This is a genomic window from Mycobacterium sp. DHQP2018-32-09 (assembly GCF_058148405.1).
In genome coordinates, this window is sequence record NZ_JBYVYK010000026.1 from 1 (window position 1) to 57,671 (window position 57,671).

The 57,671-nt window shown below is 70.3% G+C and carries 47 protein-coding genes and 1 pseudogene (1 of these 48 running past the window's edge); 22 read left to right on the forward strand and 26 right to left on the reverse strand.

The window, feature by feature from the left end:
* The coding region (locus tag AC30CM_RS14220; protein ID WP_490117590.1) for a hypothetical protein at positions 1 to 140 on the forward strand (140 nt) is incomplete at its 5' end.
* Between the two features lie 150 nt (positions 141 to 290).
* On the opposite strand, the gene nadC is transcribed toward AC30CM_RS14220, so the two are convergent.
* Genes nadC through nadA form a run of 3 tightly spaced genes read right to left on the reverse strand, consistent with a single transcriptional unit; the run spans position 291 to position 3,753 of the window.
* The gene (gene nadC, locus AC30CM_RS14225; RefSeq protein WP_490117534.1) at positions 291 to 1,148 is read right to left on the reverse strand and encodes a carboxylating nicotinate-nucleotide diphosphorylase; all 858 of its coding nucleotides are present in this window, start codon (positions 1,146 to 1,148) and stop codon (positions 291 to 293) included.
* Positions 1,148 to 2,737 (reverse strand): L-aspartate oxidase, encoded by a 1,590-nt coding sequence (locus AC30CM_RS14230; protein WP_490117535.1) that lies wholly within the window; start codon positions 2,735 to 2,737, stop codon positions 1,148 to 1,150. Before AC30CM_RS14230 ends, nadC begins: the two co-directional genes overlap by 1 nt.
* On the reverse strand, positions 2,734 to 3,753 hold the full coding sequence (gene nadA / locus AC30CM_RS14235; RefSeq protein ID WP_490117536.1) for a quinolinate synthase NadA: 1,020 nt from the start codon (positions 3,751 to 3,753) through the stop codon (positions 2,734 to 2,736). The genes AC30CM_RS14230 and nadA overlap by 4 nt, the downstream gene beginning before the upstream one ends.
* Positions 3,754 to 3,801: 48 nt before the next feature.
* Between nadA and AC30CM_RS14240 the strand changes: the two genes are divergently transcribed.
* Together AC30CM_RS14240 and AC30CM_RS14245 are read left to right on the forward strand one after the other, a co-directional pair.
* Complete coding sequence (locus tag AC30CM_RS14240; protein ID WP_490117537.1) at positions 3,802 to 4,494, forward strand: NUDIX hydrolase; 693 nt, start codon at positions 3,802 to 3,804, stop codon at positions 4,492 to 4,494.
* Between the two features lie 64 nt (positions 4,495 to 4,558).
* Positions 4,559 to 5,911 (forward strand): lipase family protein, encoded by a 1,353-nt coding sequence (locus tag AC30CM_RS14245; RefSeq protein WP_490117538.1) that lies wholly within the window; start codon positions 4,559 to 4,561, stop codon positions 5,909 to 5,911.
* On the opposite strand, the gene AC30CM_RS14250 is transcribed toward AC30CM_RS14245, so the two are convergent.
* From AC30CM_RS14250 to bioB, 3 genes are read right to left on the reverse strand one after another with little or no spacing between them, the layout of a single operon-like run.
* On the reverse strand, positions 5,847 to 6,662 hold the full coding sequence (locus AC30CM_RS14250; RefSeq protein WP_490117539.1) for a DUF2567 domain-containing protein: 816 nt from the start codon (positions 6,660 to 6,662) through the stop codon (positions 5,847 to 5,849). The genes AC30CM_RS14245 and AC30CM_RS14250 overlap by 65 nt on opposite strands.
* Positions 6,659 to 6,859: a biotin synthase auxiliary protein BsaP gene (gene bsaP / locus AC30CM_RS14255; protein ID WP_490117591.1), complete on the reverse strand. Its 201-nt coding sequence runs from the start codon at positions 6,857 to 6,859 to the stop codon at positions 6,659 to 6,661. Before bsaP ends, AC30CM_RS14250 begins: the two co-directional genes overlap by 4 nt.
* A 40-nt stretch (positions 6,860 to 6,899) precedes the next feature.
* On the reverse strand, positions 6,900 to 7,919 hold the full coding sequence (gene bioB, locus AC30CM_RS14260) for a biotin synthase BioB (RefSeq protein ID WP_490117540.1): 1,020 nt from the start codon (positions 7,917 to 7,919) through the stop codon (positions 6,900 to 6,902).
* 48 nt (positions 7,920 to 7,967) lie between these two features.
* Here bioB and AC30CM_RS14265 point away from each other — a divergent pair, with 48 nt between their 5' ends.
* On the forward strand, positions 7,968 to 8,561 hold the full coding sequence (locus tag AC30CM_RS14265; protein ID WP_490117541.1) for a TetR family transcriptional regulator: 594 nt from the start codon (positions 7,968 to 7,970) through the stop codon (positions 8,559 to 8,561).
* 11 nt (positions 8,562 to 8,572) lie between these two features.
* On the opposite strand, the gene AC30CM_RS14270 is transcribed toward AC30CM_RS14265, so the two are convergent.
* From AC30CM_RS14270 to AC30CM_RS14285, 4 genes are read right to left on the reverse strand one after another with little or no spacing between them, the layout of a single operon-like run.
* Positions 8,573 to 9,097 (reverse strand): 2'-5' RNA ligase family protein, encoded by a 525-nt coding sequence (locus tag AC30CM_RS14270; protein WP_490117542.1) that lies wholly within the window; start codon positions 9,095 to 9,097, stop codon positions 8,573 to 8,575.
* A complete protein-coding gene (gene bioD / locus AC30CM_RS14275) occupies positions 9,097 to 9,786 on the reverse strand; it encodes a dethiobiotin synthase (protein ID WP_490117543.1) in 690 nt (229 codons plus the stop codon). Before bioD ends, AC30CM_RS14270 begins: the two co-directional genes overlap by 1 nt.
* On the reverse strand, positions 9,783 to 10,925 hold the full coding sequence (locus AC30CM_RS14280) for an 8-amino-7-oxononanoate synthase (protein ID WP_490117544.1): 1,143 nt from the start codon (positions 10,923 to 10,925) through the stop codon (positions 9,783 to 9,785). Before AC30CM_RS14280 ends, bioD begins: the two co-directional genes overlap by 4 nt.
* A 39-nt stretch (positions 10,926 to 10,964) precedes the next feature.
* Positions 10,965 to 12,287, reverse strand: a complete 1,323-nt coding sequence (locus tag AC30CM_RS14285) for an adenosylmethionine--8-amino-7-oxononanoate transaminase (RefSeq protein ID WP_490117545.1) — start codon at positions 12,285 to 12,287, stop codon at positions 10,965 to 10,967.
* Between the two features lie 27 nt (positions 12,288 to 12,314).
* On the opposite strand from AC30CM_RS14285, the gene sucT reads away from it, so the two are divergent.
* The 5 genes from sucT to AC30CM_RS14310 all read left to right on the forward strand — a co-directional run bounded on the left by sucT (position 12,315) and on the right by AC30CM_RS14310 (position 21,186).
* Positions 12,315 to 14,495, forward strand: coding sequence for an acetyltransferase SucT (gene sucT, locus AC30CM_RS14290; RefSeq protein ID WP_490117546.1), 2,181 nt, complete (start codon positions 12,315 to 12,317; stop codon positions 14,493 to 14,495).
* Positions 14,496 to 14,538: 43 nt separating this feature from the next.
* Complete coding sequence (gene glgX, locus AC30CM_RS14295; RefSeq protein WP_490117547.1) at positions 14,539 to 16,662, forward strand: glycogen debranching protein GlgX; 2,124 nt, start codon at positions 14,539 to 14,541, stop codon at positions 16,660 to 16,662.
* Between the two features lie 3 nt (positions 16,663 to 16,665).
* Complete coding sequence (gene treY, locus AC30CM_RS14300) at positions 16,666 to 18,942, forward strand: malto-oligosyltrehalose synthase (RefSeq protein ID WP_490117548.1); 2,277 nt, start codon at positions 16,666 to 16,668, stop codon at positions 18,940 to 18,942.
* A complete protein-coding gene (gene treZ / locus AC30CM_RS14305) occupies positions 18,935 to 20,665 on the forward strand; it encodes a malto-oligosyltrehalose trehalohydrolase (RefSeq protein ID WP_490117549.1) in 1,731 nt (576 codons plus the stop codon). Before treY ends, treZ begins: the two co-directional genes overlap by 8 nt.
* A gap of 68 nt (positions 20,666 to 20,733) precedes the next feature.
* A complete protein-coding gene (locus AC30CM_RS14310) occupies positions 20,734 to 21,186 on the forward strand; it encodes a hypothetical protein (RefSeq protein ID WP_490117550.1) in 453 nt (150 codons plus the stop codon).
* Between the two features lie 7 nt (positions 21,187 to 21,193).
* Here AC30CM_RS14310 and ilvA read toward each other — a convergent pair whose 3' ends face one another.
* On the reverse strand, positions 21,194 to 22,483 hold the full coding sequence (gene ilvA, locus AC30CM_RS14315) for a threonine ammonia-lyase IlvA (RefSeq protein ID WP_490117592.1): 1,290 nt from the start codon (positions 22,481 to 22,483) through the stop codon (positions 21,194 to 21,196).
* 113 nt (positions 22,484 to 22,596) lie between these two features.
* On the opposite strand from ilvA, the gene AC30CM_RS14320 reads away from it, so the two are divergent.
* Positions 22,597 to 22,806: a hypothetical protein gene (locus AC30CM_RS14320; RefSeq protein WP_490117551.1), complete on the forward strand. Its 210-nt coding sequence runs from the start codon at positions 22,597 to 22,599 to the stop codon at positions 22,804 to 22,806.
* Here AC30CM_RS14320 and AC30CM_RS14325 read toward each other — a convergent pair whose 3' ends face one another.
* Positions 22,807 to 23,190, reverse strand: coding sequence for an SRPBCC family protein (locus AC30CM_RS14325; protein ID WP_490117552.1), 384 nt, complete (start codon positions 23,188 to 23,190; stop codon positions 22,807 to 22,809).
* A 29-nt stretch (positions 23,191 to 23,219) separates the two neighbouring features.
* On the opposite strand from AC30CM_RS14325, the gene AC30CM_RS14330 reads away from it, so the two are divergent.
* A complete protein-coding gene (locus AC30CM_RS14330) occupies positions 23,220 to 23,999 on the forward strand; it encodes a hypothetical protein (RefSeq protein WP_490117553.1) in 780 nt (259 codons plus the stop codon).
* A gap of 21 nt (positions 24,000 to 24,020) precedes the next feature.
* Here AC30CM_RS14330 and dnaE read toward each other — a convergent pair whose 3' ends face one another.
* The 5 genes and pseudogenes from dnaE to lspA form a co-directional block, all read right to left on the reverse strand.
* A complete protein-coding gene (gene dnaE, locus AC30CM_RS14335) occupies positions 24,021 to 27,566 on the reverse strand; it encodes a DNA polymerase III subunit alpha (protein ID WP_490117554.1) in 3,546 nt (1,181 codons plus the stop codon).
* 12 nt (positions 27,567 to 27,578) lie between these two features.
* A complete protein-coding gene (locus tag AC30CM_RS14340) occupies positions 27,579 to 28,226 on the reverse strand; it encodes a TetR/AcrR family transcriptional regulator (protein WP_490117555.1) in 648 nt (215 codons plus the stop codon).
* Between the two features lie 202 nt (positions 28,227 to 28,428).
* Positions 28,429 to 29,319, reverse strand: coding sequence for an EamA family transporter RarD (gene rarD / locus AC30CM_RS14345; protein ID WP_490117556.1), 891 nt, complete (start codon positions 29,317 to 29,319; stop codon positions 28,429 to 28,431).
* The gene (locus tag AC30CM_RS14350; RefSeq protein ID WP_490117557.1) at positions 29,316 to 30,245 is read right to left on the reverse strand and encodes an RluA family pseudouridine synthase; all 930 of its coding nucleotides are present in this window, start codon (positions 30,243 to 30,245) and stop codon (positions 29,316 to 29,318) included. The genes rarD and AC30CM_RS14350 overlap by 4 nt, the downstream gene beginning before the upstream one ends.
* A 191-nt stretch (positions 30,246 to 30,436) precedes the next feature.
* Positions 30,437 to 31,039, reverse strand: a pseudogene (lspA, locus tag AC30CM_RS14355) (signal peptidase II); the annotation flags it as partial.
* 41 nt (positions 31,040 to 31,080) lie between these two features.
* Between lspA and AC30CM_RS14360 the strand changes: the two are divergent.
* Positions 31,081 to 32,019: an asparaginase gene (locus AC30CM_RS14360; RefSeq protein ID WP_490117558.1), complete on the forward strand. Its 939-nt coding sequence runs from the start codon at positions 31,081 to 31,083 to the stop codon at positions 32,017 to 32,019.
* A 2-nt stretch (positions 32,020 to 32,021) separates the two neighbouring features.
* On the opposite strand, the gene AC30CM_RS14365 is transcribed toward AC30CM_RS14360, so the two are convergent.
* Complete coding sequence (locus tag AC30CM_RS14365; protein WP_490117559.1) at positions 32,022 to 33,371, reverse strand: DNA polymerase IV; 1,350 nt, start codon at positions 33,369 to 33,371, stop codon at positions 32,022 to 32,024.
* Positions 33,372 to 33,403: 32 nt separating this feature from the next.
* Here AC30CM_RS14365 and AC30CM_RS14370 point away from each other — a divergent pair, with 32 nt between their 5' ends.
* Together AC30CM_RS14370 and AC30CM_RS14375 are read left to right on the forward strand one after the other, a co-directional pair.
* Positions 33,404 to 33,619, forward strand: a complete 216-nt coding sequence (locus AC30CM_RS14370) for an RNA-binding S4 domain-containing protein (RefSeq protein WP_490117560.1) — start codon at positions 33,404 to 33,406, stop codon at positions 33,617 to 33,619.
* A 1-nt stretch (position 33,620) separates the two neighbouring features.
* A complete protein-coding gene (locus AC30CM_RS14375; RefSeq protein ID WP_490117561.1) occupies positions 33,621 to 34,958 on the forward strand; it encodes a hypothetical protein in 1,338 nt (445 codons plus the stop codon).
* Between the two features lie 10 nt (positions 34,959 to 34,968).
* Here the strand turns inward: AC30CM_RS14375 and AC30CM_RS14380 are convergent, their stop codons facing one another.
* From AC30CM_RS14380 to AC30CM_RS14390, 3 genes are all read right to left on the reverse strand, one after another.
* Complete coding sequence (locus tag AC30CM_RS14380) at positions 34,969 to 35,793, reverse strand: glycosyltransferase family 2 protein (protein ID WP_490117562.1); 825 nt, start codon at positions 35,791 to 35,793, stop codon at positions 34,969 to 34,971.
* A 147-nt stretch (positions 35,794 to 35,940) separates the two neighbouring features.
* Positions 35,941 to 39,090 carry an isoleucine--tRNA ligase gene (ileS, locus tag AC30CM_RS14385; RefSeq protein WP_490117563.1) on the reverse strand — a complete coding sequence of 1,050 codons (3,150 nt, stop codon included), beginning with the start codon at positions 39,088 to 39,090 and terminating at the stop codon, positions 35,941 to 35,943.
* Positions 39,091 to 39,310: 220 nt separating this feature from the next.
* On the reverse strand, positions 39,311 to 39,913 hold the full coding sequence (locus AC30CM_RS14390; RefSeq protein ID WP_490117564.1) for a hypothetical protein: 603 nt from the start codon (positions 39,911 to 39,913) through the stop codon (positions 39,311 to 39,313).
* 136 nt (positions 39,914 to 40,049) lie between these two features.
* Here AC30CM_RS14390 and AC30CM_RS14395 point away from each other — a divergent pair, with 136 nt between their 5' ends.
* The 7 genes from AC30CM_RS14395 (at position 40,050) to AC30CM_RS14425 (ending at position 46,836) form a co-directional block, all read left to right on the forward strand.
* Positions 40,050 to 40,415: an XRE family transcriptional regulator gene (locus tag AC30CM_RS14395; protein ID WP_490117565.1), complete on the forward strand. Its 366-nt coding sequence runs from the start codon at positions 40,050 to 40,052 to the stop codon at positions 40,413 to 40,415.
* A gap of 44 nt (positions 40,416 to 40,459) precedes the next feature.
* Positions 40,460 to 41,197, forward strand: coding sequence for a hypothetical protein (locus AC30CM_RS14400; protein ID WP_490117566.1), 738 nt, complete (start codon positions 40,460 to 40,462; stop codon positions 41,195 to 41,197).
* Between the two features lie 380 nt (positions 41,198 to 41,577).
* Entirely contained in the window at positions 41,578 to 43,308 is a 1,731-nt protein-coding gene (locus tag AC30CM_RS14405) for an AMP-binding protein (protein WP_490117567.1), read from the forward strand.
* 120 nt (positions 43,309 to 43,428) lie between these two features.
* Entirely contained in the window at positions 43,429 to 44,358 is a 930-nt protein-coding gene (locus tag AC30CM_RS14410; protein WP_490117568.1) for an ATP-binding cassette domain-containing protein, read from the forward strand.
* Complete coding sequence (locus AC30CM_RS14415; RefSeq protein ID WP_490117569.1) at positions 44,355 to 45,098, forward strand: ABC transporter permease; 744 nt, start codon at positions 44,355 to 44,357, stop codon at positions 45,096 to 45,098. The genes AC30CM_RS14410 and AC30CM_RS14415 overlap by 4 nt, the downstream gene beginning before the upstream one ends.
* Positions 45,095 to 45,925: an ABC-2 transporter permease gene (locus tag AC30CM_RS14420; protein WP_490117570.1), complete on the forward strand. Its 831-nt coding sequence runs from the start codon at positions 45,095 to 45,097 to the stop codon at positions 45,923 to 45,925. Before AC30CM_RS14415 ends, AC30CM_RS14420 begins: the two co-directional genes overlap by 4 nt.
* Positions 45,926 to 46,110: 185 nt before the next feature.
* Positions 46,111 to 46,836: a glycosyltransferase family protein gene (locus tag AC30CM_RS14425; RefSeq protein ID WP_490117571.1), complete on the forward strand. Its 726-nt coding sequence runs from the start codon at positions 46,111 to 46,113 to the stop codon at positions 46,834 to 46,836.
* A 106-nt stretch (positions 46,837 to 46,942) separates the two neighbouring features.
* Here the strand turns inward: AC30CM_RS14425 and AC30CM_RS14430 are convergent, their stop codons facing one another.
* The gene (locus AC30CM_RS14430) at positions 46,943 to 50,128 is read right to left on the reverse strand and encodes an MMPL/RND family transporter (RefSeq protein WP_490117572.1); all 3,186 of its coding nucleotides are present in this window, start codon (positions 50,126 to 50,128) and stop codon (positions 46,943 to 46,945) included.
* 204 nt (positions 50,129 to 50,332) lie between these two features.
* Between AC30CM_RS14430 and AC30CM_RS14435 the strand changes: the two genes are divergently transcribed.
* A complete protein-coding gene (locus tag AC30CM_RS14435) occupies positions 50,333 to 51,577 on the forward strand; it encodes a glycosyltransferase (protein ID WP_490117593.1) in 1,245 nt (414 codons plus the stop codon).
* Here the strand turns inward: AC30CM_RS14435 and AC30CM_RS14440 are convergent.
* The 4 genes from AC30CM_RS14440 to pks2 form a co-directional block, all read right to left on the reverse strand.
* Positions 51,558 to 52,895, reverse strand: coding sequence for a hypothetical protein (locus tag AC30CM_RS14440; protein ID WP_490117573.1), 1,338 nt, complete (start codon positions 52,893 to 52,895; stop codon positions 51,558 to 51,560). The two genes, AC30CM_RS14435 and AC30CM_RS14440, sit on opposite strands and share 20 nt — an antisense overlap.
* Positions 52,892 to 54,238, reverse strand: coding sequence for a hypothetical protein (locus AC30CM_RS14445; RefSeq protein WP_490117574.1), 1,347 nt, complete (start codon positions 54,236 to 54,238; stop codon positions 52,892 to 52,894). The genes AC30CM_RS14440 and AC30CM_RS14445 overlap by 4 nt, the downstream gene beginning before the upstream one ends.
* A complete protein-coding gene (locus tag AC30CM_RS14450; RefSeq protein ID WP_490117575.1) occupies positions 54,238 to 55,731 on the reverse strand; it encodes a condensation domain-containing protein in 1,494 nt (497 codons plus the stop codon). Before AC30CM_RS14450 ends, AC30CM_RS14445 begins: the two co-directional genes overlap by 1 nt.
* 77 nt (positions 55,732 to 55,808) lie before the next feature.
* A protein-coding gene (gene pks2 / locus AC30CM_RS14455; protein ID WP_490117594.1) for a sulfolipid-1 biosynthesis phthioceranic/hydroxyphthioceranic acid synthase crosses the window boundary here: on the reverse strand, positions 55,809 to 57,671 show its 3' end. Its footprint extends 4,410 nt past the window's final position; the window shows 1,863 of its 6,273 coding nt (coding positions 4,411–6,273); its start codon lies beyond the right edge, outside the window; its stop codon occupies positions 55,809 to 55,811.

Below are 57,671 nucleotides of genomic sequence, written 5' to 3' on the forward strand. Positions count from 1 at the left end.
GCGTCACCACCCGCCGCCGCCCCGACGGCCTCACCGAATGGATCCCACCCCCACACCTCGACCACGGCCAACCCCGCATCAACCACGACCACCACCCCGAACGCCTCCTACGACCACCCGACGACGATGACCCCGGGTAATGGGGTTCGGTGACTCGGCGGCCGCCCGGCCGGATGTGAAGGTCGAGTGTGGACGCCGCCGGACGCCCTCGCGGGCCCGCCCGAAGGATCACGCGGGCAGGGCAACCGGCGACGACGACACCAGCGATCCAGGGCCGCACCGGCCAGAACTCAGACGTCCAGGCCGACGTCCAGCACGCGCACCGAGTGGGTCAGGGCGCCGATCGCCAGGTAGTCCACCCCGGTGCCCGCATACTCGGCGGCCGACTCCAGCGTGAGACCGCCCGACGACTCGAGCTTCGTGCGGGGCGCGCGAGAGTCACGCCGCTGCACCGCGATCTGCGTCTGCCACACCGGGAAGTTGTCGAGCAGCACCAACTCGACGTCCTCCCCCAGGATGGCGTCGAGCTGCTCCAGCGAGTCCACCTCCACCTCACACGGCAACTCCGGCGCCACCGCGCGGACCGCCTTGAGCGCCTCCACCACCCCACCGACGGCTGCCACGTGGTTGTCCTTGATCAACGCGGCATCACCCAGGCCCATCCGGTGGTTGACCCCGCCGCCGACCCGCACCGCGTACTTCTGCAGCACCCGCAAGCCGGGCAACGTCTTTCGCGTGTCGCGAATCTTCGCAGACGTGCCCGCCACCGCATCCACCCACCGCGCCGTCGCCGTCGCCACCCCGCTGAGGTGGCACACCAGGTTCAGCATCGTGCGCTCGGCGGTCAACAATCCACGCGTCGGCGCGTCGAGCCGCAACAGGACGTCGCCGGCCGCCAACCGGGTGCCGTCCTCGACCCGTTCCAGCACCCGGTACCCATCGCTGCCCAAGACCTCGTCGAGTACCAGCAAGGCCACGTCGACACCCGCCGCCACCCCCGGTTCGCGGGCCGCCATGGCCGCCACCGTGCGCGCATCCACCGGCACGGTGGCCTCGGTGGTGACGTCGGGCCCGTAGCGCAGATCCTCGGCCAACGCTCGCCTAATCGCCAGCAGCGCCTCGAGGCGTTCGTCCTCCGTGAGTCGCATCAGCACACCCCCATTGGTTGTTCGACGGTGACGTCGACGTCGGTTCCGCCGGTAGTCCGGCGCACGGTGCCGCTGAATGCCCGCGCGGCGTCGACGAGCGGATGATCCGAGCGCCGATGGCACCCTCGGGATTCCGTGCGCTCGCGCGCCGCCCCGACGACGGCTGCCGCCGTGGCGGTGAGCGCGGCGTCCTCGGCGTCGCGCTGCGACCGCACCCGCACCGGCTCGGCCGCCCGGAGCAGGTCGGCCAGCGCCGCCAGCCCGTGCTCGTCGCGCACGGCAGCCGCCGACGCGCTCATCGCCCCTTGGAGTACGTTGCGCGGCAGCGTCATCCGAGCATCGACCTCGGGGACGGCGGCGCGCGGCGCACCCGCCGCCGCAGCGTGGACGGCCGCGTCGCGGCCCGCCCGGTCACCCACCACCAGCCCCTCCAGCAGGCTGTTGGACGCCAACCGGTTGGCACCGTGCATCCCGGTGCTGGCCACCTCGCCCGCGGCGTACAGGCCCGCGAGTTCGGTGCGGCCCGACGTGTCGGTGACCACGCCGCCGCACCCGAAGTGCGCGCCCGGCACCACCGGGATCGGTTGTCGCCGCGGGTCGATGCCCGCCGCCAGGCACGCGGCGGTGACGGTGGGGAACCGTGCGGCGACGTCGGACACCCCACGGGCGTCGAGGTACACGCACGCCGCGCCGGTGGCCGCGAGCCGGTCACCGATAGCGGCGGCCACCACGTCACGCGGCGCCAGGTCGCCCATCGGGTGTCCGCCGGCCGTCACCGAGCGGCCATCGGCGTCCACCAGCACCGCACCTTCGCCGCGCAGCGCCTCGGTGATCAGCGGTCGCCGTCCCGCCGCCGAGCCGTCGAACAGCATCGTCGGGTGGAACTGCACGAACTCGACGTCGCGCACGGCGACGCCGGCCCGCAGCGCCAGCGCGATGCCGTCGCCCGTGGACCCGTCGGGGTTGGTGGTGGCCGCGTACAGCTGACCCAGTCCGCCGGTGGCCAGGATCACGGCGGACGCGTGCACGATGCCGAGGCCGTCCGCGCCGAGCACCAGCACCCCGGTGACCGCACCCCGATCGTGGAGCACCTCCAGCACGACGTGACCGGTGCGGACGTCGAGGTGCGCGGCGGCGGCGTCGAGCGCCCGCTGCACCTCGGCTCCGGTGGCGTCCCCACCGGCGTGCACGACGCGACGCCGGGTGTGCCCGCCCTCCCGAGTCAGGGCCCAGCCACCTCGATCGGCTTCGTCGAATCGCGCTCCGCGCGCCACCAGTTCGCTGACCGCGCGGTAGCCGTCGGCGACGATCGACGTCACCGCCGCGGGGTCGCACAGGCCACCCCCCGCGGCGAGGGTGTCGGCGACGTGCGCCTCGACGGAGTCGTCGGTGCGCGGAATGGCAACGGCGACCCCGCCCTGCGCGTGCCGCGTAGCGGTATCGGCGCTCTTGCTCAGCAGCACCACCCGGCTACCGCTGCGCTGCGCGGCCAGGGCCGCGGTCAACCCCGCCACGCCGGTGCCGACGACGACCACGTCGGCGCGCTGCTGCCACCAGCCCGCGCCGCCGCAGCCGGTGAACCCGGTCATTCCCCGCCGCCGGGCTGCCCGATCTCGATCATGCGCTGCACGCTGCGACGCGCCGCCGCCGCGACGTCCTCGTCGACGTGAACCTCGTCGGCGCCCTCCAGCAGGCAGCGCAGCAGCGCCGCGGGGGTGACCATCTTCATGTACGTGCACGATGCGCGGTCGTTCACGGCGAGGAACTCGACGTCCGGTGCGGCCCTGCGCAATTGGTGCAGCATGCCGACCTCGGTGGCCACCAGCACCTGCTTGGCCCGGGTGTCGCGCGCCGCGTCGAGCATGCCGCCCGTCGACAGGATCTTCACGCGGTCGTCGGGCACCGCACCTTCACCCGCCAGGTACAGCGCCGACGTCGCGCAGCCGCACTCGGGGTGCACGAACAGTTCGGCGTCGGGGTGGCTGCGGGCCTGCGCGGCGAGTTCGTCCCCGTTGATGCCGGCGTGCACGTGGCACTCGCCCGCCCACACGTGCAGGTTCTCGCGTCCGGTGACGCGCCGGACGTGGGCGCCCAGGAACTGGTCCGGGCAGAACAGCACCTCGCGGTCGGCGGGAATGGATGCCACGACCTCGACGGCGTTGGACGACGTGCAGCACACGTCGGTGAGTGCCTTCACCGCTGCGGTCGTGTTGACGTAGGAGACGACGACGGCGTCGGGGTAGTCGGCCTTCCACGCGCGCAGGTCGTCGGCGGTGATGGAGTCCGCCAGCGAGCAGCCGGCCCGCTGATCGGGGATCAGCACGGTCTTCTGCGGGCTCAGGATCTTCGCGGTCTCGGCCATGAAGTGCACGCCACAGAACACGATCGTGTCCTCGGGCGCCTCGGCGGCGATGCGCGACAGCGCCAGCGAGTCGCCCACGTGATCGGCGACGTCCTGGATGGCGGGCAGTTGATAATTGTGCGCCAGCAGCGTCGCGTTGCGTTCCTCGACGAGCCGGCGGATCTCGGCCGCCCAGGCGTCGTCGGCCTCGACGCCGCCGTACCCCTGCGGGCCGTTGGTGATCCGCGCGTCCACGACGGTCATGACGGTCTCCTTTGCGACCTCCGAGGTTTTCGACTTATGATCGAAAACATGCCCCATCGTAGCACCGACCACGAAGTGCTCGCCGTCGTGTTTCAGGTTCGCCAGCTCGCCACCCGAAACCCGCAGCTCAGCGTGCTGCTGTGGGAGCGGGCCATGGAGCCCGAGCGCGGTGCCTGGTCACTGCCCGGCGGACGGCTGCGCCACGACGAGGACATGACGAGTTCGGTCCGACGGCAACTCGCCGAGAAGGTCGACCTGCGCGAGATCGCCCACCTGGAACAGCTCGCCGTGTTCAGCGACCCTCATCGCGTCCCGGACACGCGCACCATCGCGTCGACGTTCCTGGGACTGGTGCCCTCCCCCGCGACGCCCGAGCTGCCCCCCGACACCCGATGGCACCCCGTCGACGCGCTGCCGCAGATGGCGTTCGACCACCGCACGATGATCACCAACGCCCACGCCAGGCTGGGTGCCAAGCTGTCCTACACCAACATCGGCTTCGCCTTGGCGCCAAGGGAATTCGCACTGTCCACGCTGCGCGACGTGTACGGCGCGGCGCTCGGCTACCAGGTGGACGCCACCAACCTGCAGCGCGTGCTCGCCCGCCGCGGCGTCATCATCCCCACCGGGACGACGGCGAAGTCCGGGCGCAGCGGGGGCCGTCCGGCCGCGCTGTACCGCTTCACCGAATCGCGCTATCGGGTCACCGACGAGTTTGCCGCGCTGCGCCCGCCGACGTGACCGGAAACCGACACGGCCGACCCCCTGCTTGGTGTTTAAGGGATCCCTAAGAGACAATGGCCGGATGGATGTCGGTAGCGCAGCTCAGGCGGCCCCCGGGGCCGAGTGGATCGGAACCGCCCCGCACCAGCAACTGAGGCGCTCCCGACCGGTCGTGCCCGCCGAGGACGACTTCTACGTCCCGCCCGCCGGCTTCGAACACGCCCGGCCCGGCACCGTACTGCGGTCGCGCGACGTGGAGATGGCCTTCCTCGGCCTCATCCCGCAGCGCTTGGCCGCCGTGCAGCTGCTGTACCGCAGCGCCGATCTCGACGGGCGGCCGCAGGCGGCGGTGACCACGGTCATCGCGCCGGCCGAACGCACCCCGGAACGCCCCTGCCCCATCGTGTCCTACCAGTGCGCCATCGACGCCGTCGCGTCGCGCTGCTTCCCGTCCTACGCCCTGCGCCGCGGCGCCAAGGCCATGGGCGCCGTGGCGCAGTTCGAGTTCCTGTTGATCGCCGCGGCCCTGGCCGAGGGATGGGCCGTGTCGATCCCCGACCACGAGGGCACCGGAGGCATGTGGGGCGCGCCCTACGAGCCCGGATACCACGTGCTCGACGGCGTCCGGGCGGCACTCAACTACGCCCCGCTGGGCCTGTCGGCCGAGGCGCCGGTGGGGCTGTGGGGATACTCCGGCGGCGGTCTGGCCACGGCGTGGGCCGCCGAGGTATACGCCGAATACGCTCCGGAGATCAACGTCGTGGGCGCCGTGCTCGGATCCCCGGTGGGCGACCTGGGCGGCACGTTCCGCAGGCTCAACGGCACCTTCTTCTCCGGCCTACCCGCGCTGGTGGTCGCGGCCCTGTCGCACGTCTATCCCGACCTGGACCGCATCATCTCCGAACACGCCACGGTCGAGGGCAAGGCCATGCTCGCCGATCTGGAGCACCGGACCACCGTGAGCGCCGTACTGCGGTTGATCCGCAAGGACATGGACGACATGGTCGACTGGCCGCTCGAACGGATCCTGGCGACCCCCGAGGTCAAGCACGTGTTCGAGAGCATCAAGCTGGGCACCAGGGCACCGAGCATGCCCGTCCTGATCGTCCAGGCCGTGCACGACGAGCTGATCTCGGTGGACTTCATCGACGAACTCGCCGACGCCTACACCGCGGGCGGCACCGACGTCACGTATCACCGGGACATGCTCAGCGAGCATTTGCTGCTGCACCCGATGTCGGCACCCATGACACTGCGTTGGCTGCGCGAGCGGTTCGCCGGTCAGCCGAGTTCGGTGCACCGCACGCGCACCAAGTGGCCGACGCTGCTCAACCCGTCGACCTACCGCGGGATGGTGCGCCTGGGCGTCATCACCGCGAAGGTGCTGGCGGGCCGGCGGGTGGACCGCCGCCCGCTGTCGTCGCTGGATCAGTAGCCGGAGCGGCGGGCGGCACCGGCGCCGCGACCTCCGGTCCGTGGCTCTCCCGTGCCCGGTGCTCCGGGCCTGCACCTTCCGGTGCCGCGTGCTCCGCCCCGGCGTGTTCCGGGCTCGCGTACCCGGGCGTGCCGTAGGGCACGGCGACCGGCGGCCACGCGCCCAGGTCGTCGCGCGGGGTCGACAGCACGCACACCGCGTACGCCAGTGCGGCCAGTCCCGCGGGGAACACCAGGGTGACCGCGACCAGCGCGGGCGAGTGCCCGAAGAACACCGGCGCCGCCTCCGCGGTGTAGAACACGCGGTGCTCCGGCGAGACGGGCGCGGTGGCCAGGTCGACCTCGCCGTAGCGCCAGCGCGCCAGCGCCGCGCCGACGCCGGCCGCCACGGCGGTGCCCGCGACGGTCCCCAGCGTCAGCGCACCCACCATCTGCGGGCCCCGGTGTGCCCGCCAGCGCCATACTGCCGCCGCCGCGACCAGCGCGGCGACCGCCATCATGCCGGGCAGCAGGAACGACCCGAGGAAGATCTGATCGGACTCGCTGCCCAGATAGCCGCGGACGCGCTCGCCCCCGCGCGTCAACCCGACGACGATCCCGACGGGCGGCGCCAGCCATGCCCACAGCGCACCCACCAGCGCGCCGCAGGCCGTCAGGCCCGCCGCCACCGTCAGCACGGCGCGGCGACGCGAGACCCGGGGCACGGCAACCGATTCCGGCCGAGCGGTCGAGGGTGTCGTCGTCGCGCTCATCGCCGCTCCAGCTCCTTCGAGTCCAGCTCGCCGTGGCGTGAGCACTTCGCCGACCAGCCGTCGGGGCGCACCTGGACGATCATCCGTCTGCCGCACTCGGCGCAGAAGCGCGGTGGTTCGAGCCCCAGCCGCGCGGCCGTCGGGACGTCGACCGGACCACCGTCGCCCTCGGGCTCGCCGGTGTAGACGTTGAACATCACCACTACGTTCTACAGGTTGGTGCCGTCGGCCCGCCGATCACAGGCTGGCGTTGAGCGCCTTGATCGGCATCTGCAGATCCTCGAGCAGTTCGAGATCGGCCTCGGCGGGCCGCCCCAGCGTGGTCAGGTAGTTGCCGACGATGACGGCGTTGATGCCTCCGAGGATGCCCTGCTTGGCGCCCAGATCACCGAGGGTGATCTCGCGGCCGCCGGCGAAGCGCAACATGGTGCGCGGCAGCGCCAGCCGGAAGGCGGCGACGGCCTTGAGTGCTTCGGCGGCCGGCAGCACGTCCAAGTCGCCGAACGGCGTTCCCGGCCGCGGGTTGAGGAAGTTCAACGGCACCTCGTGCGGGTTCAGCTCGGCCAGGTTGGCGGCGAACTCGGCGCGCTGCTCCAGCGTCTCGCCCATGCCGAGGATGCCGCCGCAGCACACCTCCATGCCCGCTTCCCGCACCATCTCCAACGTGCCCCACCGCTCCTCCCAGGAGTGCGTGGTGACGACGTTGGGGAAGAACGACCGGGCGGTCTCGAGGTTGTGGTTGTAGCGGTGCACGCCCATGTCCTTGAGGCGGTCCACCTGCTCTTGGCTGAGCATGCCCAGCGAGCACGCGATCTGGATGTCGACCTCGTTGCGAATGGCCTCGATACCCGCCGCGACCTGCGCGAGCAGCCGCTCGTCGGGACCGCGCACGGCGGCGACGATGCAGAATTCGGTGGCACCGGACTTGGCGGTCTGCTTGGCCGCCTCGACCAGGCTCGGGATGTCGAGCCACGCGCTGCGCACCGGAGAGGCGAACAGGCCCGACTGCGAGCAGAAGTGGCAGTCCTCGGGGCACCCGCCGGTCTTGAGGCTGATGATGCCCTCGACCTCCACCTCGGGGCCGCACCACTTCATGCGGACCTCGTGGGCGAGCGCCAGCAGGTCCTCGAGGTGGTCGTCGGACAGCCGGAGCACCTCCAGCACCTGATCCTGGGTGAGCCCCACGCCGCGCTCGAGCACCTGCTCGCGCGCCGTGCCCAGCACATCCCCCGTGACATCCGTGCTCGCCTGCGTCATCCGGTAGTCCTCCTGACCTCTCACCTGAACGGTGTTTAGGATACAACCGTGCAGCAGCACCGACGCCACGCCCGCTCCGAAGTCATCGACACGGCCATCCACCTGCTCGACGAGTTCGGCCTGGCCGACCTCACGATGCGCCGGCTCGCCCGCGAACTCGGCCTCACGCCCGGTGCGCTCTACTGGCACTTCGCCGACAAGCAGGAACTGCTGGGGGCCGTCGCCGACCGGGTGCTCACACCCGCGCTCGCCGAGGCCGACGGCGCCTGGCGGACCCGCATCGTCACCGTCGCCGGCCGGATGCGCGACGCACTGCTGTCGCACACCGACGGTGCCGAACTCGTGTCGGCCAGCCTGGCCGCCGGCCGCTCACGGGCGGCGACGACGCTGCTGGACACGCTGCGGCACGCGGCCTCCGACGCAGGCGTCGGCGACGAACACGCGGAGCTGACCGCGCGCACCGTCGTGTACTACCTGCTGGGATTCACCGCCGACGAGCAGTCGCGGCTGCAGTGGGACGCGGCAGGCGCGACGCTGGCCGAGGGACAGTCGGTGTTGGAGTCGAATCCCAACGCGCGCTTCGCCTTCGGGCTGCACCTGCTGATGGATGGGATTGCGGCGCACCAGTCGCAGCGCCGCTGAGGCGCGCCGGGTCACCGGATGTGGGTGTCCATCTTCGCGTCGCCGTCCCACCGGCGCATCCCGGCGAACACCCCGGCGACGTCGTCCCCGTCGTCGAGCAGCCGCAGTGCCGCGGGCAGGTCGTCGAGCGGCAGGCGTCGGCACAGCGTCACGTGCGGCGTCCATCCGCCCGGCACCGCGTGCGGGAACGGGCCGGCGTTCTGGTGCGGCAGCGTCACGTCGAACACGCGTCGATGCAACGCCAGCAGTGCGGCATCGGGGACCACCAGGCGTACCAGCGTCACGGACCTGCGGTGGCCGAACACCATCGGGGCGCCGAGGCGGCACGGCAGCGGCAGCGTCGCCGCCGGTTCGGCCAGCAGCGGGTCGACCCCCGCGTCGATGCGTCCCGACACCACCAGCGTGACGTGCGGGCGGTTGGTGGCCGAGGTGTGCCGGGCCTGGCTCGGCAGCCCGGCTGCGGCCAGGGCGTCCCACTCGGCGCGGACGGCGGCGTCGGTGGCGGCGTCGAAGACCAACTCCACCGAGTGCGCCACTACGTCAAGCTCCGCAGCCAGGCGGGATCGAACGCGCCCGCGGCGACCGCGGTGAACTCGTCGGCCGCCAGCGCACCCGCCCCGGCGGGCAGCACCGCGCGCACCGGCGCGATGCGGCCCAGCGTATCCAGGTTGTAGCGCTCGGCGGCGCCGGGCTCGGCGGGCACGGCGCCGACGATCACCCCGGCGCACGACAGCCCATGCGCGGCAAGCGCTTCCACGGTCAGCGCGGTGTGGTTGAGGGTGCCCAGCCCGGCCCTGGCCACCACCGTCACCGGGGCGCGCAGGTCGGCGGCGAGGTCCCGCAGCGTGGCATGCTCGGCCGTCATCTCGACCAGCAATCCGCCCGCGCCCTCGACGAGCACCAGCCTGCCCGGGGCGTCGGCGGTGACCACCAGGTCCACCAGCTCGGCGCGCGTCGGCAGCGGCCGGCCGGCCAGCCGCGCCGCGGCGTCGGGCGCCAACGGCTCCGGGTAGCGCCAACCGCGGACCACCTCGGTCACGCCCGCCAGCCGCGTCACCTCGGCCAGGTCGTCGTCGCCCTCGGTCAGCGTCGGACCGGAGCCGGTCTGCACCGGCTTGCACACCGCCACGTCGAGGCCCGCCGCCCGCGCGGCGGCGGCCAAGGCCGCGGTCGCGACGGTCTTGCCCACACCGGTGTCGGTGCCCGTGACCACCAGGACGCTCACGAGCGGGCCAGCGCCAGCACGTCGGTGAGCACCTCTCGGGCCTGGGTCATCTCGTCGTCGGTGAGCGACGCGCGTGCCGTGAGCCGCAGCCGCGACGTCCCCGCCGGGACCGACGGCGGCCGGAAGCAGCCGACCCGCACGCCACGGTCCAGGCATTCCGCGGCGGCACGCACGGCCACCTCCGGGTCGCCGAGGACCACGGAGACCACCGCCGAAGTCGGCACCTCGGTGACGCCGCACACCCCGGCCAGCGTGGCCGCGTGCGTCAGCACCGCGCCGGCCCGCCACGGCTCGGCCTGCAGGACGCGCAGCGCCGCCCACGCCGCGCCCACCGCAGCCGGCGCCAGCCCGGTGTCGAAGATGAACGGCCGCGCCGCGTCGATCAGGTGGGCCCGCACCGCGTGCGGACCCAGCACCACGCCGCCCTGGGAGCCCAGCGCCTTCGACAGCGTCGTGGTCATCACGACGTCGGGCGCCCCGGCCAGACCCACCTCGGCCAGCAGACCGCGCCCACCGAGACCGCGTACGCCGAGGCCGTGCGCCTCGTCGACGATCAGCAGGGCGCCGTGACGGCGACACGCGTCGTGCAGGTCGCGCAGCGGGGCCAGCCCCCCGTCGGTGCTGAACACCGAGTCGGTGAGCACGACGGCACGGTCCTCGGTGCGCGTGGCCAGGGCCGTGGCGACGGCGGCGACGTCGAGGTGCGGCGTCACCACGACGCGCGCCCGGGACAACCGGCAGGCGTCGATCAGGGACGCGTGGGTGCGCGCGTCCGACACGACCAGCGTTCCGGGACCCGAAAGCGCAACCACGGCACCGAGATTGGCGGTGTAGCCGGACGAGAAGACCAACGCCGACTCGGCGCCGACGAACGCGGCCAGCGCGGCCTCGAACCCCTCGTGCAGTTCGGTGTTGCCGGTCACCAGACGCGACCCCGTCGCACCGGCGCCCCACGTGCGTACGGCGTCGACGCCGCCGTCGAGCACGGCAGGGTGCGTCGACAGGCCCAGGTAGTCGTTGGACGCGAGGTCCAGGTGAGTGCCGACGGGTGGGCGCGTGCGCAGCGTGCGCCGCAGCCCGGCGGCGCGGCGCTCGCGTGCGGCGTCGCCGAGCCAGGCCAGCGGATCCGGACGTGTCATGTGCGTGCTCCTCCTGCCGGGACCGCTCCTGAACACCGTTCAGGTTAGTGCACGCGCGACCGCCACCATCCCCGACCCGATGGCCGCCACCTCCGCTGGCGTACACGTGTACGGCGGCATGGCGTAGACCAGGTTGCGGAACGGCCGCAACCACAGGCCGTGATCGAGTGCCGTCGCCGTCGCCACCCGCATGTCCACCGGCTCGGCCATCTCGATCACGCCGATGGCGCCCAGCACCCGGACGTCGGCCACACCGGGCAACCCGCGTGCCGGCTCGAGACCGGCCCGCAGCCCCGCCTCGATCGCGCGCACCCGCGCCCGCCAGTCCGAACCCAGCAGCAGCTCGGTCGACGCCACCGCCACCGCGCACGCCAGCGCGTTGCCCATGAACGTCGGCCCGTGCATCAGCGCGCCCTCGGCGCCGGTGCTGATCACCCGCGCCACCTCGGCCGTGCACAGCGTCGCCGCCAAGGTCAGGTAGCCGCCCGTCAGGGCCTTGCCGACGCACATCACGTCCGGCGTCACGCCCGCGTGCTCGGCCGCGAACAGTTCCCCGGTGCGGCCGAAGCCCGTCGCGATCTCGTCGAAGATCAGCAGCACGTCGTGCTCGGTGCACGCCGCGCGCAGGTCGGCCAGGTAGCGCGGGTCGTGGAACCGCATGCCCCCGGCGCCCTGCACCACGGGTTCGACGATCACCGCCGCGACGTCGTCGGCGCGGTCGGCGAGCTGCCTGGCGAAGGCCTCGGCGTAGGCCGGGTCGTAGTGCGGCGGCACCTGCGGGGCGAACACCTGGGGGGTCAGCACGCCGCTCCACAGCGCGTGCATGCCCCCCTCGGGGTCGCACACGCTCATCGGCGTGAACGTGTCGCCGTGATAGCCGCCGCGCCACGTCATCAGCCGGTTCCTGCCGGGACGGCCCCTGGCCACCTGGTACTGCAACGCCATCTTCGCGGCGACCTCCACCGACACCGACCCGGAGTCGCTGAAGAACACCGCGTCCAGGCCGGCCGGCGTGATCTCGACCAACAGCTGGGCCAGTCGCGCGGCCGGCTCGTGGGTCAACCCCCCGAACATCACGTGGTTCATGGTGGCCAACTGGCGGGTGATCGCGGCGTCGAGGACCGGGTGGCCATGCCCGTGGATGGCCGTCCACCACGAACTCATCGCGTCGACGACCCGCAGCGGAGCGCCGTCGCGCACCACGGTCAGCCACACCCCGTCGGCCTCCGTGGCCACCACCGGCGCCGGTGCCCCGGTACCGAGCGTGCTGTACGGATGCCATACGTGGGCGGCGTCGATCGCACTGATCTCGTCGGGTGTCAGCCGGGGCGCTGCGGATCCGTCGTCATCGAGCCTTGCCATGCGCGCACGGTAGATTGTCCGTCGATCATGCTGACCCTCGCCCCGTCCCGTACGGCGTCGCGCACCGATTCCGGGGCGACGCCGCCCGCCGCGGCGACCACCGGGTCCGGCGGCTTCTACCGCCACGACCTCGACGGGCTGCGCGGCGTCGCGATCGCGCTGGTCGCGGTGTTCCACGTCTGGTTCGGCAGGGTGTCCGGCGGCGTCGACGTGTTCCTGGCCCTGTCCGGCTTCTTCTTCGGCGGCCGCCTGCTGCGCATCGCGCTGACGCCCGCCGCGTCCCTGTCGCCGGCGCGCGAGGTGAAGCGCCTGATCCGCCGTCTGCTACCCGCGCTGGTGGTGGTGCTCGCCGCCGCCGCGGTGCTCACCATCCTGGTGCAACCCGAGACCCGGTGGGAGACCTTCGCCGACCAGAGCCTGGCGAGCCTCGGCTACTACCAGAACTGGGAGCTGGCCACCACGGCGGCGGACTACCTGCGCGCCGGCGAGGCCGTCAGCCCCCTGCAACACATCTGGTCGATGTCGGTGCAGGGTCAGTTCTACGTCGCGTTCCTGGTGCTGATCTTCGGCCTGGCGGTCCTGCTGCGCCGCCCGCTGGGCAAGCACCTGCGCACCCTGCTCATCGTGGTGCTGACCGCCGTCACCGTCGCCTCGTTCGTCTATGCGATCTTCGCCCACGCCGAGGACCAGTCCACCGCCTACTACGACAGCTTCGCCCGGGCGTGGGAGCTGACGCTGGGCGCGCTCGCCGGCGCCGTCGTGCCCTACGTGCGGTGGCCGATGTGGCTGCGCACCTGCGTCTCGCTCGTCGCGCTGACCGCCATCCTGTCCTGCGGTGCCTTCATCGACGGCGTCCACGAATTCCCCGGCCCGTGGACGCTGGTGCCCGTCGGCGCCACCATCCTGTTCATCCTCAGCGCGTCCAACCGCGCCGCCGACCCCCACCTGCACGGTCCGGCATCCCGGCTGCCCCTGCCCAACCGGGTGCTGGCCACGGCACCGTTGGTGTCGCTGGGCGCCATGGCCTATTCGCTGTACCTCTGGCACTGGCCGCTGCTCATCTTCTGGCTGGCCTACAGCGGTCACTCGTCGGCGGGCCTCGTCGACGGCGCCCTGATCCTGCTCGTCTCCGGCCTGCTGGCGTGGCTCACCATGCGCTACGTCGAGGAGCCGCTGCGACTGCGCGGCGCGGCCGCGCCCAAACCGGTGCGCACCACGACGCTGCGCACCCGGTTGCGCCGACCCACCATCGTGCTGGGCTCGACGGTGACGCTGCTGGCGGTGGCGCTCACCGCGACGTCGTTCACGTGGCGCGAGCACATGACCATCCAGCGGGAGAACGGCAAGGAGCTGGCAGGCCTGTCCGCGCGCGACTACCCCGGTGCCCGGGCGCTGGTCAACGGCGCACGCGTCCCCAAGCTGCCGATGCGGCCGACGGTCCTGGAAGCCAAGGACGACCTGCCCGCCACGACCACCGACGGCTGCATCGACGACTTCGACGCCGTCGACCTGACGAGCTGCGTGTACGGCGATCCGCAGGCGGTGCGGACCATCGCACTCGCCGGCGGCTCGCACGCCGAGCACTGGATCACCGCGCTGGACCTGCTCGGCAAGATGCACGGCTTCAAGATCGTCACCTACCTCAAGATGGGCTGTCCCCTCACCACCGAGGAAGAGCCGTTGGTGATGGGCGACAACCGGCCCTATCCCAAGTGCCACCAGTGGAATCAGAAGGTGATGCCGCAGCTCGTCGCCGACCACCCCGACTACGTGTTCACCACCTCGACGCGGCCGTGGAACATCCGCGACGGCGACGTGATGCCCGGCACCTACGTCGGCATCTGGCAGGCCCTCTCGGACGCCGGCATCCCGGTGCTCGCCATGCGCGACACCCCCTGGCTGGTGCGCGACGACGGCGAACCGTTCTTCCCCGTCGACTGCCTCGCCAGCGGCGGCGACGCCAGCTCCTGCGGGATCGAGCGGTCCAAGGTACTGTCCGACCGGAACCCCACCCTGGACTTCGTCGCACGATTCCCGCTGCTGAAGCCGCTCGACATGAGTGACGCCGTCTGTCGCGCCGACCGCTGCCGAGCCGTGGAGGGAAACGTGCTGATCTACCACGACTCCCACCACTTCACGACCACCTACATGCGCACCATGACCACCGAACTGGGGCGGCAGATCGCCGCCGTCACCGGCTGGTGGTAGCCGCCCGAGGCACGGTCCCACCACACGAGGAGCGACGACGGTAATGGTCTCAGCGATCTGGCCCGGAACTGCCTACCCCCTTGGCGCCACGTACGACGGTGCGGGAACGAACTTCTCGGTGTTCTCGGAGGTGGCCGAGAAGGTCGAACTGTGTCTCATCGCCGAGGACGGCACCGAGGAACGCATCGGTCTCGACGAGGTCGACGGCTTCGTGTGGCACTGCTACCTGCCGACCATCACACCCGGGCAGCGCTACGGATTCCGCGTCCACGGCCCCTGGAATCCGGCAGCGGGACAGCGGTGCGACCCGAGCAAGCTGCTCCTGGACCCCTACGGCAAGTCCTTCCACGGCGACTTCGACTTCGGCCAGGCGCTGTACTCCTACGACATGTCGGCCGCCGACCTCGCCACCGGCGGCACCCCACCGCGCATCGACTCGCTGGGACACACCATGACGAGCGTGGTGATCAACCCGTTCTTCAACTGGGGCACCGACCGGGCGCCCAACACGCCCTACCACGAAACCGTGATCTACGAGGCCCACGTCAAGGGCATGACGGCCACGCACCCGGGCATCCCCGAGGATCTGCGCGGGACCTACGCCGGCCTGGCCCACCCCGTGATCATCGACCACCTGCGGTCGCTCCACGTCACCGCGATCGAGCTGATGCCCGTGCACCAGTTCATGCACGATCACCGACTGCTCGATCTCGGGCTGCGAAACTACTGGGGCTACAACACTTTCGGCTTCCTGGCGCCGCACTACCAGTATGCGGCCAACCAGAACGCGGGCGGAGCGGTCGCCGAGTTCAAGTCCATGGTGCGCGCGTTCCACGAGGCCGACATCGAGGTGATCCTGGACGTCGTCTACAACCACACCGCCGAGGGCAATCACCTGGGGCCCACGATCAACTTCCGCGGCATCGACAACGCCGCCTACTACCGACTCGACGGCGACCGCCGGCTGTACTACGACTTCACCGGCACCGGCAACAGTCTCAACGCCCGGCATCCCCACACGCTGCAACTCATCATGGACTCCCTGCGGTACTGGGTGCTGGAGATGCACGTCGACGGGTTCCGTTTCGACCTGGCTTCCACCCTGGCGCGCGAGTTCTACGAAGTGGACCGCCTGAGCGCGTTCTTCGACCTGGTCCAGCAGGACCCCGTCATCAGTCAGGTGAAGCTGATCGCCGAACCGTGGGACATCGGCGAAGGCGGGTATCAGGTGGGGAACTTCCCGGGTTTGTGGACGGAGTGGAACGGGAAGTATCGCGACACTGTGCGTGACTACTGGCGGGGACAACCCGCGACCCTCGGCGAGTTCGCCTCGCGTCTGACCGGCTCCTCCGACCTCTACGAGGCGACGGGACGGCGACCCAGCGCGAGCATCAACTTCGTGACCGCCCACGACGGCTTCACGTTGGCGGACCTGGTGTCCTACAACGAGAAACACAACGAGGCCAACGGCGAGGACAACCGCGACGGCGAAAGTCACAACCGGTCGTGGAACTGCGGCGTCGAAGGCCCCACCGACGATCCCGAGATCCTCGAGCTGCGCGCCCGGCAACAGCGCAACTTCCTCACCACGCTGCTGCTGTCCCAGGGCACGCCGATGATCAGTCACGGCGACGAGTTCGGCCGCACGCAGCGCGGCAACAACAACGTCTACTGCCAAGACTCGGAGATCTCCTGGATGGACTGGACCATGTGCGACACCAACGCCGACCTGGTGGAGTTCACCAGGCGCGTCACCGCGTTGCGCACCGAGCACCCGGTGTTCCGGCGCCGCCGCTTCTTCGAGGGCAAGCCGCTGCGCACCGGCGACCAGGTGCGCGACATCGCGTGGCTCACCCCGTCCGGCACCGAGATGACCTCCAAGGAATGGGATTCCGGCTTCAAGTTCGTCGGCATGTTCCTCAACGGCGACGCCATTCCCTCGCCCAACCTGCGAGGTGAACGCGTCGTCGACGACACGTTCCTGCTGTGCTTCAACGCCCACACCAACCCCATCGAGTTCGTGGCGCCCGACGCCACCTACGCCGCGGAATGGACCGGCGCCCTCGACACCACCTCCCCGACCGGGGACACCGCCGTCGTGCTCAAGGCCGGCGACGCCGCAGCACTTCCGGGCCGCTCGGTCCTCGTCCTCCGAAAGACGGCCTGACCCATGACCAGACCTCAGCCCAGACCCCAGCCCAGACCCATCGTGTCCACCTACCGCCTGCAGATGCGCGGCGACGCCTTCACGTTCGACGACGCCGTGAACCTGCTCGACTATCTGGCCGACCTCGGGGTGAGCCACCTCTACCTCTCCCCCATCCTCACCGCGGCCTCCGGGTCCACCCACGGCTACGACGTCACCGACCCCACCAGCGTGTCCGCCGAACTCGGTGGGCCCGAGGGCCTTTCGCGGCTCGCCGAAGCCGCCCACCAGCGCGGCCTGGGGCTGGTGGTCGACATCGTGCCCAACCACCTGGGCGTCGACGATCCCAGCCAGAACGCGTGGTGGTGGGACCTGCTGACGCATGGCCGTGCGTCGGCGTTCGCCCCCTACTTCGACGTCGACTGGGGCCTGGACCCGGACGGCCGAATCGTGTTGCCCGTGCTCGGATCCGACGACGATCTCGACGACCTCGAGGTCGACGGTGACGTCTTGCGCCTCGGCGAACGCACCTGGCCCATCGCCCCCGGCACCGCCGCCGACGACGGCAGGCAGACCCACGATCGACAGCATTACCGCCTGATCGGGTGGCGGCACAACGTGTGCGGCTACCGCCGGTTCTTCTCCATCACCTCACTGGCCGGACTGCGCCAGGAAGACCCGGACGTGTTCGCGGCGACGCACGCCGAGGTGCGACGGTGGTTCGACGAGCACCTCGTCGACGGCGTACGCATCGACCATCCCGACGGATTGGCCGACCCCGCAGGCTATCTCACCTCACTGCGCGCACTGCTCGGACCCGACGCGTGGATCGTGATCGAGAAGATCCTCGCCGTGGACGAGGCGCTGGAGCCGACGTTGCCCGTCGCAGGTACCACCGGCTACGACGCCCTGCGCGAGATCGGCGGACTCTTCGTCGACCCGGCGGCCGCACCGCAGGACGGTGACGACGCCGCGGCCGTGGCCGCACTCAAGGTGTCGTCGGCCACGGTCACGCTGGCCAGCGAGACCGCCCGGCTGTGCCGGGCCATCGTCGGCACCGTCGGCACCGACCACCCCCGGCTGGCCGACGCCGTCGCGGCGCTGCTGTCACACGTGGAGGTGTATCGCACCGACTACCGCGGTCTCACCGCCGTACTGCCGACCGCGCTGGCGCACACCGCCGCCGCACACCCGGATCTGGCCGCCCCGCTGCAGCTCGTCGCCGCGGCGCTCAACCACGCCGAACCCGCCACGCGGCTGCAGCAGCTGTGCGGGGCCGTGACCGCCAAGTCCGTGGAGGACTGCTTCTTCTACCGCGACGCGCGGCTGGTGTCGCTCAACGAGGTGGGCGGCGAACCCGCGCGGTTCGGCACCAGTGCGGCGGAATTCCAGCACGCCTCGGCGCTGCGCGCCACGCACTGGCCGCACGCCATGGTGACGCTGTCGACGCACGACACCAAGCGCGGCGAGGACGTCCGCGCCCGCATCGGCGTGCTGTCACAGGTACCGGGACTGTGGGCCGAACTCGCCGCCCAGTGGCTCGCGGCGACCACCCCGCCCGACGGGCCCACCGCACTGTTCCTGTTGCAGAACGTGTTCGGCGTGTGGCCGAGCGACGGCCAGGTGACCGACGCGCTGCGGGAACGCCTGCACGGCTACGCCGAGAAGGCGATCCGCGAGGCGGCACTGCACACCACGTGGAACGACCCGGACGACGAGTTCGAGTCGGCCGTGCACGCCTGGCTCGACCGCGTGGTCGACGGGCCCACCGCGGCCGAGCTGACCGCGCTGGTCCGTCAGCTCGAACCCCATGCCCGCAACGACTCCGTGGCACAGAAGCTGTTGTCACTCACGGTGCCCGGCATCCCCGACGTCTACCAGGGCACCGAGCTCGCCGACGACAGCCTGGTCGATCCCGACAACCGCAGGCCCGTCGACTACGCACTGCGCCGGGAGGCACTCGCCGCCCAGACCGACGACAAGATCCGCGTGACCGCCGCGGCGCTGCGGCTGCGTCGCGAACGACCGGCGGCATTCCTGTCCGGCGACCACCGCCCGGTGATCGCCGACGGCACCGCGGCCGACCACGTGGTCGCGTTCCGACGCGGTGACGACGTCCTGGTCGCCGTGCGCCGTTGGACGGTGCGCCTCGACGAGACCGGTTGGGACGACACGGCTTTGGACCTGCCCGCCGGCACGTGGACCGACCGGATCACCGGAACGACGCTGTCCGGGCGCGTCCCGGCCGGCGAACTGTTCGACACCCTGCCCGTAGCCCTGCTGACGAGGACCAATGACTGAACGTGAATTCGCCGTATGGGCACCCCGACCCGACAAGGTCGCACTCGACGTCGACGGCGTCGTCCACGCTCTGACGCGTGACGACGACGGGTGGTGGCGGGCGTCGGTCGACGCCGCGCCCGGCGCCCGCTACGGCTACCTGGTCGACGACGATCCCACCGTCCTACCCGACCCCCGGTCGGCACGTCAGCCCGACGGCGTCCACGAGCGGTCCGCGCTGTGGGATGCCGCCGACGCCGCCTGGACCGACGGCGACTGGGCGGGCCGCTCCATCGAGGGCGCGGTGATCTACGAGCTGCACACCGGGACCTTCACGCCCGAGGGCACCTTCGACGCGGCGATCGCCAAGCTCGACTACCTGGTGGACCTCGGCGTCGACTTCGTGGAACTCATGCCGGTCAACGCCTTTGGCGGCACGCACGGCTGGGGGTACGACGGCGTGCTCTGGTACGCCGTGCACGAGCCGTACGGCGGCCCGGACGCACTGGTCCGGCTCGTCGACGCGTGTCACGCCCGCGGCCTCGGCGTCCTGATCGACGCGGTGTTCAACCACCTCGGGCCGTCCGGCAACTACCTTCCGAGGTTCGGCCCGTACCTGTCGACGGGCAGCAACCCGTGGGGCGAGTCGATCAACATCTCCGGTCCGGATTCCGACGAGGTGCGCCGCTACATCCTCGACTGCGCGTTGCGCTGGATGCGCGACTTCCACGCCGACGGCCTGCGCTTGGACGCCGTGCACGCGCTGGTGGACACCACGGCCGTACACATCCTGGAAGAACTCTCGGCCGAAACCGAGGCACTGGCAGGCGAACTCGGTCGACCGCTGTCGCTGATCGCCGAGAGCGACCTCAACGATCCGCGGCTGATCACCCCGCGCGACCGCGGCGGCCTCGGCATGACGGCGCAGTGGGACGACGACATCCACCACGCCATCCACTCGGCGGTGTCGGGCGAGCGGCAGGGCTACTACGGCGACTTCGGCACCATGGCAGCCCTGGCGGAGACCCTGCGGCACGGCTACTTCCACGCGGGCACGTACTCGTCGTTCCGGCATCGTCGCCACGGCAGGCCACTGGACACCGCCACCATCCCGGCGACGCGGCTGCTGGCTTACACCCTGACCCACGATCAAGTGGGCAACCGGGCCATCGGCGACCGCCCGTCACAGAACCTCGACGGCGGCCAGTTGGCCGTCAAGGCCGCGCTGGCCCTGGGCTCGCCCTACACCGCGATGCTGTTCATGGGCGAGGAGTGGGCGTCGTCGAGCCCGTTCCAGTTCTTCAGCAGCCATCCCGAACCCGAGTTGGCCCGCGCCACCGCCGAGGGTCGCAAGGCGGAGTTCGCCGAGCACGGGTGGGACGCCGACGAGGTGCCCGACCCGCAGGATCCGCAGACGTTCCTGCGATCCAAGCTGGACTGGGACGAGGTGACCCAGGGCGAGCACGGGCGCGTGCTCGAGACCTACCGCAGGCTCATCGACCTGCGCCGCACCGAGCCCGACATGGCCGATCCGTGGCTCGACGACCTGCGCGTCGACGTCGACGAGGACGCCCGGTGGCTGGTGATGCACCGTGGGTCGATCGCGATCGCCTGCAACCTGGGTACCGAGGACGCCACCGTCCCGGTGGGTGGCGAGGTGTTGTTCTCCTGGGGCGAGGTGCCGTCCGGCGACGCGATCACCGTGCCGGGGCACGCGTTCGCCGTCGTCCGCACGGTCAAGTAGTCATCCCCAGGCCACGTGCCTGGGGATGACCGATTGCCCGGGCACGCGGCCGGGTCGACCATGTGGGCATGAACCCAACCGCTCCGGACGTTCCGGATTCATGCCCCGCGCTCGCCACCGCCACCGACCCCATCGCATCCGTCGACGACCTCCGGCAACGTTGGCGCGCCGTGCTGGGCGAACTGGGTTTCGCCGAGCACCTGCTGCGCTTCGCGTTCGTGGGGCCGGACCGTCGAATGATCAAGGTGCTCAGCGACGTTCCGCTGCGCGGTGACCCGACGCGACGGCTGGTCGACGGGTTGACCAGCAGCCTGGCGGGCGTCCTCGCCGGCCTCGGCGACGGTCACTCCGTCGCGTTCCTGCTGGTGCATCCCGGCCGCGGCGGGGTGTCGGGAACCGACCGTCGCTGGGCCACGGCCCTGGCCGCCTCGGCGGCCGCCGCCGGCGTCGCGCTGGAACCGGTGTTCCGCGCTGACGACGAGGCGGTGCGGCTGGTGTCGGCTCACGTCGCGGCCGCGTGACGCCGGCTCAGGTGAGGTAGCGGTACGTCGGCGAGCCTGGCTCGAGCAGCTCGACGTGACAGTCGGAGTCCCGCATCCGGGCCATCAGCGGGTCCAGATCGGCGGCCGAGCCCATCTCGATGCCCACCAGCGCCTCGCCGGTCTCCCGGTTGTTGCGCTTGACGTACTCGAACAGCGTGATGTCGTCGTTGGGTCCGAGCACCGAGTCCAGGAAGCGGCGCAGCGCCCCGGGCTCCTGGGGGAAGTCGACCAGGAAGTAGTGCTTGAGGCCCAGGTGGACCAGCGACCGTTCCAGCACCTCGCCGTACCGCGACACGTCGTTGTTGCCGCCGGAGATGAGGCAGACCACGGTCGAGCCCGGTCGAACGTCGGCTTCCAGCAGGGCCGCCACCGACAGCGCGCCCGCGGGCTCGGCGATGATGCCCTCGTTCTGGTAGAGATCGAGCATCGCCGTGCACACCGCGCCCTCGTCCACGGTGGTCATCGACACCATGTCGCCCGCGGCGGCCAGCGCCGCGAACGGCTTGGCGCCCGCGCGCGCCACGGCGGCGCCGTCGACGAACTGGTCGACGTCGGAGATGGTCGCGGGCTCCCCCTTGGCCAACGCGGCCAGCATCGAGGCCGCACCGGCGGGTTCGGCGCCCAGCACGGAGGTATCCGACGTCCGCTCCGCCAGGTAGGTGGTGATGCCGCTGATGCAGCCGCCACCGCCGACGGGCACGATCACCAGGTCCGGTTCGACGTCCAGCTGGTCGAGGATCTCGACCGCGATGGTGCCCTGCCCCGCCATGGTGCGCAGGTCGTCGTAGGGCGGCACCAGCGTGGCGCCCGTCCGCTCGACGTCCTCGAGCGCGGCGGTGGCGGCCATGTCGTAGGTCTTCCCGCCGACGATCAGCTCGATGAAGTCGCCGCCGTGGTACCGGATGCGATCACGCTTTTGCTTGGGCGTCTTGGCGGGCACGTACACCCGGCCGTGCACGCCCATGGAGCGGCACGCCAGCGCGAACCCCTGGGCGTGGTTGCCCGCCGACGAGCACACCACGCCCGCGGCGAGTTCCTCCGGCGACAGCTGCATCAACAGGTTGTAGGCACCACGCAGCTTGTAGGACCGCACCGCCTGCAGGTCCTCGCGCTTGAGGTACACCCGCGCACCCGTGATGGTCGACAGCCGGTCGCTGAACTGCAGCGGCGTGCGGGCCACCACGCCGGAAATTCGCCGGGCAGCCTCGTCGACGTCGGCCGCGGACAGGGGAGACGTCAGCGGCGCCCGCGATTCTCGGCTCAACTCGGCGCTCAGCTCGGCAGACACTGGTCAATGGTGCCACTCACCCGGCTCGTCCCGAAAATCAGAGGACCCACGCCACGAGTTTCGGCTAGCCGAAACCTCGACTTTGAGCTATCGTCGAAAACATGACCGCCCCGACGAGACCCGAACCCTCGGTGCTGATCGCCGGCGTGCCCTGGCCCGTCTACAAGGTGGTCGCCCTCGTCCTCGGGACCGCGGTCTTCATCCTGGTCGGGGCCGTGTCGATGACGGTCGACATGGCCGTCCTGGCCGGTGCCGCCACGGCGGCGGTGACGTGGGTCGGGCTCGGCCGCCTGCACGCCGACGACGACTGACTAGCCCTCCAGCAGCGTCCGCAAGGTCTGCAAATCCGCGGCCACGGCCGCCGCATCGGCCTCGAATTCCTCGTCGGTCATGCCCGGCCGGCGGCGCAACGTGAACACCGCCTCGCACGCCTGGCCGCCCGCGGGGATCACGCGCATCGGGTTGTAGACCGACTCCCCCGACGGCAGAGTCACCACGTGGTCGAGCACGCCGAAGACGTTGGGCGGCGCGAACTCGACCGTGACGCTGCCCAGCGCCGCCTCCGATACCCCGGCGGCCCACCGCGGCAGGTTGGCCGGCTCCGAGGCGAATGCGTAGGCCGTCTCCGCCGGCGCCTCGATCCACTGCGCCACGTGACGCGACCGCTCCTGTGTGCTGGCTGTTTCCTCACCCACCACCCCATGGTGACGCACACACTGTGACGATGTCCGAAAGTGCCGAATCCCGCGCCGATCCCCCCGTCGCCGCACCCACTCCCGGCGCAGCGCACCGGCCGGACCCCCTCCAGGTGAACCGTCTCGTCCGCGACGTCGAACACCACGTGCCGTCCTGGCTGCGGCCAGGCGAGCCCGAGAACCGCCTCCCCGTCGCCGTCGCCATCGTCGCGGCCATCGTGCTGCAACACCTCATCCCCGAGGCCTACACCGTGGTGCCGCGCCTGCCGCTGATCGTGATGGAGGTGCTCCTGCTCCTGGTGCTGCTGGCCCTCAACCCCGTCCGGCTGTCCCGGCGCACCACCGTCGGCAAGTGGGCCAGCCTGGGGCTCACCGCGGCCATCACCGTCGACAACACGGCCTCGGCCGTCGTGCTGGACTACCTGATCCTCTCCGGCGCCGTCAGCAACGACCCGGGCAAGCTGCTCGGCGGCGGCGCGGCGATCTTCGTCACCAACGTGATCGCGTTCGGCATCTGGTACTGGGAACTCGACCGCGGCGGCCCCTTCGCCCGCGGCGTGGGCGAGCGACCACATCCCGACTTCCTGTTCCCCCAGATGGATCCGGACACCGCCAAACTCGTCGCGCCGAACTGGCGGCCGACGTTCGTGGACTACCTGTACACCAGCTTCACCAACGTGGTGGCGTTCTCCCCCACCGACACCATGCCGCTGTCACGCTGGGCCAAGCTGATGATGACCGTGCAGGCCATGGTCTCGATGTCGACGGTCGCGCTCGTCATCGCCCGCGCGGTGAACGTGCTGGGCTGAGCGCCCGGGCCCAAGCACCCGTCAGCCGCCGAGGCAGCCCGGCCCGAGCAACGCCTTGAGATCCCCCATCAACGCCGACGACGGGGTGACCCGCAACCGCTGATCGAGTTCCAGCGTCGTGATCCGGTCCCCACTGATGAGCCGCAGGTGCACCTGCGACGTCCCCGGATGATTCGACAGCACCTGCTTGAGCGCACTGACCTTCTCCATGGTGCACTGCCGCGTCGGCAGGCTCACGGCCAGCGGCCGGTCGGCCTGGGCGTTCGAGAAGTCCGGCACGACGACGTCGTTGACGATCAGCGACAACCGATCGTCGCGCGCGTTGACCTTCGCCCCGAGGATCACCACCGCGTCGTCGGCCACGTCGGCCCCGAACGTGGCGTACGTCTGCGGGAAGAACATCACCTCGATGCCGCCCGTCAGGTCCTCCAATTGCGCTGACGCCCAGGGCAACCCGTTCTTGTTGACCCGCCGGTTCACCGACGCCAGGATGCCGCCGACGCGCACCTGGGTGTCCGGCGCGACGTCGCCGTCGAGGATCGCCGGGATCTGCGTGTCCACCTGCGTCGCCAGCAGGTGCGCGACGCCGTTGAGCGGGTGGCCCGAGACGTACAGGCCGAGCATCTCCCGCTCCAGGGCGAGCTTGTGCTTGTCCTCCCACTCGTCCTCGGGCACCTTGATGGTGAACGCGGCGTCGCCCATGTCGGCCGACCCGTCGGCACCGCCGAAGAGGTCGAACTGCCCCATCGCCTCGGCCTTCTTGGTGCCCAGCACCGAGTCGACCGCGTCGGTGTGCACCAGGAACAGGCCCTTGCGGGGGTGGCCCAGCGAGTCGAAGGCGCCGGCCTTGATCAACGACTCCGTCACCTTCTTGTTGCAGGCGGTGATGTCGATCTTGTTGAGATAGTCGGAGAAGTCGGTGTACTTGCCCTTCTCCGCACGCGTGCTCACCAGCGAGCTGACGACGTTGGCACCCACGTTGCGCACGGCGCCGAGCCCGAAGCGGATGTCGTCGCCGACCGACGCGAAGTTCTGCACCGACTCGTTGACGTCCGGCGGCAACACCGTGATGCCGAGCCTGCGGCAGTCCGCCAGATAGACCGCGGCCTTGTCCTTGTCGTCGCCCACGGACGTGAGCAGACCCGCCATGTACTCGGCCGGGAAGTTCGCCTTCAGGTACGCGGTCCAGTACGACACCAGGCCGTAACCCGCGGCGTGCGACTTGTTGAACGCGTACCCGGCGAACGGAAGAATGGTGTCCCACAACGCCTTGACGGCGGCCTCGGAGAACCCGTTGGCCGTCATGCCCTCCTTGAAGCCCTTGTACTCGGCCTCCAGCACCTCGAGCTTCTTCTTGCCCATGGCCTTGCGCAGCGCGTCGGCCTTGCCCATCGAGTACGATGCGACCTTCTGGGCGATGAACATGATCTGCTCTTGGTAGACGATCAGGCCGTACGTCTCGGCCAGGATCTCCTTGAGCGGTTCCTCGAGTTCGGGGTGGATCGGCTTGATGGCCTGGCGGCCGTTCTTGCGGTCGGCGTAGTCGTTGTGGGCGTTCATGCCCATCGGGCCCGGGCGGTACAGCGCCAGCACGGCGACGATGTCGTTGAACTCGGTGGGCTGCATGCGCCGCAGCAGGTCGCGCATCGGCCCGCCGTCGAGCTGGAACACGCCCAAGGTGTCACCGCGACCGAGGAGCTCGTAAGCCTTGGGATCGTCGAGGGCGAGCGTCTCGAGGTCCAGGTCGATGCCGCGGTTGGCCTTAATGTTCTCGATGCAGTCGCCGATGATCGTCAGGTTCCGCAGCCCCAGGAAGTCCATCTTCAGCAGGCCGATGGCCTCGCACGACGGATAGTCCCAGCCGGTGATGACCGCGCCGTCCTGGGGACGCTTCCACAGCGGGATGGCGTCGATGAGCGGCTGCGAACTCATGATGACCGCGCACGCGTGCACGCCCGCGTTGCGCACCAGACCCTCCAGGCCGCGGGCGGTCTCGTAGATGGTGCGCACGTCGGGATCGGTGTCGATGAGCGCGCGGACCTCCGCGGCTTCCTTGTACCGCTCGTGCGTGGGATCGGTGATGCCGGACACCGGGATGTCCTTGGCCATGATCGGAGGCGGCAGCGCCTTGGTGATGCGGTCGGCAATCGCGAACCCGGGCTGACCGTAGTGCACCCGGGCCGAATCCTTCAGCGCCGCCTTGGTCTTGATGGTGCCGAACGTGATGACCTGCGCGACGCGGTCGCTACCCCACTTGTTGGCGGCGTAGCGCAGCATCTCCCCGCGCCTGCGGTCGTCGAAGTCGATGTCGATGTCGGGCGCCGACGGGCGCTCGGGGTTGAGGAACCGCTCGAACAGCAGGCCGTGCGGAATGGGGTCGATGTTGGTGATGCCCATGGCGTAGGCGACCAGCGAGCCGGCGGCCGACCCACGGCCGGGACCCACCCGGATGCCCACCGAGCGCGCGTAGTTGATCAGGTCGGCCACGATGAGGAAGTAGGCCGGGAAACCCTTGTCGCAGATGACCTTGATCTCGTACTGCGCGCGGTCGAGGTACTCCTGCGGCACCTCGGCACCGGGGAAGCGCCGGTCCCGCAGGCCTGCCATGACCTCGTGCGTCAGCCACGACCCCTGGTCGTGACCCTCCGGGACGGGGAACACCGGCATCCGGTCGGCGGGGGTCCACACGTCCGTGTAGGGCTGCACGCGTTCGGCGATCAACAGCGTCGCGTCGCAGGCGCCCGGCACCTGACCGTCCCACAGCGCCCGCATCTCGGCGGCCGACTTGAGGAAGTAACCGTCGCCGTCGAACTTGAACCGGCTGGGATCCGAGAGCGTCTTGCCGGTCTGGATGCACAGCAGCGCCTCGTGGTTCTGCGCGGCCTCCTTGGTGACGTAATGGCAGTCGTTGGTGGCCAACGGCGGGATGCCGAGCCTGCGCCCCACGTCGAGCAGCCCCTCGCGGACGCGCCGCTCGATGTCGATGCCGTGGTCCATCAGCTCGAGGAAGAAGTTCTCCTTGCCGAAGATGTCCTGCCACTTGGCCGCCGCGGCCACCGCCTCCTCGACCTGGCCCAGCCGGAGCCGCGTCTGCACCTCGCCCGACGGGCACCCCGTCGTGGCGATGATCCCCTCGGAGTGCTCGGCGATGATCTCGGCGTCCATGCGGGCCCACTTGCCCAGCTGGCCCTCGAACGACGCCAGCGACGACAGTTTGAACAGGTTGCGCAGACCGGTCGCGTTCTCCGCGACCATCGTCATGTGGGTGTAGGCGCCGCTGCCGGAGACGTCGTCGCCCTTCTGGCTGGGATCGCCCCATTGCACGCGCTTGGTGTCGAACCGCGACGCCGGCGCGATGTACGCCTCGATGCCGATGATGGGCTTGACGCCGGTGTCCTTCGACGCGTTGTAGAACTCGCTGGCGCCGAACATGTTGCCGTGGTCGGTCATTCCGAGCGCAGGCATCTCCAGCCGCTTCGCCTCGGCGAACATGTGCTTGACCTTCGCCGCACCGTCGAGCATCGAGTATTCGGTGTGGTTGTGCAGGTGCACGAAAGATTCGCCCATAGGGACGCCAGTCTAGGACCGACCTCCGACACCGCTCGGCGTGTCGCGAGACGTGTCTCGTGCGGCGTCGACGCCACCCGCGCCGACCAGGCCGTGCGACAGCACGCGGGCCAGCGCCGCGGTGACGGCCGACAGCTCGACGCCGCCCGTCCTGGCGAAGCCCGCACACAGGCCCATGCCCCACAGGATGGAGTGCATCAGGTCGACGATGGGCGCCGCGTCGGTGTCGGCGGGCAGCTCGCCGCGCGCGACCGCGTCGCACACCAGGTCGGCGACGTAGGTCGGCAACGCCCCGCCGCGCTCGTACCCCAGCGCGCTGTTGCGGCTGGCCTCCAGCCGCGAACTGATGAGGAAGGCGACCTGCGAATGGTCGGCGCGGTCGGCCTCGACCAGTGCCCCGACGAGCGCGGTCAGCGCCTCGGCCAGCGACCCCGGACGACCCGCCCGCGCGATGCACGCCGACATCACCTCGCGCGACTCGACGACCAGCGCCTCGTAGATCTCCTCGCGCGACGAGAAGTAGTAGTGCAGCGTCGGCCTGCTGAGATCCGCCTCGACCGCGATCGCCTGGAACGTGGCCGCGGGATAGCCGCGCTCGTTGATGACCCGACGGGCGGCGCGCAGGATCCGGTTGCGGGTCTCGACCGAGTCGGACCCCACCGGGCGACCACGCTTCCTGGCGGTCGGCCTCGGCCGTTCATCCGTTTGCGACATCGTGAAGACCTCACCCTGCGAGGCGCGGGAACGACCCGTGCGCAGCAAACGGTATTGCATAGCTACTCGCCGGTCAACCAAGCTGGTTCAGGGTCGCACGTGCAGCCTCAACTGCCGCGACCGTAAGAGTGGCCCCCAGTGCGGCAGACTACGGGTTTGCTTGCGCCTTGCTGCGCAACGCACCGAAGGTCATCACGGCCAGGGCGGCCCAAATTAGCCCGAAACCCACCCACCTGGCCGTCGGCATGGGTTCGTGCGCCACCAGCACGCCCCACGCCATCTGCAGCGCCGGGTTGAGGTAGAACAGCAGCCCCACCGTGACCAGCGGCAGCCGCTGCGCCGCCGCGGCGAACAACAGCAGCGGCACCGCAGTGATCGGTCCGGCCGCCACCAACAGCCACGCATGCCCCACGCCCGCATGCCCGAAGTGGCCGAGACCCTGGGCATGCAGCACCGCCAGGTAACCCACCGCGATGGGCAGCGCCAGCAGCGCCTCCACCGCCACGCTGACCCGCGGATCGGCGTCGACGAGCTTCTTGACCAGACCGTAGAACGCGAACGTGACCGCCAGCCCCAGGGCCACGTACGGCGGGCCGCCCACCCCGACGGTCAGCACCACCACGGCCACGACCGCCAGCGCCAACGCCGCCGACTGCCAGCGGTTGACCCGCTCGCGCAGCACCAGCACCCCCAGCGCCACGGTGACGAGCGGGTTGATGAAGTACCCCAGCGCGCCGTCGACCACGTGCCCGTGCGTGGCCGCGTAGATGTAGATGCCCCAGTTGGCCGACACCAGCGCCGAGGCCGCCGCCAACTGCCAACACGTACGGCCCGAGAGCCGCCGCAGGTCACCGAGCCGTCGCGTCACGATGAGGACGAGCACCAGGCACAGCGCCGCCCACACGATTCGGTGCGCCAACACCTCCAGCGACGTCGCAGGCAGCAGCAGCGGAAAGTACCCGGGGCACAACCCCCACCAGGTGAACGCGCCGACGCCGAACAGCACCCCGGCGCGCCGCCGGGCCGTGGGCGCCGTCACGCGTCGTGGTGACGGAGCACGTCGAGCGCGTGGCTGAGATCGGCGGGATACGGGCTGGTGATCTCGATGCGCCTGCCGTCGGCGGGATGCGCGAACGCCAACGACCGGGCGTGCAGCCACTGCCGCTCCAGGCCCAACCGCTTGGCCAGCGTGGGATCCGCGCCGTAGGTGAGATCCCCACAGCACGGGTGGTGCAACGCCGAGAAGTGCACGCGGATCTGATGCGTGCGACCCGTCTCGAGATGCACGTCGAGGAGGCTCGCCGCGACGAACGCCTCGACCGTGTCGTAGTGCGTGACCGAGTTCCTGCCGCCCTCGGTCACCGCGAACTTCCAGTCGTGCCCACGGTGCCGCCCGATCGGCGCGTCGATGGTGCCGCTCGACGGATCGGGATGGCCCTGCACCAGCGCGTGGTAGCGCTTGTCGACGGTGCGCTGCTTGAACGCACGCTTGAGCACGGTGTACGCGCGTTCCGAGATCGCGACCACCATCACCCCGGACGTGCCCACGTCCAGGCGGTGCACGATGCCCTGACGCTCGTGCACGCCCGACGTGGTGATCCGATAGCCCGCCGCCGCGAGACCGCCGAGCACCGTCGGACCCGTCCAGCCCACCGACGCGTGCGCGGCTACCCCGGCCGGCTTGTCCACCGCGACGATGTCGGCGTCGGAGTACAGGATCGTCATGCCCTCGATGTCGACGGGCGGATTGTCCAGCGGCTCGGCAGGTTCCGGCAACGTGACCTCAAGCCAAGCGCCGGCCGTCAACCGATCGGACTTGCCCACCGCGACGCCGTCGACCTGGACGCCGCCGTCCTCGGCGAGCGTGGCGACCACCGTCCGCGACAGCCCGAGGAGCCGCGAGAGGCCCGCGTCCACCCGCATGCCCGCCAGCCCCTCGGGAACCGGCATCGACCGTGACGACATCAGGTCCCGTCGGACTCGGTCTCGGCGGGCTTGCGCTGCGCGGGCTCGGCGGCGGGCTCGGCGGTGGCCGAGTCGGCGTCTCCCGACGTGGCGTCGGCCGGTGCGGCGTCCCCATCCCCGCGACGCCCTGCGGCGTCCCCATCCCCGCGACGCCCTGCGGCGTCCCCATCCCCGCGACGCCCTGCGGCGTCCCCATCCCCGCGACGCCCTGCGGCGTCCTCATCCACGCGACGCCCTGCGGCGTCGAAGTCGAACCCGAACAGCGACAGCGCCACCAACAGGATCGCCCCGCCCACCACGGCGGGATCCGCCACGTTGAACACCGGCCACCACCCGATGGACAGGAAGTCGACGACGTGGCCGCGCAGCGGGCCCGGCGACCGGAAGAACCGATCGACCAGGTTGCCGAGCGCCCCGCCCAGGATCATGCCCAGCCCCAGCGCCCACCACGGCGACACCAGTCGACGGCCCATCCAGATGATGCCGATCACGACGCCGGTGGCCACCAGCGTCAACACCCAGGTGTAGCCGGTCGCCATGGAGAACGCCGCTCCCGAGTTGCGCACCAACGTCCACGTGACGGTGTCGCCGATGATCGAGACCGGCTGGCCGGGCACCAGCAGTCGCACGGCCAACACCTTCGTCACGACGTCGAGCACCAGGACCACCGCGGCGACGGCCAGCAGGAGCCGCAGCCGGCGGCGCGGCCGGACCGGGGCGGCCTCCGCGGCCGTCACGGGCTCCGTCGACCCCGCAGCTCCGGACCCCGCGGGTCCCGTGGATTCATCAGACACCGCACCATCATCCCAAAGCCGCCATGCGCAATGATCGGCGCATGAGCCGCATCGTCGTCATCACCACCGGCGGCACCATCGCCACCAGCTCGGATGCCACCGGGGTGGCCCGACCCACGCAGCGCGGCGCCGACCTCGTGGCCCGGCTCGACCCCGGCGGCGCCGACCCCGGTCGCGACGTCACCGTCGTCGACCTGCTCGCCGTCGACAGCTCCGAACTCGGCCCGGCGCAGTGGCAGCTCATCGCGGACGCCGTCGCCGACGCGGCCGCCTCGGGCGCCGACGGCGTGGTGGTCACCCACGGCACCGACACGCTCGAGGAAACCGCGCTGTGGCTCGACCTGGTGCACGACGGCGCGACCCCGGTGGTACTCACCGGGGCGATGCGCAGCGCCGACGATCCCGACGCCGACGGCCCAGCCAACCTGCGGGACGCGCTGACGCTGGCGGGCGATCCCGCGGCCGCCGGGCTCGGCGTCGCGGTGTGTCTCGGCGGGACGGTGTGGCAGCCGCTGGGCCTGACCAAGACCGGCTCCGGCTTCACCGGCCGCGTCCTCGGGAGGGTCTCCGGCGCGGCCGTCATCCTCGACCGCGAACGGCAGCGCCCCACCGTGGGACCGGTCGGCCGACCCGTGCGCGTGGACGTCGTGGCCGCCTACGCCGGCAGCGACGGCGTGGCCGTCGATGCGTTCGTCACCGCGGGCGCGCGCGGGCTGGTCCTGGAGGCCCTCGGCGCGGGCAACGCCGGGCCTGCCGTCGTCGAGGCGGTGTCCAGGGCGTGCGCCGGGGGCGTCGCCGTCGTCCTGTCGACGCGGGTGCCCGGAGGTGCCGTGGCGCCGCGCTACGGCCCCGGCCGGGCCCTGTGCGACGCGGGCGCGGTGCCCGTGCCCACCCTGCGGCCGGCCCAGGCCAGGGTGCTGCTCGCAGCCGCCCTCGGCGCGGGCGCCGACGTGGCCGCCACCTTCGCGCGCTGGGGCTGACGCTAGCTCGTCATGGCGTGCACGTAGTCGGGCCAGTCGAGGCTGTCGACCGGGTTGGCGCGGGTCACCTCCTGGGCGTCGGTGCGCAGCGTGCGAGCCGGACCGGGTCCCGACGCCCGCGTCTCGAATCGCACCGTCATCACCCCGTGCCCGGCGCCCTGGACCCAGCCGTGCCCGTGATCGGCGTGCGTCACGTCGTCGCCGATGCGCCAGGGTGCGTCGGCGGCCGTCGCCGCGGCAGCCGGCGCCGGCGGCGACACGCCGTCGGCGGTCTCGATGGCCTGCTCCAGATCCGGGAACAGCGACTCCTGGCGCACGTCGGTCAGACCGGAGAACCCGACGCCGAGCAGGCGGATCGGACCGATGTCGACGGGATCGAGCAGCAGCCGGCGTGCGGTCGCGATCAACGTCGCGACGTCGGTGGTGGCGTACGGCAACGTCGCCGACCGCGTCAGGGTGCTCATGTCGGACTTCTTGAGCTTCACCGTGACCGTCCGCGCGCCCCTGCCGTCGCGCAGCAAGCGGGTGTGCGCATGCTCCCCGATCGGCGCGATGGCCTCCCGCAGCTGGTCGAGCGTGACGAGGTCCGCGGCGAACGTCGACTCCGCGCTGATCTGCTTGGAACTCGCCCGCTCGGCCACCGGCCGGTCGTCGATGCCGCGCGAGAGCCGGTGCAGCGCAGGCCCGATGGTGCCACCCAGCACGTCGGCCGCCTCGGATTCGCTGAGCGCGGCCAACGCGCCGATGGTGTCGATGCCCAGGCGGTGCAACCGTTCCTCGGCCACCGGGCCGATGCCCCACAGCCGCCGCACGGGCAACCCGGCGAGCAAGGTCGTCTCCTCGGCGGCGCGCACCACGCGGATGCCGTCGGGCTTGGCCAGACCGGAGGCGATCTTGGCGATCTGCTTGCCGGATCCCGCGCCCACCGAGGCCACCAGCCCCGTCTCGGCGCGGATGCTCGCCCGCAGCGCGGCACAGAACCGCTCGACGTCGGCCACCGACGCACCGGCCAACTCGGGGGGCTCGCCGAACGCCTCGTCGAACGACAGCTGCTCCAACACCGGCACCGAGCGGCGCACGGTGTCCAACACGCGGCCGCTGGCCACGCCGTACACCACGCCGCGCGGCGGCAGCACCACCGCCCCGGCACCGACGAGCCGGCGCGCCTGGTGCATCGGCATCGCCGAGCGGGCGCCGAACACCCGGGACTCGTAACTCGCCCCGGCGACCACCCCGCGGCCGCCCAACCCGCCGACCAGGACCGGCCGACCCCGCAGCGTCGGACGGGTGAGCTGCTCGACGGATGCGAAGAACGCATCCATGTCGAAGTGCAGGACCCACCGCCCATCCATTCCCGCGATCGTAGGGGGCTAGCCTGACGTCCATGGCTGCCGACGTGCCGATCGCCGACGAGTCGATCCGACTGGGCCAGTTCCTCAAGCTGGCCTCGCTGATCGACAGCGGCGCCGACGCCAAGGCCGTCGTCGCCGACGGCCAGGTCACCGTCAACGGCGAGGTCGAGACCCGACGCGGCAGGCAACTGCGGCCCGGCGACGTGGTGGCGTTCGGGGGCGTTTCGGCGCGCGTCGCCCCCACCTAGCATGACTGCCGTGGACAACACGCTCGCCTACATCGACCAGGGGTCCTTCCTCGCCCTGCGGGCCCTCGGCCGCGGCCCGCTCATCCAGGTCACGTGGATCTACGACCGCCAGGTCGACTTCGAGACGCTGCGCGAGTTCCACGCCAACCTGGGCCACGGCGTCCTGGGCAGGCGCATCGAGCGCGCCGCGGTGCCGTTCGGACGCGATCGGTGGGTCGCCTCACCCGGCCCCGCCGACATCGCCGTCGCCGCGCAGGACCGGCCTCGCAGCGAGGTGTGGCGCTGGGCCGACGAGCGCGTCCGCGTACCCATCGACCCCCAGCACGGGCCGTCCTGGCACCTCGGGGTGCTTCCGCTCGCCGACGGCGGCACGGCGGTGACGCTGGTGGTGTCCCATTCCATCGGCGACGCGAAGGCCATCAACATCGCCATCCGCGACGCCGTCACCGGGGTGCACCGGGACCTGGGCTATCCGCGTCCCGGCTACCGCACCCATCGGGCGGCCGTCCGCGAGGACGTCGCGCGCTTCGTGCGCGACCTGCCCGAGATGGGCAGGGCCGTGGTCGCCGCCGCCAAGGTGGCGCGCACCGAACGCGAGGGGCTGGCGACCTCGGTGAAGTCGGGTTCGGCACCGCGCTCCCGCGGCCCGGTCACCGAGGTGACCCTGCCCAACGTCACGGCCTTCTTCGACGTCGATCACTGGGATGCCCGCGCCAAGGAACTCGGGGGCACCAGCAACTCGCTGTTCGCCGCCGTCGGCGCGCGGCTGGGCCACCGACTCGGCCGCGTCGCCTCCGACGGCAGCGTGCGGCTGTCCCTGCCGGTGAGCGAACGCGCCGACGGCGACTACCGCGCCAATGCCCTCACCGAGGCATCGGTGATCGTCGATCCCGCACGGGTGCTCACCGACCTCGGCGACGTGCGCCGCGACGTCAAGCGAGCACTCACCACACTGGCCGAGACACCCAACGAACTGCTCGGCCCCCTGGCCCTGGTCCCGTTGACCCCCAGCCTGTTGGTACGACGGCTCGAGGGCATGGTGCAGCAGGTCGGCAATCCGATCGGCTGCTCCAACATCGGTGAGCTGGAACCCGAGATCAACCGGCCCGACGGCACCGACGCCGACTACCTGGCCATCCGCATGCTCGAACCCAAGATCACCACCAAGGCGCTGGACCGCATGGGCGGCTCCCTGTTCCTGGTGGCCACACGGGTCCACGGCCGACTCTCGGTGACGGTGCAGGGATGGGTCCCCGGCGGTACGAATACCGTTGCCGCGCTGCGCGACTCGGTGAACTCGGCGCTCGACGACCTGAAGCTGTCCGGCACCGTCGAGTGAGGGAGCCGTCTCAGGCGGTGAGGAACCGGACCAGGCCGTGCTTGCGGATCAGGTAGTAGGCGGCCTCACGCTCGTAGCGACGACGACTCTTGCCCCGCACGTCGATGTAGTGATGGATCAGTTCGATCCGCGGGTCGAACTGCCTACCCACCCCGATCCGATCGAGCCGGATCGCCAGGTCCTGCGCCTCGTGTGACCGGATGCGCGCGTCGTATCCCCCGATGGCCTTGAACGCGCCGGCCCCGATCACCAGGTTGCCCTCGTGCAGCCAGTACGTCGGGGTGGGCGTCGGCTCGGCGAAGATGTTGGGCCAGTGCCTAGTACCGGGGAGCGGGACCTTGGTGGCGACGGCGCGCACCGCCGCCACGTCGCGCACGCCGTCGAGCATCCACGGGATCGACGTCAGGTTGCCGCGCAACGAGAACACCGGCCCGTAGTTGAACGGATCCTGGCTGCCGTCGGCGCGCCGCACCAGTCCGCCCAACGCCCCGATACCCCGCGGCTGGTAGAACTGCATGAGATCGGCTGCCAGCGAAGCGGTTTCGCGCGAGACCACGTCCATGTCCGCGTCGACGAAGTGGATCAGCGTGGCGTCGTCGACGTGGTCGATGATCTGGTTGCGATTAGCCCCTGCACCCCGATTCTGGGCGCTGCGCACCATCGTGACGTCGCCGGCGAACCCCGCGACCACGTCGACGCTGTCGTCGGTGGACGCGTCGTCCAGCACGAACACGTGGTCGTATCCCTGGGTGAGCATCTGCGGCAGCAGCCGAGACAGGTGCTCGCCCATGTTGTAGTTGGGAATCGCGGCTACGACCTGGGGCCGGCTAGGCATCTTCGAGCATCTCTCGTGTCGTGTTCGGGGTCTCGTGGCGGTGTGGTTGCGAGCGTCGTCGCGGCGGCAACCGACGCCGCACCCTACCGCAGCCAGGCGTCCGGCGACCCCACGTCGACCGAGCGCAGGCCGCGTCGCGTCGGCGCATCACGCCTTGGCGATCGACGCCCGGACGCCGTCGCCCACGTCGGCACCGTCGGCGACGTCGCCGAGCCGGAACTCGGTGGCCAGGATCTCACCGGCGATCAGCTCGGAGTGCGTCTGCGCCCATGCGCGGCGCTCGGCGGGCACCGCCAGCACCACGCGGATGCGGTCCGACACGTCCAGGCCGCTGCTCTTGCGCAGCTCCTGCAACTCGCGGATGCGGTCCTTGGCCCAGCCCTCCGCCTCGAGTTCGGGGGTGACCGTGCCGTCGAGCACCACCAGACCCGCACCGTCCGGCAGCGCACCCGTCCACTCCGGCTCTGCGGCAACCAGTTTGGAGGTGAACTCCTCCGGCAGCAGCGTCGCCGGGCCCGCCGTCAGCGTGCCGTCCTCGTGCACCACGGCCTCACCGGCCTTGACCGCCTTGATGGCGGCCTGGACGTCCCTGCCCAGTCGCGGTCCGGCGACCTTGGCGTTGACCGCCAACTCGAAGCGGCCGAAGGCCGCGATGTCGTCGGTCAGCCGCACCGCCTTGACGTTGAGTTCGTCGGCGATGAGGTCGACGAACGGGCGCAGCGCCTCGGGATCCTCGACGGCGACGGTGAGCGCCGGCAGCGGCAACCGGACCCGCAGCTTCTTCGCCTTGCGCAGCGACGACCCCACCGAGCAGACCTCGCGCACCTGATCCATGGCCGCCACCAGCTCGGGGTCCGCCGGGATGGACCCCGCCTCGGGCCAGTCGGTGAGGTGCACCGACCGCTCCCCCGTCAGCCCCCGCCAGATGACCTCGGTGGTCAACGGCAGCAGCGGCGCGGTCAGCCTGCCAAGGACCTCGAGCACCGTGTGCAGCGTGTCGATGGCATCGTCGTCCTCGGTCCAGAACCGCGACCGCGACCGCCGCACGTACCAGTTGGTCAGCGCGTCGGCGAACTGGCGGAGCTGGTCGCACGCACCGGAGATGTCGCACGTGTCCAGGGCCACCGTCAGGTCGTCGCGCAGCAGCGCGAGCTTGGCCAGCACGTAGCGGTCCAGCACGTGCCGAGAATCGGTCCGCCAGGTGCCGCGGCGCGGCGCGTACAGCGTCAGGAACGCATAGGCGTTCCAGAACGGCAACTGCACCTGGCGAACGCCCTCGCGGATGCCCTGCTCGGTGACCACCAGGTTGCCGCCCCGCAGGATCGGCGATGCCATCAGGAACCACCGCATGGCGTCGGAGCCGTCGCGGTCGAACACCTCGGTGACGTCGGGATAGTTGCGCAGCGACTTGCTCATCTTCTGGCCGTCGTTGCCCAGCACGATGCCGTGCGAGACGCACGTCTTGAACGCCGGGCGATCGAACAACGCCGTCGAGAGCACGTGCATCATGTAGAACCAGCCGCGGGTCTGACCGATGTACTCCACGATGAAGTCGGCCGGGAAGTGCGACTCGAACCAATCGGCGTTCTCGAACGGATAGTGCACCTGTCCATACGGCATCGACCCCGAGTCGAACCACACGTCGAACACGTCCTCGATGCGCCGCATCGTCGACCTGCCGGTCGGATCGTCGGGATTCGGCCGGGTGAGCTCGTCGATGTAGGGCCGGTGCAGGTTGTCGGGCCGCACGCCGAAGTCGCGCTCGAGTTCGTCGAGGCTGCCGTAGACGTCGATGCGCGGGTAGGCGGGATCGTCGGACTTCCACACCGGGATGGGCGAACCCCAGTACCGGTTGCGCGACACCGACCAGTCGCGCGCGTTCGACAGCCACTTGCCGAACTGCCCGTCCTTGACGTGCTCCGGATACCAGGTGATCTGCTGGTTCAGCTCGACCATCCGGTCCCGGAACGCCGTCACGCTGACGAACCAGGACGAGACCGCCCGGTAGATCAGCGGGTTCCGACACCGCCAGCAGTGCGGGTAGGAGTGGTCGTAGGTCTCGTGCCGCAGCAGCACCGGGGCGTTGACGGCAGCCGGTCCGGTGCCGTTCTTCAGGTCGCGGATGATGTGCGGGTTGGCCTCGAAGACGTGCATGCCCTGGTAGTCGGGCACGGTGGCGTCGAAACGCCCGCGCGCATCGACCGGGGTGACCGCGACGATGTCGGCGGCATCCGCGGTCGCCTTGTCGTCCTCGCCGTAGGCCGGCGCCATGTGCACGATGCCGGTGCCGTCGTCGGTGGTGACGAAGGCGCCCGGCAGCACGCGAAACGCGTTGGCCGAATCCGAGAAGTACGCGAACGGCGGCAGGTAGCCGGTACCCACCAGCTGCGCCCCGGAGTACGCGCCGAGCACCTCCGGCTGGTCGCCGAGTTCGCGGGCGTAGGCCGCCACGCGCGGCTGCGCCAGCAGGTAGCGCCTGCCGTCGGCGCCCCGCACGTGCACGTAGGTGACCTCGGGTTCCACCGCGACCGCCTGGTTCGACGGCAGCGTCCACGGCGTCGTGGTCCACACCAGGAGGTAGGCGCCCTCGAGTTCCGGTGCCGTCGGCCGCGTCACCCGGAACCCGACCGTCAGCGCGGGATCCTGCCTGCTCTGGTAGACGTCGTCGTCCATGCGCAGCTCGTGGCTCGACAGCGGCGTCTCGTCGTTCCAGCAGTACGGCAGCACGCGGTAGCCCTCGTAGGCCAGACCCTTGTCCCACAGCTGCTTGAAGGCCCAGATCACCGACTCCATGAACGTGATGTCGAGGGTCTTGTAGTCGTTGTCGAAGTCGACCCACCGGGCCTGCCGGGTGACGTAGCTGCGCCACTCGTCGGTGTACTTGAGCACCGACGCCCGGCAGGCGTCGTTGAACTTCTCGATGCCCATGTCCTCGATCTGCGCCTTGCCGGTGATGCCGAGCTGGCGCTGCACCTCGAGTTCGGCGGGCAGACCGTGGGTGTCCCAGCCGAAGCGGCGGTCCACGCGGTAGCCGCGCATCGTGCGGTAGCGGGGCACGATGTCCTTGACGTACCCGGTGAGCAGGTGGCCGTAATGAGGCAGGCCGTTGGCGAACGGCGGGCCGTCGTAGAAGACGTACTCGGGGGCGCCGGCGCGGCGTTCGATGCTGGCCCGGAAGGTGTCGTCGGCCGCCCAGTAGGCCAGCACGTCGGTCTCCAGCGCCGGGAAGTCGGGCGTACCGCCGGCGGGCTTGGGGTAGGCGTTCACTCGCTGCTCGTCTCCTGTGCCACGAACCATCAGGCACGGGGACGACGTCACGCTGGTGCGCGGCTGCCGCGGTACCACCCCGCTTGCGCACCGGAGTGCGCCACTCGTATGTGGGTGATGACGGACCCAGCCGTTCGGGTCTACTGGGCGCCGTGCGCAACGCCGTTCTTCCGAAGACTCCCCGGTGATGGCCGGATCAACGCCGCTGCACGGATTCTAGGTCGCGGCGCAGCCGCGGCCCAACTCGGCGTCAGGCCAGGGCGAGTTCGGCGGCGTCCGCACGTCCGGCGCCCACCGGCGACGAGGCTTCGGAGGTGATCCCGACGAGCGCCAGCGGGAACTGTTCGGCCAGCTCCTCGACCGTGTAGGTCTCGAAGCTGCGCGTGTCGAACCACCAGTCGAGGGCGATCACGTCGTCGGTGCGGTGCACGTGCAGTTCCAGGGCGTGCCCCAGTCCGGCGGGGGCCGACGCGCCCACCGTGAAGAGCAGGTCGGCGACGTGGTGGTGCAGGTTGGGCGCGAGCGCGGCGCGGTGCACGCCGGCCAGGACCTCGGTGGCCGACAGTGCGGCGGGTCCGGCGCAGGTCAACGTCAGGGCTTGCACGGTGGCACCGTTGCCCGTCAGATCGGCGTCGACGTCGACCGCGATCTCCCCGTCGCCGATCGTGCGGTCGATGGCCCGACCCAGCGCGGCGAGCAGCAGTTCCTCGGCCTTGACGCCGAGTGCAGCGGCCGCGCCGTCGAGTTCCATCGTCAGAAGCTCGGAAAGAGGCGCGGTGTGCTGAGCCATGTCGCTCAGCGCCGGCCGGCCGTCGGCGTCGTAATCGGTCAGCTGCAAGTTTGCGCACTTCATGGTGGACAACCTACATGGCCATTCCCAGAAATGGGATACCTCTCTCAAAACTGTGACGACCGTGTCAATAACGAGCAATGCGTCCGATCACCGGTAACCACTGCCCAAGAACGGGATGGCCAGCTATGGTGAGTCGGTGCCACGAACCGATGAGAACGGCAGACAGCTGAAAGCCCTGCTCGATTACTTGCTCGACGGCGACGTCGACGCCAAGGCCATCTACGACGCGCTGGGCACCTCTAGCAGCACGTATTACCGCCGCATCAAGGACGCCGACTACCCCAACGCCGAGGAATTGCGCCTGGTGTCGGACCGCTTCGACCTGAACTACCCCGACCTGCAGGTCCGGTTCGGCCTGATGAGCGTCGAAGAGGTGCAGAGCTACCTCCGGTTCAGCCATTCCGAACTGCTGACGGCGACCGAGCCAGTTACCGAGCGTCAGACCGGTCGGCGACAAAAGCTCTCCCGACTGGCGCCAAGGCCTGACGCGCCGCCGCTTTAGCAGTATCATTTGCTGGACCTATTTCCGCTCGAAGGCGACATTCGATGGCCCTTGCTGTCCTCATCGCGATCACCGTGGCGTGCATCGCGTGGAGTCTGTGGATCCGGCGTGTCACGTGGAACTGCCGCTGGGAAGTGGCCGCCACGCTGAACATCGCCCTTCAGGGCGGCGCCGTCCTGCTGATGTCTCCGCTGGCATCCGAGACCGTCGGGCACTGGCTGCACGCACTCACCGGCAAGTGGAACCTCGAGGACTACATCGGCCACGACCTCTACATCGTCGCCGCGTCGGCGGTCGTCTACAACGCCATGGGCCGCCTCCAGGACGACCAGGCCGCCCAACTGTCGTTCAAGCAGTACGTCGAGCGTCCCGCCACCCTGTGCATCCCGCTGCTCCTCGTGACGTTCTCCCTGGGCAACGGGGCCGCCGTCTACGCCCCCGACTTCTTCAAGGTGCCCACCGACTTCTGGTTGGCCACCTACTGGCTGCTGCTCTGCGGCATGTTGATCTACCTGCTGTGTTACGGCGGCCGCGCCCTGGTCATCTTGCGCCGTGACCCGCGTTCGCGCATGGTGGCCAACACCTATCTGTTCGCGTCGGCCTGCGGGATCATCGCCTGCCTGGTGCGCATCACCACCGCGTTCTTCCCCTCGCTGCAACCGATCGAGAACGGCACGATCGTGTGGATCTTCGCCTGCCTGTGCGGTGCCGGGTTCGCGCTGACCTCGGCACACTCGTGGCGGATCAAGACGAAGTGGTTCACCACGAGCGCCAGCCGCTGACCGCGACGCCGCGCTCGGCAACCCCGGCACGGCGCGCATCCCGCCGTCGGCTCGACCGTCGCCCGGATGAGCCGGACGTCGTTCCGGCTACCGCGGCACTGCCCGCCGCGGCCGGCCGTTCCCGTGACACGACGGCGCGTCACCGCAGATCACCCCGCACGCGCCGAGCCGGAAGCCCCGATTCCATCCAGATGGTATGTGCCCGTGGTGAATTGAGTCCCATTTGCCCGACGGGGCGTGCAACGGCGCTCGACGCACGCCGCGGCGGGTCGGCCGATGCGGCTGTGTCGTCGTCGTTTTCGCTATGCTGCGCATCGCGTGTTTTGATTCCCTAAGCTCGACAATGAGTTTGCCCGCAATACGTTGAAAGAGGCCTTGTGATGCTCGACTCGTCGCTTCCCGCGATTCTTCGCGAGCGAGCCAGCCTGCAGCCGAACGACGTCGCGTTCACCTACCTGGACTACGACGCGTCATGGGACGGCGTCGAGGAGAACCTGACCTGGTCGCAGCTGCAGCAGCAGGTCGTCACGCTGGCCGCCGAGATCCGCAAGCACGCCGAGATCGGTGACCGCGTCGTCATCCTCGCTCCGCAGAACATGTCGTACGTGCTCGGGTTCCTGGCGTGCTTCGAGGCGAACGTCGTGGCCGTCCCGCTGTCGACACCCGTCGTCGGCCATCACGACGAGCGCGTGGCCGCCGTCATGCGCGACGCCACCCCCACCGTCATCCTCACCACCGCCGACACCGCCGGCGCCGTCGCGCCCTACGCCGTCGAACAGGACGACGCGCCGACGCCGACGGTGATCGAGGTCGATCGCGTCGACCTCAGCGTGCGGCACCGGTCGACGTCGCGCCGCGAGACGCCACCCGCGGCCGCCTACCTGCAGTACACGTCGGGATCGACGCGCACGCCCGCAGGCGTGATGGTCTCCCAGCGCAACATCTTCGTGAACTTCGAGCAGCAGGTCGCCTCGCTGCTCAGCCACTACGGGAAGGTGGCCCCGCAGGGCACCACCGTCGTGACGTGGCTGCCCTTCTATCACGACATGGGCCTCATCCTCGGCATCTTCGCGCCCATCCTGGGCGGCTGGCACTCCGTGGTGATGAGCCCCATCGCGTTCCTGCAGCGCCCGGCCCGGTGGGTGCAACAGCTCGCCACCCGCAGCAAGGCGCTCACCGCGGCACCCAACTTCGCCCTGGATCTCACGGCCGCGCGCACCAGCGACGAGGACATGGCGGGCATGGACCTCGGCGACATCATCGCGATCATCTGCGGCGCCGAGCGCGTCCAGCCGGTGTCGGTGCGCCGCTTCACCCAGCGCTTCGCGAAGTTCGGCTTCCCCGGCGAGGTCATCCGCCCCTCGTTCGGCCTCGCGGAGGCCACGCTGTTCGTCGCCACGCACGAACCGGGCGAACCGCCGACCGTGGTCACCTTCGACACCGAGAAGCTCACCGCGGGCATGGCCAAGCGCAGCACCTCGGGGACGTCACTGATCAGCTACGGGAAACCGTCCTCACCGCTGGTCCGCATCGTCGACCCCGAGACCCGCCTGGAGTCCCCCGCCAGCACCATCGGCGAGATCTGGGTGCACGGGGAGAACGTCTGCGCCGGCTACTGGAACAAGCCCGAGGAGACCGAGCACACCTTCGGCGGAGTCATCGAGGGTGCCGGTGACGGCCTGCCTCGCGAGAACTGGCTGCGCACCGGCGATCTCGGCTTCGTCGACGAGGGCGAGCTGTTCATCATGGGCCGCATCAAGGACCTGCTGATCGTGCGTGGCCGCAACCACTACCCCGACGACATCGAAGCGACCATCAGCGCGGTGTCCAACGGTCGCGTCGCCGCCATCTCGGTGCTCGACGAGAGCACCGAGCAGCTCGTCGCCATCGTCGAGGTGAAGCCGCGCGCCACCCCCGAGGAGACGCAGGAGCGCCTCGCCACGATGAAGGACGAGATCACCGCGGCCATCTCGCAGGCGCACGGCATCACCGCCGCGGACCTGGTGCTGGTGGGCCGGGGCTCGATCCCCATCACCACCAGCGGCAAGATCCGCAGGCAGGCCTGCGTCGAGTTGTATCGGCGGGACGGCTTCACCAGGATGGACGCCTGAGGCCGGCATCACGACGAACCCTCAAGACCCCGTTCGCGACTCGCCGTGCGACACCTATCGAGGAGATCTTGCCTTGACACGCAACGTCTTTGACGGAGCCATCGCGATGCGGGGCGCCTCGTGATCGAGGTCGACGGCGTCGGCAAGACGTTCGGGCCGCTGCCCGCGCTGCGCGACGTGAGCTTCACGGTTCCCACCGGATCCATTTGCGGTGTCCTCGGGCACAACGGCGCCGGCAAGACCACCATGGTCAAGATCCTCTGCACCCTGCTGGAACCGACCACCGGCAGTGCCCGGGTCGCCGGGCACGACGTCGTCGCCGAGGCCCCCCGGGTGCGGGAGAAGATCGGGGTCACCGGACAGGACGCGGCCCTCGACGTCTCGATGACCGGCCGGGAGAACCTGGTGCTGTTCTGCCGGCTGCGCGGGATGAGCCGCAAGCAGGCGCGTGGCCGGGCCGAGGAGCTGATCAACCACTTCGACCTGGTCGACGCCGCCGACCGCGCGGTCAGCACGTACTCCGGCGGCATGCGTCGGCGCATCGACATCGCGGTGTCCCTGGTGGTGCCCCCGCAGGTGCTCTTCCTCGACGAGCCCACCACGGGCCTGGATCCGCGCAGCCGCCGTGACGTGTGGAAGCTCGTCGCCGACCTCGCCGAACAGGACGTCACGGTGCTGCTCACCACGCAGTACCTGGAAGAAGCCGACGTCCTGAGCGACAACATCGTCATCTTCGACGCGGGGCGCGTCATCGCCTTGGGGACCGCCGAGCAGCTCAAGCGCCGGATGGGCTTCAGCTTCTGCCAGGTGACGCCGCTGCACCCCGAGGACCTCACGCGCGTGGCCGCGGTCCTCGGCACGTACGAGGGCGCGGAGGTCGACGCCGACGCCAACACCGTGTCCGTGCCCGCGCCGCACGGTGCGGCCACCCTCGGCGAGGTGTTCCGCAAGCTGGAGGAACTGCAGGTGGAGCTGCTCGACATCTCCCTGCGCAAGCCCTCCCTGGACGAGGTCTTCCTGCATCTCACCGGCCCCACGTTGACGGTATGACCCCGGTCATCGCGCTCACCGAGCGGCTGCTGCGCTGGGGCTGGACCAACCTGGACCTCGTCTTCGCGGTGCTCGCCCCCGCGTTGATGTTCGTCGGCCTCAACCTGGGTCTGCGGTCCATCATCGAGACCGGCGGCATGAGCTACGCGCAGTACATCCTGCCCGCCGTGGTGGTGCAGGCCATGCTGTTCAGCGGGCTCAACAGCACCGATCTGGCCGCCACCGAACGCTCGTCGCAGTTCGGCGTCCGCCTGCAGACCCTGCCGATCTCGGTGCACGCATCGTTCTTCGCGCGGATGCTCTACTGCCTGATCCGCGGTTCGCTGTCGCTGGCCGCCGCGATCATCGTCGCCTACCCCTTCGGCTTCGAGATGGCGGGCGGCTTCGCCCAGGGGGTGGCGTTCGTCGTGCTGGCGCTGATGCTCACCCTCGCGCTGTCCTTCGGCGCCGACGCCACCGGGGCGCGCGCCAAGCGCTCCGACACCTCCAGCCAGCTGCTGCTCATCCCCCAGCTGTTCTTCGTCTCGCTGTCCACCGGGATGGCGCCGGTGGAGTCGTTCCCGACGTGGGTGCAGCCGTTCGTCCGGTATCAACCGATCTCACAGATCACCGAGACGCTGCGGTCGTTCACGGGCGGCACGGTCAGGGCCGGGAACCTGGCCGCCACGCTGGCGTGGTGCCTCGGCGCGCTCGCGCTGTTCGGCTGGCTGGCCATGCGGGCGCAGCGGAGCGTCAAGTGAGCGCCCCGAACGCGGCGTCATCGAGCCTCGGGGCCGCCCGCGACGTGCGCGCACCGCGTCATGCGTTCCTCACCGAAAGTGCGATATTCGCCGAACGGTTGCTCACCAGATGGTTCCGCAATCCATTGGTTCCGCTGCAATCCATCCTGCTGCCGACCATTTTGCTGATCATCTATTACATGATGATCAGCAGGTCCATGGCGCGGCTCACCGGAAACAGCAGCCTCGACACCGTCGTGGCCATGTGTGCCGTCGCGGGCGGCATGTCCGGTGCGCTGGCCGCGGCCCTGTCGATCCCCGACGAGCGCGACAGCGGGCTGCTGAGCCGGTTCTACGTCATGCCCGTCCACCGCTTCAGCGCGCTGGCGGGCACGCTGGCCGCCGAGGCGGCCCGCACGTTGGTCGCCACGCTGGTCATCACGACCATGGGCCTGGTGCTGGGCCTGCGGTTCCACGGTGGCCCGCTGGCGGCCGTGGGGTTCATCCTGATCCCCGTCGGCTGGGTGACGGTGTTCGCCACGCTCATCGTGGTCGTCGCCCTGCGGGTGAAGAGCCGGCCGGTGCTCACCTGGATCAGCACGGCGTCGCTGGGCCTGGTGTTCGGCAGCTCGGCGGTGGCACCCATCGAGGCGTTCCCCACGTTCGTCCGGCCCATCGTCGGCTTCCAACCGATGTCGCCGACGATCACGGCCATGGTGTCGTTCGCGCGCGGGACCATCGACTGGGGGGCGGTCCTGGGTTCCTGCGCGTGGATCGGGGGCCTGGGCCTGGTGGCGGGACTGCTCGCGGTGCGCAATTACCGCGTGGCCGCGCGCTCGGAGGGATGACACCCCCGCCCTCGTGAAATAGTCTCTTCCGTAATTGCGTCGACCATTCTGGTGGTCATCGACGTGTTCATCCAATTGCTTTGCCAGCGACGTCCCGGGGGTCTGTCATTTCCAACGCCAAGAAGTGCCTCGTCACCATTGCGGCCTTCGGGTCGAACGAACTCACCCATGACCTGCTTCCGGACGTGCTCGCGGAATCGGATCTCGTCGACGTCCTGATCATCGACAACGGCGGTCACTACACGCCGCTGGCCGACGAATGGGTGATCGATCCCGGCGGCAACATCGGCTGGGCTGCCGCGTCCAACATGGGTTTCCGCATCGCCTTCGACCGCGGCTACCAGTACGCCGCCACCCTGAACAACGACACCCGCCTGTCCCGGGGGTTCTTCGCCGGCCTCCTCGACCCGCGACTGCCCGCCGACGCCGGCCTCATCGGCTCGCTGTACGACGAGACCTGGTGGACGTTCCAGTCATCGGACTACACCGGCCCCGCCAAGGACTATCCGCCGTCGGACTTCTACCGCGAGGTCCCGATGATCGACGGCACGGTGCTGGTCATCGAGCGCTCGGCATGGGAAGCCGTCGGTGGTCTCGACGAGCGGTCCTTCGGGAAGTTCGCCTGGGGCGCCGACATCGACCTGGCGTTCCGGATGCGTGCGCGCGGCTTCGGGGTGTACACCACCGAGCGCTCGTTCCTCAACCATCACGCCCAGGCCAGCGCCACCGAGGAGTTCGGCAAGCAGCGCTACCGGTTCCGCGCTCATCGCGACTGCCGCCGCGCCGTGCGACGCATCCACGGCCGCAACACGTTCCGCGGTCTCCGCAAGACCGTCCCGGTGCGTCGGGCACTGACGGCCGCGGAGCCCCGCGCCGCGGCCGAGTCCACGACCCCGGCTAGCGCCGGCTGAGTCCACGACCGGCTGACGCCGGCTGAGTCCACGACCGGCTGACGCCGGCTGAGTCCACGACCGGCTGACGCCGGAGAGCCCGTCGGCGTCCACCGGCTCGGGACGTCTAGTCCAGGCGCCAGGCCGACGAGGTGAGGTTGGCGGTGCGTACCGCCATCGTGTAGTCGTCGGCCTCGGGGTCGTAGTCGTTGGGGTCGCCCTCGTTGGCGTGGCGCTTGGCCTCCGCTGCCGCCTCCGCCTCCTGGGCCCGCCGCTTCAGCGCGAGGATCTGCCGCGGCGTCTTCGACGGCCACCAGTTCTTGTCACCGGCCAGCACCGCCATCGCGGGCACCGAGATGGTGCGGACGATGAAGGTGTCCAGCAGCAGTCCGACGCCGATGACGAAGCCCATCTGCACGACCGTGGCCAGGCTGCTGACCGTCAGCGCCAGCATCGACGCCGCGAAGATCAACCCCGCCGACGTGATGACGCCGCCGGTGGCCCCGACGGTCTTGATGACCGCCGACCGGACGCCGTACTTCGCCTCGTCGCGTATTCGGGAGATCAACAGCAGGTTGTAGTCGGCGCCCACCGCGACGAGCACCAGGAACGCCATGCCCGAGACGCTCCAGTAGATGTCCTGGCCCAGGATGAATTGGAAGAACAGCACCCCGATGCCCAACGCGGACACGAACGACAGCACCACCGAGACCATCAGGTACAGCGGCGCCACCACGGCCTTGAGGATGACGGCGAGGATCAGGAACACCACCACGAGCGTCATCACGATGATGTAGTCGAGGTCGGCGTTGTAGTACGTCCGGATGTCGTTCTGCATCGGCGAGAAGCCCACCATCGAGATCTGGGCATTCGACAGCGTCGTGTTGGGCCGGGCACTCTCGGCTGCGGAGATGATGTCGGCGACCTGGTCCATGGCCTCCAGTCCGAACGGGTTCAGCGCCGTCTGCACCAGGTAGCGCACGGTGTGCCCGTCGGGCGAGACGAACAGTTCGGCGGCCTTCTTGAACTCCGGATTGCCCAGGATCTGTTCGGGGATGTAGAAGCCCGACATCGACGGTTCGGCCGCGTCGCGGCGCATCGCCAGCAGGAAGCTCGACGCCTGGTCGAGGCCGCTGCCCATGTTCCTGGTCTGGTCCACCAGCAGCTGCACCCCGTCGGCGAGCTGCTTGCTGGAGTCGGCGAGGCGGTTGGCGTTGGTCCGCAGTTCGCCGAGCTTGGCGTCGACGTCGGACTCGTTCTCGATGCCGAGCCGCTTGAGCCCGCCGATGGCCTTCTCCAGCTGGGCGCCGACCTTCTTGATGACGTCGTCGACGCGCTGCGTGCCCTTGGTCTCCTTCAGGCCCCTGGCGAGCGCCTCGAAGTACGCGATGTCGGCCTCGTTGTAGCCGTCGACGCGGCGCTGCAGCTCGGCGCGGCCCGACACGCACGCGGGGTCGATGTTGCAGGCCACGCTGTTGTTCAGCGTGCCGAGCATGGACTTCGACGACCGGTAGGCGTCGGTGATGGTCTCGATGCTGGTACCCAGCGAGTCGCCGACGGTGTTCATGTTGGCCGCGAGCTTGGCGGTGCGGTCCAGGTCGTCGAGGGTCGCGTCGTCGCCGAGCAGCGACTTCATCTCGATGAGCCCCAGCAGCACCTCGCGCACGTCACCCATGGCGCCCAGCACCTGCAGGCGCACCTGGTTGAGCACGTCGGCCAGCTGATGCGCGCCGCCGCTGAGCAGGTTCAAGTTGTCGTTGTTCTGGTCGATCAGGCCCGACGCGTCGGCCAGCTTGGACCCCACCTCGCCGGCCTGGTAGGTCGACTTGGCCTCCTGCAGCATCTCGCCGCTGGGTCTGGTGATGCCGCGGATCATGTCGATGCCCGGCACCTGCGCGACGCGGGCCGCCATCTGTTCGAGGTCGGCCAGCGCCTTGGGCGACCGCAGGTCGGTGTCGGGGGCGTGGATCACCAGGAACTGCTGCTGGGTGGTACTGATCGGGAAGTGCTCCCCCAGCTTGTCGTAGGACACGTTGCTGGGCGCGTCGGCCGGCAGGTTCTTGCGGTCGTCGTAGTTGTACTTCACGAACGCCGCGCAGCCGGCGAGGGCCAGCAGCACCGCCAGGCTGCCCGCCAGGTGGATCTTGGGCGCCCGCACGATGTGGATGGCAGAGCGGCGCCAGATGCGCCCGGTGAGGTCCTTGCGGGGTTTGATCCAGCCCCGGCGGCCGGCGAGCACCATCATCGACGGCAACACCGTCAGCGCCGCGGCGACCGCGATGGCGATGGTCACCGACAACGCCGGGCCCACCGTCAGGAACACCCCGAGCGTGGCGAACGACAATCCCAGGAAGGTCACGGCGACGGTGGCGGCCGAGCCGGTGATGACCTCGCCGATGGTGGCCATGGACCGGATGACCGCGTCCTCGTTGGTCATCCCGTGGCGAATGCATTCCTGATATCGGCTGAACAGGAAGACCGCGTAGTCGGTGCCCGCGCCCATCAGCATGCCGGTCATCAGCACCATGGTCTGAGGACCCAGCGGCAGCCCGATCTCGCCGAGACCGGCAACGACCTGCTGGGCCACCGCCATCGCCAGGCCGATGGTGACCAGTGGCATCACCATCGCCACCAGGTTGCGATAGACGATGACCAGGATGGTGAAGATCGTGACGACCGTCGAGATCTCGATGATCATCTGGTCGCGGGCGCCGATGGCGTTCAGGTCGTCGAACGTGGCCGACGCGCCCACCGTGCTGTAGGTCAGCGTGGTGCCCTTGGTGCTGTCCTCGACGATCTTGATCGCCTGGCGGTACGCCGCCTGCCCGTCGACGCTGCCCATGGCACCCGCCAGCGTCAGCGGCAGCGTCCAGGCCTTGCCGTCCTCGCTGGTCATCGCCTGCTTGATCTCGGGGAACTCGACGAAGTCCTGTGTCGAGAGCACGGCCCCCGGATCGGCCCTGAGATTCTGCACCAGGCGGCGGTAGGTGTCCTCGTCGGCGGGGGTCAACCCGTTGGGGTCGACGAGCACGACGAGCAGCGCGTTGCCGCCGCCCGCACCGCCGGCACCGTCGTCGGCCTGATAGGCCTTGGTCATCTGATCGGTGGCCTGCAGGACCGGCGCGTCCTTGGGCAGGAAGTCGGGCGCCTTGCGCTGGGCGACCTCGGCCATGGGGGCGATCAGCAGGAACCCGAGGATCGCGATGCCGATCCACACGCCGATGATGACGAGCGGACGACGCACCACGACGCGCCCGAGTGCTTCGAAGACCTCGTGCGCAGACGAAAAGCGAAGGTTGGGACGTCTGAACACCTTGTGAGGTTACACCCCCCCAGCAACCTTCCACGGCAAGCCGCGGACCCCCACGAACGTCCTCGGAGCAACCAGTGTAGGCGCGCCGTGTTGTAATCGATCGTGCCCGCAACGGAATCCGGCGACTCGACCGAAAACGCCGCAGATTCATACCTTTCGACGCAGTCGGTCGGCGAAGGCCGTACCGGCGCAGCCACCACGCCGCTGACCATCGCGATCGCCGTGCACGGCACCCGCGGCGACATCGAACCGTGCGCCGCGGCCGCACGCGAACTCCGTCGTCGCGGCCACCACGTACGCATGGCGGTGCCGCCCAACCTGATCGGCTTCGCCGACGCCGCCGGCCTGGGTCCGGTGGCGGCCTACGGCGTGGACTCACAGCAGCAACTCGAGGCCGACGTCTTCAAGGACTGGTGGAAGCTCCAGAACCCGATGACGGTGCTGCGCCGCAGCCGTGAGTACGTCACCGAGGGCTGGGCCGAGATGAGTGCGACGCTCGACGAACTGGCCGCCGGCGCCGACCTGATCCTCACCGGCACCACCTACCAGGAGGTCGCGGCAAACGTCGCAGAGGCGCACGGCATCCCGTTGGCCGCGCTGCACTACTTCCCGTGCCGGGTCAACAGCCGGATGCTGCCGGTGCCACTGCCCGGTCCCGTGTTGCGCACCGGCTGGTCGCTGGTCGAGTGGGTGCACTGGCGCGTGCTGAAGCGGGCGGAGGACGAGCAGCGCCGCGTGCTCGGCCTGCCGCCGGCGCGCACGCGGGCGATCAAGCGCATCGTGGAGAACGGCGCGCTGGAGATCCAGGCCTACGACGAGGTGTTCTTCCCCGGGCTCACCGAGGAATGGCACGGCACGCGTCCGCTGGTCGGATCGCTGACCTTGCGCCAGCCCACGGCATCCGACGACGAGTTGAGGGACTGGCTCGCGGCGGGCACGCCACCGATCTACTTCGGATTCGGCAGCATGCCGGTGGAGTCGCCCGCCGCCGCGGTCGCCATGATCACCGAGGTGTGCGCGGAACTCGGCGAACGGGCGCTGATCAGCACCGGCGTCTGGGACGTCGCGGGACTGCCGCACGACGACCGCATCACGCTCGTCGGCGCGGTCAACCACTCGATGGTGTTCCCGCACTGCCGCGCGGTGGTGCACCACGGCGGAGCGGGCACCGTGGCGGCCAGCGTGCGTGCGGGCGTGCCGACGGTGGTGCTGTGGGTATCGGCGGACCAACCGGTGTGGGCCGCCCAGATCAACCGACTCGGAGTCGGCGTGGCCCAACGGTTCTCGCGCACCACGCCGAAGACGCTGCGGGCAGCGCTGCGCACCGCGCTGAGCGACCGGTGCCGCGACCGCGCCAGGTCCGCGGCCGCCGAGATGACGCCGGCCGAGGTCAGCGTGCGCACCACCGCCGACCTGATCGAGCGGGCGGCTAGACGATCCTCGCCTTGAGGTCGAACTCCGCCAGGGCGGTGACGACCTGCTCGGCGAGCCACTCCCGCGTGTTCGGCGCACCCACCTGATACCCGACGATGCCGATGGACTCCGCGCCACACACCCGGCCGGCGGCCAGCACCAGCTGACCTCCCGCGCGCTCCAGCGCGGCCCGCGAGACCTCCTGGTCGATCGGGCGGAACAGCACGCGGTCGGCGTCGGCGCCGTCGGGTCGCGCGATCTGCGGCGGAACCTCACCGAGGTTGGAACACGTCACCGGCAGATCGCCGAAGATCACGTCGGCGGTGCGGCGGACCGCACGCTTGGGCACGAACGGCGTGATGGGCAGGAGCGCGTGGGTCTCGTCGGGCACGTCGCCCAGGCTCGCCAGCGCCTGCCGGATCACCGCACGCGCCTCGGTGAGGTCGGTGGTGACAGTGGTCGGATCGACGGTGGCCGTGGCGATCTGGAGCGCGTTGCCCCGGCGGTCCGAGTCGTCGCCGCGGTCGCTCTTGGCGATCATCAGCGGCACTGCGTCGTTGCCCGCCCCGCCGCGGCCCAGCTGGCGCCCCAGCACCGCCGAGAACCCGGCCAGCAGCGCATAGGTGGTGCCGTGCAGCGCCCGAGCGCGGGCGTCCCAGTCCGCGGTGTCCACGATGGCCGACACTGCGGGCAGGACCACGGTGGAGTCGGCGCCGCGCGGCACCGGCGGCCGCGACGACCCGGAGGCCGAGATCTGGCCGCGGCGGGAGAACGCGAACGTGGCGGCCTTGCCCACCGTGCGCACCGTCTCGGGCAGGTCGCGCACCGTCTGGCGGGCGTCGGATCGCCACGCCGCCAACCGCCGTCGCGATCCCGGCGGCGGATAGCCGAAGTCGCGCGGCGAGCCGGCGACCGCGTCGGCGATCGTGCGCAGTGCCGCCCCGCCGTCGAGGAGGCAGTGCGAGAACACCGCGGTGACGGCCGTGGTGCCATCGCTCATCGGCAGGACCGCGGTGTGCCATCCTGGGCCGCGGACGGCGTCCACCGGAACCTGCGAGCGCTCCTCGATCCATGCACCCAACCGGGTGGGAGCCGCCACCTCTGCGACCTCCAACGGCGCGCCCGGCCCCGGCGCAGCCACCCAGCGGTGCCGCCCGAAGGGCAGCGGCGACGGCTCGATCAGCCGCCCCGCGAAGCCGTGTCCCAGGTGAGCGTGGAAGCGCCGCAGGGCCTTCCAGTCAACGGGCCGGTCGTAGAGCCAGACGAACTGAGCCAGTTGATGCCGCCTGGTCGCCTGCCACGACAGGAACGTCGCCTGGTCGATGTAGGCGAGCACCGCCGGATCGACGGTCATTCGATGGTGCCGGTGAGTTCGAACTCGGCGAGGGTGTCGGCGATGCGTTCCCGCAAGGCCTCCTTGGTGTTCACCTCACCCGGCTGGTAGCCGACGACGGTCAGGCACGCCTTGCCGTCGAGCCGACCGCCGACGACGGTGAGCAGCCCCTGACGCTCCTCGAGGACCCGCCGAGAGATGAACTGATCGACGCCACGCAGCATCACGCGCTCGGCGGGGGTGCCGTCGATGCTCGCGACGTCGACCGGAAGGTCACCGACGTTGGAACACGACACCGGCTGCGCCGTGAAGCCGAACGCGAGATCGGCCGACTTGCGCACGGCCGCCTTCGGCACGAACGGCGTGAGCGCCAACAGTTCGAAGGTCTCGTCGGGCTCCTCGCGCATGACGCGCAACGCCTCCCGGATGGCCGCCCGGGTGCCCGACAGGTCCTTGGTGACGTCGGTCGGGTCGACGCGCACGTAGGCCAGCGTCACCGCGTTGGCCCGCGTGTCCTCCAGCGTGCGGTCGTTGATCGGGACGATCAGGCCCACCGTGCCGTCGGATGCCAGGGCGCGGTTCTGCCGCACCGCGAGTCGCGCCGACAGCGCGGCCAGCAGCGAATGACCGTTGCCACCGAGCGCGGTGGCGCGGGCATCCCACTCCTCGAGCGGGATGAACGCCGACACCGCAGGCACCACCACTGACTGGTCGGCATCCGGGCCGGACGCGCGCACCGGTGCGGCCTCGACCGTCCCGCGGCCCTCCCTGCGCTTGCGGAGCAGGAACCGCCCTGCGGTCAGCAGCGTGCGGCCCACCTCGGGCAGGTCGCGCGCGGTCTGCCGGGCGTCCTCGGCCAGCGCCGCACGGGTGCGCCGCGACCGCGGCAGGGGGTAGCCCAGATCGGGGCGCAGGCCGTTCACGGCGTTGAACACCGTGAGCAGCGCCGCCCCACCGTCACCGAGGCAGTGCGAGCCCACCAGGCTGACGGCGGTCGAACCGTCGGTCAGCGGCTGGATTCCCATGTGCCAGCCCGGGCCGTGTTCCGGGTCGATCGGCATTTGGAGGCGCTCGTCGACCCACTCGCTGAGTTCATCGCGTGGCCGCGGGGTGGTCTCGACGTCCAGCGGCGCCGCGGGCCCGATCGCCGACACCCAGCGGTGCCGCCCGAAGGGCAGCGGCGACGGCTCGATCAGCCGACCCGCCAGGCCGTAGCCGAAATCGCGGTGAAACCGCCGCAATTCGTCCATGTCGACGGGGTGTTCGTACACCCACACCATCTGCATGGCGGCGGCCTGACCGGTCGCCCGCAAGCCCAGGAACAGCGCCTGGTCGACGAACTCTAGGACGCGCCCGGCCACCATCAGCCCTTGGCGAGCGGCGCCAGCGCCCCCTCGCGTTCCCGGACACCGTTGCGGTGCAACGAATCCGAGTGCAGACGGTGCGTGCGGTTGGCTGCGGCCACGTTGCCGTCGGCCACCTCGAGGAACACCGCCATCATCGCCGACAGATACCGGTCGATCGACTCGCGGGCGATCGGGTTGTTGGGGAACGCGACGGTGACCGTCGTCTCCCGCTCACCCCGGTTGACCCAGAGACCCACCTGGTATGCGGCGCGGGCGTCGCTGTAGACCTTGCCGTTCATGCGCTCCCACTCGGCGATGATCGTCGCCGACAACGGCGGGAGCCCGGCGTCGAGGTAGGAGACCATCGGCACGCCCGGGTCGGGCTTGCGCAGACCCATCGCGCCCTCGGCCAACTCCAGCACGCGGTCGAAGGGCACGTGCGCCAACGGCATTCCGGCGTCGAACGACTGCTGCGCGGCGTGCGCGGTGGCGCCGAACGACGCGGGGTCGACCGGGACCGTGATGGGCACGACGCCGGTGAACCAGCCGGTGGTCTGGAACTCCTCCGGCGTCCTGCGGGTCGTGGTGGGCGTGATCACGTGGTACTCGGTCGAGCCCGTCAGCTCGTACTCCGCCAGGGCCACGCAGGCGAAGATGCCACCGATGAACCGGGCGCCCGCGGCGTTGCAGGCTGCCTCGAAGCGCTCGGACTGGTGCTTGTCCATGAGCCGCACCGTGATGAGGTCGCCGCTGCACGGCACCGACGGGTCGCCGAGCGGCAGCGGGAAGTGCGGCATGGTGCCGTCGTTGCGTTCGGCGAAGCGGATCCACTCGGCCACCTCGGGCGACTCCAACGTGACCGCCGACAGCATCTCGTGCTGCCGCATGCAGTAGTCGTCGTAGCTGCCTGCCGGCGGCAGGGCGATGGGCGCAGATCCGGCGGCCAGCGCCGCGTACATCATGTGGATCTCCACCAGCACCAGGCCCATGAACATCGCATCGGTGTGCACGTGGTCGATGCTGATGTAGAAGGTGAAGTGATCGGCGCGCTGGATGATGCCGAACGAGAAGCAGTCCCAGCGCAGCGGATTCGGCGTGTCGAGCACGTGATCGCGCCACTGCACGGCCGTCATCTCGCCGTGCTTGGTGGGCACGAAGTTGATGTCACGCGGGTTGGTGACCGTGTGCCGGACGACGTCGCCGTCGTCGGTCATCTCGAACCAGCTGTGGTAGGTGTCGTGCCTGCGCAGGTACGCGTTGATGACGTGGCTCATCGCGCGGGTGTCGCACTGCCCCGGCATGTCCCACGCCGGAATGTTGAGCCGCGCCATGTCGGTACCCGACGCCAGGTGGCTCAGATACCCGCGGATGTGCTGTGCCTGCTGGTAGCTGACCGGCACGTCGCTCACCGGCGCCTTGGCCACCTTGGCCCGGCTGGCCGGCGACGGGTGCCACGACACCACGTTGCCCGCAGCGCCAATCCAGTCGTGAATCGCCTTGATCGCAACCATTTAACTCTCCCCCGCTCGCGCGTTGTTGGTGAGCGACGTCTTCGGCGCTGATCGGATCGTCGTCATCGAGGTGTTGGTCATGAGGACACCGCCTCGGAAGCACTGTCGCTTCCCATGTCGGCGGCAATGGTCTCGCTGAGCCGTTCGGCCAGCGCGCGCACGGTCGTGACGTCGGTCGAACCGATCCGCACGCCGGTCTCGGCTTCGAGTCGGGTGCGCAGCTCGAGGGTGCCGAGCGAGTCGAGGCCGTACTCGGACAGCGGCTTGTCCGCGTCGACCGAGCGTCGCAGGATCAGGCTCATCTCCTCCGAGATGAGCCGTCGCACGCGGGCCGGCCATTCCTCGCGAGGCAGCAGGCGGAGCTCCTCGAGGAACTCGCTCGACCCCGACCGGTCGCCGCCCAGCGAGGCGAACGCCTCGGCGAACGGGCTCGTCTGGGCGAACGCGGTCAGCCAGGCCGCACCCGCGACGGGCGCATACCCGCTGTAGACCCGGGTGTGGCGCATCAGGACGTCGAAGGCGCGAGCGCCGTCCTCGGGGTCGATGGCCATGCCGTCGTTGGACGCCATCGCCTGCCCCGCGCCGATCTGTGCCCACGCGCCCCAGGCGATCACCTGGGCCGGCAGTCCCTTGGCTCGGCGCCAGCGGGTGAACGAGTCCAGCCAGCTGTTGGCCGCCGCGTACGCACCCTGACCGGGTGAGCCCACCATGGCCGCCGCCGAGGAGAACGAGCAGAACCAGTCCAGCGGCGCGGTGAGCGTGGCCTCGTGCAACCGCCACGCGCCCAACGCCTTCGGCGCCCAGTCCCGATCGATGAGGTCGTCGGTGATGTTGGTCAGCGTCGCGTCGTCGATGACGGCCGCGGCGTGCAACACACCGCGCAGCGGCATGCCGCTGGCCGTCGCGGTGGCCACCAGGCGGGCCGCGGTGGCGGCGTCGGACACGTCACCGAGTTCGACCTCGACCTCGGTGCCGCCGCGGCGCAGCCGCTCGATGACGCGCATGGTCTCCCGGCTCGGGGTCGACCGCCCGTTGAGCACGATGCGACCGCATCCCGACTTGGCCATGCGCTCGGCCAGGAACAATCCGAGCCCACCGAGGCCGCCTGTCACGACGTAGGCGCCGTCGGAACGGAAGGCAGGCACGCGATCCGCGGGGACCACGGCCGCGTACTGCCCGGCCCTGGGCACCTCGAGCACCAGCTTGCCGGTGTGCTCGGCCGCGCCCATCGCACGAATCGCGTTGGCGCCGTTGGCAAGCGGATAGTGGGTGGTCTGCGGCGGCGGCAGCACGCCCTCGGCGATCCGCTGGTAGATCACCTCCAGCAGGCTGCGCAGCGTGTCCGGGTTGATGAGCGTCAGCAGCGCCAGGTCCACGGCGTAGAAGGACAGGTTCCGCCGGAAGGGGAACAGCCCCATCTTGGTGTCGCCGTAGATGTCGCGCTTGCCGATCTCGACGAAACGGCCGCCGAACGTCAGCAACTCGATGCCGGCCCGCTGCGCCGCACCGGGCAGCGAGTTGAGCACCACGTCCACGCCGTAGCCGTCGGTGTCGCGGCGGATCTCGTCGGCGAAGTCGACGGTGCGCGAGTCGTACACGTGCTTGATGCCCATGTCCGACAGCATCTTTCGACGCTCCGGGCTACCCGCCGTGGCGTAGATCTCCGCGCCCGCCGCCTTGGCGATGGCCACGGCGGCCTGGCCGACACCGCCCGTGGCGGAGTGGATCAGCACCTTCTCGCCCGCCGCGATGCGCGCCAGGTTGTGCAGCGAATACCACGCCGTGGCATGCGCGCTGGGCACGGCAGCTGCCGTCGCGTCCGGCAGATCGCCGGGAATGCGCACCGCCAGGTTGGCATCGCACGTGACGAACGTGCACCACGCACCCGTGGCCGAGATGCCCGCGACGCGGTCCCCGATCTGGTGGTCGGTGACCCCGGC

What these genes read in the sequence shown, in the direction of transcription:
- nadC (WP_490117534.1), bottom strand. Translation starts at nt 1,148, where the DNA reads ATGCGACTCACGGAGGACGAACGCCTCGAGGCGCTGCTGGCGATTAGG.
- AC30CM_RS14230 (WP_490117535.1), bottom strand. Translation starts at nt 2,737, where the DNA reads ATGACCGGGTTCACCGGCTGCGGCGGCGCGGGCTGGTGGCAGCAGCGC.
- nadA (WP_490117536.1), bottom strand. Translation starts at nt 3,753, where the DNA reads ATGACCGTCGTGGACGCGCGGATCACCAACGGCCCGCAGGGGTACGGC.
- AC30CM_RS14240 (WP_490117537.1), top strand. Translation starts at nt 3,802, where the DNA reads ATGCCCCATCGTAGCACCGACCACGAAGTGCTCGCCGTCGTGTTTCAG.
- AC30CM_RS14245 (WP_490117538.1), top strand. Translation starts at nt 4,559, where the DNA reads ATGGATGTCGGTAGCGCAGCTCAGGCGGCCCCCGGGGCCGAGTGGATC.
- AC30CM_RS14250 (WP_490117539.1), bottom strand. Translation starts at nt 6,662, where the DNA reads ATGAGCGCGACGACGACACCCTCGACCGCTCGGCCGGAATCGGTTGCC.
- bsaP (WP_490117591.1), bottom strand. Translation starts at nt 6,859, where the DNA reads ATGTTCAACGTCTACACCGGCGAGCCCGAGGGCGACGGTGGTCCGGTC.
- bioB (WP_490117540.1), bottom strand. Translation starts at nt 7,919, where the DNA reads ATGACGCAGGCGAGCACGGATGTCACGGGGGATGTGCTGGGCACGGCG.
- AC30CM_RS14280 (WP_490117544.1), bottom strand. Translation starts at nt 10,925, where the DNA reads ATGACACGTCCGGATCCGCTGGCCTGGCTCGGCGACGCCGCACGCGAG.
- AC30CM_RS14285 (WP_490117545.1), bottom strand. Translation starts at nt 12,287, where the DNA reads ATGGCAAGGCTCGATGACGACGGATCCGCAGCGCCCCGGCTGACACCC.
- sucT (WP_490117546.1), top strand. Translation starts at nt 12,315, where the DNA reads ATGCTGACCCTCGCCCCGTCCCGTACGGCGTCGCGCACCGATTCCGGG.
- glgX (WP_490117547.1), top strand. Translation starts at nt 14,539, where the DNA reads ATGGTCTCAGCGATCTGGCCCGGAACTGCCTACCCCCTTGGCGCCACG.
- treY (WP_490117548.1), top strand. Translation starts at nt 16,666, where the DNA reads ATGACCAGACCTCAGCCCAGACCCCAGCCCAGACCCATCGTGTCCACC.
- treZ (WP_490117549.1), top strand. Translation starts at nt 18,935, where the DNA reads ATGACTGAACGTGAATTCGCCGTATGGGCACCCCGACCCGACAAGGTC.
- AC30CM_RS14310 (WP_490117550.1), top strand. Translation starts at nt 20,734, where the DNA reads ATGAACCCAACCGCTCCGGACGTTCCGGATTCATGCCCCGCGCTCGCC.
- AC30CM_RS14320 (WP_490117551.1), top strand. Translation starts at nt 22,597, where the DNA reads ATGACCGCCCCGACGAGACCCGAACCCTCGGTGCTGATCGCCGGCGTG.
- AC30CM_RS14330 (WP_490117553.1), top strand. Translation starts at nt 23,220, where the DNA reads ATGTCCGAAAGTGCCGAATCCCGCGCCGATCCCCCCGTCGCCGCACCC.
- dnaE (WP_490117554.1), bottom strand. Translation starts at nt 27,566, where the DNA reads ATGGGCGAATCTTTCGTGCACCTGCACAACCACACCGAATACTCGATG.
- AC30CM_RS14350 (WP_490117557.1), bottom strand. Translation starts at nt 30,245, where the DNA reads ATGTCGTCACGGTCGATGCCGGTTCCCGAGGGGCTGGCGGGCATGCGG.
- AC30CM_RS14360 (WP_490117558.1), top strand. Translation starts at nt 31,081, where the DNA reads ATGAGCCGCATCGTCGTCATCACCACCGGCGGCACCATCGCCACCAGC.
- AC30CM_RS14365 (WP_490117559.1), bottom strand. Translation starts at nt 33,371, where the DNA reads ATGGATGGGCGGTGGGTCCTGCACTTCGACATGGATGCGTTCTTCGCA.
- AC30CM_RS14370 (WP_490117560.1), top strand. Translation starts at nt 33,404, where the DNA reads ATGGCTGCCGACGTGCCGATCGCCGACGAGTCGATCCGACTGGGCCAG.
- AC30CM_RS14375 (WP_490117561.1), top strand. Translation starts at nt 33,621, where the DNA reads ATGACTGCCGTGGACAACACGCTCGCCTACATCGACCAGGGGTCCTTC.
- AC30CM_RS14380 (WP_490117562.1), bottom strand. Translation starts at nt 35,793, where the DNA reads ATGCCTAGCCGGCCCCAGGTCGTAGCCGCGATTCCCAACTACAACATG.
- ileS (WP_490117563.1), bottom strand. Translation starts at nt 39,090, where the DNA reads ATGGTTCGTGGCACAGGAGACGAGCAGCGAGTGAACGCCTACCCCAAG.
- AC30CM_RS14390 (WP_490117564.1), bottom strand. Translation starts at nt 39,913, where the DNA reads ATGAAGTGCGCAAACTTGCAGCTGACCGATTACGACGCCGACGGCCGG.
- AC30CM_RS14400 (WP_490117566.1), top strand. Translation starts at nt 40,460, where the DNA reads ATGGCCCTTGCTGTCCTCATCGCGATCACCGTGGCGTGCATCGCGTGG.
- AC30CM_RS14405 (WP_490117567.1), top strand. Translation starts at nt 41,578, where the DNA reads ATGCTCGACTCGTCGCTTCCCGCGATTCTTCGCGAGCGAGCCAGCCTG.
- AC30CM_RS14415 (WP_490117569.1), top strand. Translation starts at nt 44,355, where the DNA reads ATGACCCCGGTCATCGCGCTCACCGAGCGGCTGCTGCGCTGGGGCTGG.
- AC30CM_RS14440 (WP_490117573.1), bottom strand. Translation starts at nt 52,895, where the DNA reads ATGACCGTCGATCCGGCGGTGCTCGCCTACATCGACCAGGCGACGTTC.
- AC30CM_RS14445 (WP_490117574.1), bottom strand. Translation starts at nt 54,238, where the DNA reads ATGGTGGCCGGGCGCGTCCTAGAGTTCGTCGACCAGGCGCTGTTCCTG.
- AC30CM_RS14450 (WP_490117575.1), bottom strand. Translation starts at nt 55,731, where the DNA reads ATGGTTGCGATCAAGGCGATTCACGACTGGATTGGCGCTGCGGGCAAC.